This window comes from Methylosinus trichosporium OB3b, assembly GCF_002752655.1.
Lineage (GTDB): Bacteria > Pseudomonadota > Alphaproteobacteria > Rhizobiales > Beijerinckiaceae > Methylosinus > Methylosinus trichosporium.
Genome location: NZ_CP023740.1, coordinates 113,815 through 171,485 on the forward strand (window position 1 = coordinate 113,815; position 57,671 = coordinate 171,485).

General features: G+C 63.5%; 39 protein-coding genes and 9 pseudogenes (2 of these 48 only partly in view). 21 read left to right on the forward strand and 27 right to left on the reverse strand.

Annotated elements, in window-relative coordinates:
- The 5 genes in view from CQW49_RS23875 to CQW49_RS23895 are tightly spaced (at most 49 nt apart) and all read left to right on the forward strand, a layout consistent with a single transcriptional unit that may run on beyond the window.
- Positions 1-148, forward strand: partial view of a type I polyketide synthase gene (locus CQW49_RS23875; protein ID WP_003614821.1) — the 3' portion only. 6,056 nt of this gene lie to the left of the window's left edge; the window shows 148 of its 6,204 coding nt (coding positions 6,057-6,204); the start codon falls outside the window, past its left edge; its stop codon occupies positions 146-148.
- A gap of 49 nt (positions 149-197) precedes the next feature.
- Positions 198-8,993: a type I polyketide synthase gene (locus CQW49_RS23880; RefSeq protein ID WP_198586460.1), complete on the forward strand. Its 8,796-nt coding sequence runs from the start codon at positions 198-200 to the stop codon at positions 8,991-8,993.
- 5 nt (positions 8,994-8,998) lie between these two features.
- Positions 8,999-11,404 (forward strand): beta-ketoacyl synthase N-terminal-like domain-containing protein, encoded by a 2,406-nt coding sequence (locus CQW49_RS23885; protein ID WP_003615487.1) that lies wholly within the window; start codon positions 8,999-9,001, stop codon positions 11,402-11,404.
- Positions 11,401-12,186 carry a thioesterase II family protein gene (locus CQW49_RS23890; RefSeq protein WP_003615488.1) on the forward strand — a complete coding sequence of 262 codons (786 nt, stop codon included), beginning with the start codon at positions 11,401-11,403 and terminating at the stop codon, positions 12,184-12,186. The genes CQW49_RS23885 and CQW49_RS23890 overlap by 4 nt, the downstream gene beginning before the upstream one ends.
- Positions 12,183-12,635, forward strand: coding sequence for an SRPBCC domain-containing protein (locus CQW49_RS23895; protein WP_003615491.1), 453 nt, complete (start codon positions 12,183-12,185; stop codon positions 12,633-12,635). Before CQW49_RS23890 ends, CQW49_RS23895 begins: the two co-directional genes overlap by 4 nt.
- Before the next feature lie 146 nt (positions 12,636-12,781).
- Here the strand turns inward: CQW49_RS23895 and CQW49_RS23900 are convergent, their stop codons facing one another.
- The 6 genes from CQW49_RS23900 to CQW49_RS23925 form a co-directional block, all read right to left on the reverse strand.
- Complete coding sequence (locus CQW49_RS23900) at positions 12,782-13,894, reverse strand: ABC transporter permease (protein WP_003615493.1); 1,113 nt, start codon at positions 13,892-13,894, stop codon at positions 12,782-12,784.
- A gap of 21 nt (positions 13,895-13,915) precedes the next feature.
- On the reverse strand, positions 13,916-15,055 hold the full coding sequence (locus CQW49_RS23905; RefSeq protein WP_003615495.1) for an ABC transporter permease: 1,140 nt from the start codon (positions 15,053-15,055) through the stop codon (positions 13,916-13,918).
- Positions 15,052-16,773, reverse strand: coding sequence for an ATP-binding cassette domain-containing protein (locus CQW49_RS23910; protein ID WP_003615497.1), 1,722 nt, complete (start codon positions 16,771-16,773; stop codon positions 15,052-15,054). The genes CQW49_RS23905 and CQW49_RS23910 overlap by 4 nt, the downstream gene beginning before the upstream one ends.
- On the reverse strand, positions 16,770-17,771 hold the full coding sequence (locus tag CQW49_RS23915; RefSeq protein ID WP_003615499.1) for an HlyD family secretion protein: 1,002 nt from the start codon (positions 17,769-17,771) through the stop codon (positions 16,770-16,772). Before CQW49_RS23915 ends, CQW49_RS23910 begins: the two co-directional genes overlap by 4 nt.
- Positions 17,768-18,400 (reverse strand): TetR/AcrR family transcriptional regulator, encoded by a 633-nt coding sequence (locus CQW49_RS23920; RefSeq protein ID WP_003615502.1) that lies wholly within the window; start codon positions 18,398-18,400, stop codon positions 17,768-17,770. The genes CQW49_RS23915 and CQW49_RS23920 overlap by 4 nt, the downstream gene beginning before the upstream one ends.
- A 282-nt stretch (positions 18,401-18,682) precedes the next feature.
- Positions 18,683-19,354 carry an IS6 family transposase gene (locus CQW49_RS23925; RefSeq protein ID WP_003616345.1) on the reverse strand — a complete coding sequence of 224 codons (672 nt, stop codon included), beginning with the start codon at positions 19,352-19,354 and terminating at the stop codon, positions 18,683-18,685.
- Positions 19,355-19,422: 68 nt separating this feature from the next.
- Between CQW49_RS23925 and CQW49_RS23930 the strand changes: the two are divergent.
- Positions 19,423-19,635, forward strand: a pseudogene (locus CQW49_RS23930) (transposase); the annotation flags it as partial.
- Between the two features lie 25 nt (positions 19,636-19,660).
- On the opposite strand, the gene CQW49_RS23935 reads toward CQW49_RS23930, so the two are convergent.
- Positions 19,661-19,984, reverse strand: a complete 324-nt coding sequence (locus CQW49_RS23935) for a hypothetical protein (protein WP_024750110.1) — start codon at positions 19,982-19,984, stop codon at positions 19,661-19,663.
- Positions 19,981-20,673 (reverse strand): RHS repeat-associated core domain-containing protein, encoded by a 693-nt coding sequence (locus CQW49_RS23940; RefSeq protein ID WP_155931344.1) that lies wholly within the window; start codon positions 20,671-20,673, stop codon positions 19,981-19,983. The genes CQW49_RS23935 and CQW49_RS23940 overlap by 4 nt, the downstream gene beginning before the upstream one ends.
- 17 nt (positions 20,674-20,690) lie before the next feature.
- Between CQW49_RS23940 and CQW49_RS23945 the strand changes: the two are divergent.
- Positions 20,691-21,056: pseudogene (locus tag CQW49_RS23945) on the forward strand (IS66 family transposase); the annotation flags it as partial.
- Between the two features lie 453 nt (positions 21,057-21,509).
- Here CQW49_RS23945 and CQW49_RS23950 read toward each other — a convergent pair.
- On the reverse strand, positions 21,510-21,830 hold the full coding sequence (locus CQW49_RS23950; RefSeq protein WP_024750112.1) for a hypothetical protein: 321 nt from the start codon (positions 21,828-21,830) through the stop codon (positions 21,510-21,512).
- Between the two features lie 50 nt (positions 21,831-21,880).
- A complete protein-coding gene (locus CQW49_RS23955; protein ID WP_024750113.1) occupies positions 21,881-25,924 on the reverse strand; it encodes an RHS repeat-associated core domain-containing protein in 4,044 nt (1,347 codons plus the stop codon).
- Positions 25,925-26,914: 990 nt separating this feature from the next.
- On the opposite strand from CQW49_RS23955, the gene CQW49_RS23965 reads away from it, so the two are divergent.
- From CQW49_RS23965 to CQW49_RS23975, 3 genes are read left to right on the forward strand one after another with little or no spacing between them, the layout of a single operon-like run.
- Positions 26,915-27,337 (forward strand): putative toxin-antitoxin system toxin component, PIN family, encoded by a 423-nt coding sequence (locus tag CQW49_RS23965; RefSeq protein WP_024750114.1) that lies wholly within the window; start codon positions 26,915-26,917, stop codon positions 27,335-27,337.
- Positions 27,338-27,378: 41 nt separating this feature from the next.
- Positions 27,379-27,609 carry a toxin-antitoxin system HicB family antitoxin gene (locus CQW49_RS23970; protein ID WP_099832135.1) on the forward strand — a complete coding sequence of 77 codons (231 nt, stop codon included), beginning with the start codon at positions 27,379-27,381 and terminating at the stop codon, positions 27,607-27,609.
- 36 nt (positions 27,610-27,645) lie between these two features.
- Positions 27,646-28,560, forward strand: coding sequence for a recombinase family protein (locus CQW49_RS23975; protein WP_024750115.1), 915 nt, complete (start codon positions 27,646-27,648; stop codon positions 28,558-28,560).
- A 40-nt stretch (positions 28,561-28,600) separates the two neighbouring features.
- Here the strand turns inward: CQW49_RS23975 and repC are convergent, their stop codons facing one another.
- The 3 genes from repC to repA form a co-directional block, all read right to left on the reverse strand.
- On the reverse strand, positions 28,601-29,935 hold the full coding sequence (repC, locus tag CQW49_RS23980; RefSeq protein ID WP_024750116.1) for a plasmid replication protein RepC: 1,335 nt from the start codon (positions 29,933-29,935) through the stop codon (positions 28,601-28,603).
- A gap of 209 nt (positions 29,936-30,144) precedes the next feature.
- A complete protein-coding gene (repB, locus tag CQW49_RS23985; protein WP_157926145.1) occupies positions 30,145-31,134 on the reverse strand; it encodes a plasmid partitioning protein RepB in 990 nt (329 codons plus the stop codon).
- A complete protein-coding gene (gene repA, locus CQW49_RS23990) occupies positions 31,131-32,324 on the reverse strand; it encodes a plasmid partitioning protein RepA (RefSeq protein ID WP_003615636.1) in 1,194 nt (397 codons plus the stop codon). The genes repB and repA overlap by 4 nt, the downstream gene beginning before the upstream one ends.
- Positions 32,325-32,626: 302 nt before the next feature.
- On the opposite strand from repA, the pseudogene CQW49_RS26455 reads away from it, so the two are divergent.
- Positions 32,627-32,671, forward strand: a pseudogene (locus tag CQW49_RS26455) (hypothetical protein); the annotation flags it as partial.
- 74 nt (positions 32,672-32,745) lie between these two features.
- Positions 32,746-33,408, forward strand: coding sequence for a hypothetical protein (locus tag CQW49_RS24000; protein ID WP_003615638.1), 663 nt, complete (start codon positions 32,746-32,748; stop codon positions 33,406-33,408).
- 42 nt (positions 33,409-33,450) lie between these two features.
- Here the strand turns inward: CQW49_RS24000 and CQW49_RS25960 are convergent.
- Positions 33,451-33,619, reverse strand: a pseudogene (locus CQW49_RS25960) (IS630 family transposase); the annotation flags it as partial.
- Between the two features lie 160 nt (positions 33,620-33,779).
- On the opposite strand from CQW49_RS25960, the pseudogene CQW49_RS25965 reads away from it, so the two are divergent.
- Positions 33,780-34,165 (forward strand): annotated as a pseudogene (locus CQW49_RS25965) (transposase); the annotation flags it as partial.
- Positions 34,166-34,524: 359 nt separating this feature from the next.
- On the opposite strand, the gene CQW49_RS24020 reads toward CQW49_RS25965, so the two are convergent.
- From CQW49_RS24020 to CQW49_RS24030, 3 genes are all read right to left on the reverse strand, one after another.
- The gene (locus tag CQW49_RS24020; protein ID WP_003615645.1) at positions 34,525-35,910 is read right to left on the reverse strand and encodes a nicotinate phosphoribosyltransferase; all 1,386 of its coding nucleotides are present in this window, start codon (positions 35,908-35,910) and stop codon (positions 34,525-34,527) included.
- A 60-nt stretch (positions 35,911-35,970) separates the two neighbouring features.
- Positions 35,971-37,050: a bifunctional nicotinamide-nucleotide adenylyltransferase/Nudix hydroxylase gene (locus tag CQW49_RS24025; protein ID WP_003615646.1), complete on the reverse strand. Its 1,080-nt coding sequence runs from the start codon at positions 37,048-37,050 to the stop codon at positions 35,971-35,973.
- Between the two features lie 194 nt (positions 37,051-37,244).
- The gene (locus CQW49_RS24030; RefSeq protein ID WP_024750118.1) at positions 37,245-38,456 is read right to left on the reverse strand and encodes an ISAs1 family transposase; all 1,212 of its coding nucleotides are present in this window, start codon (positions 38,454-38,456) and stop codon (positions 37,245-37,247) included.
- A gap of 110 nt (positions 38,457-38,566) precedes the next feature.
- Between CQW49_RS24030 and CQW49_RS24035 the strand changes: the two genes are divergently transcribed.
- On the forward strand, positions 38,567-39,238 hold the full coding sequence (locus tag CQW49_RS24035) for a helix-turn-helix domain-containing protein (protein WP_003616229.1): 672 nt from the start codon (positions 38,567-38,569) through the stop codon (positions 39,236-39,238).
- An 89-nt stretch (positions 39,239-39,327) separates the two neighbouring features.
- Positions 39,328-39,864 carry an RES family NAD+ phosphorylase gene (locus tag CQW49_RS24040; protein WP_003616226.1) on the forward strand — a complete coding sequence of 179 codons (537 nt, stop codon included), beginning with the start codon at positions 39,328-39,330 and terminating at the stop codon, positions 39,862-39,864.
- Between the two features lie 245 nt (positions 39,865-40,109).
- Here CQW49_RS24040 and istB read toward each other — a convergent pair whose 3' ends face one another.
- Entirely contained in the window at positions 40,110-40,838 is a 729-nt protein-coding gene (istB, locus tag CQW49_RS24045; RefSeq protein ID WP_024750120.1) for an IS21-like element helper ATPase IstB, read from the reverse strand.
- A pseudogene (gene istA / locus CQW49_RS24050) lies at positions 40,771-42,372 on the reverse strand (IS21 family transposase). Before istA ends, istB begins: the two are co-directional and overlap by 68 nt.
- 118 nt (positions 42,373-42,490) lie before the next feature.
- On the opposite strand from istA, the pseudogene CQW49_RS24055 reads away from it, so the two are divergent.
- A pseudogene (locus tag CQW49_RS24055) lies at positions 42,491-42,688 on the forward strand (IS630 family transposase); the annotation flags it as partial.
- A gap of 328 nt (positions 42,689-43,016) precedes the next feature.
- Positions 43,017-43,181 (forward strand): annotated as a pseudogene (locus CQW49_RS24240) (transposase); the annotation flags it as partial.
- A gap of 78 nt (positions 43,182-43,259) precedes the next feature.
- On the opposite strand, the gene CQW49_RS26235 reads toward CQW49_RS24240, so the two are convergent.
- Positions 43,260-45,764 (reverse strand): beta strand repeat-containing protein, encoded by a 2,505-nt coding sequence (locus CQW49_RS26235; RefSeq protein WP_338065229.1) that lies wholly within the window; start codon positions 45,762-45,764, stop codon positions 43,260-43,262.
- Positions 45,765-45,838: 74 nt separating this feature from the next.
- A complete protein-coding gene (locus CQW49_RS25975) occupies positions 45,839-46,339 on the reverse strand; it encodes a two-partner secretion domain-containing protein (RefSeq protein WP_244593456.1) in 501 nt (166 codons plus the stop codon).
- Between CQW49_RS25975 and CQW49_RS25980 the strand changes: the two genes are divergently transcribed.
- From CQW49_RS25980 to CQW49_RS24075, 3 genes are all read left to right on the forward strand, one after another.
- On the forward strand, positions 46,242-46,460 hold the full coding sequence (locus CQW49_RS25980; RefSeq protein ID WP_244593457.1) for a hypothetical protein: 219 nt from the start codon (positions 46,242-46,244) through the stop codon (positions 46,458-46,460). The genes CQW49_RS25975 and CQW49_RS25980 overlap by 98 nt on opposite strands.
- Positions 46,461-46,980: 520 nt before the next feature.
- The gene (locus tag CQW49_RS24070; RefSeq protein ID WP_003615549.1) at positions 46,981-49,131 is read left to right on the forward strand and encodes a tetratricopeptide repeat protein; all 2,151 of its coding nucleotides are present in this window, start codon (positions 46,981-46,983) and stop codon (positions 49,129-49,131) included.
- Between the two features lie 263 nt (positions 49,132-49,394).
- Positions 49,395-50,324 (forward strand): substrate-binding domain-containing protein, encoded by a 930-nt coding sequence (locus tag CQW49_RS24075; protein ID WP_003615551.1) that lies wholly within the window; start codon positions 49,395-49,397, stop codon positions 50,322-50,324.
- Positions 50,325-50,560: 236 nt separating this feature from the next.
- Here the strand turns inward: CQW49_RS24075 and CQW49_RS24080 are convergent.
- Positions 50,561-51,230, reverse strand: a protein-coding gene (locus CQW49_RS24080; protein WP_420845637.1) for an IS6 family transposase whose coding sequence is annotated in 2 segments (ribosomal slippage) — positions 50,561-50,623 and positions 50,625-51,230 — 669 coding nt in all. Because the reading frame shifts where the segments join, the coding sequence is not laid out codon by codon here.
- Positions 51,231-51,378: 148 nt separating this feature from the next.
- Positions 51,379-51,744: a DUF7674 family protein gene (locus tag CQW49_RS24970; protein WP_155931345.1), complete on the reverse strand. Its 366-nt coding sequence runs from the start codon at positions 51,742-51,744 to the stop codon at positions 51,379-51,381.
- Between the two features lie 213 nt (positions 51,745-51,957).
- Here CQW49_RS24970 and CQW49_RS24090 point away from each other — a divergent pair, with 213 nt between their 5' ends.
- Positions 51,958-52,665, forward strand: coding sequence for an IS6 family transposase (locus CQW49_RS24090; RefSeq protein ID WP_081735805.1), 708 nt, complete (start codon positions 51,958-51,960; stop codon positions 52,663-52,665).
- A gap of 393 nt (positions 52,666-53,058) precedes the next feature.
- On the opposite strand, the pseudogene CQW49_RS25985 reads toward CQW49_RS24090, so the two are convergent.
- The 4 genes and pseudogenes from CQW49_RS25985 to CQW49_RS24110 form a co-directional block, all read right to left on the reverse strand.
- Positions 53,059-53,886: pseudogene (locus CQW49_RS25985) on the reverse strand (ABC transporter substrate-binding protein); the annotation flags it as partial.
- Positions 53,887-54,933, reverse strand: coding sequence for a hypothetical protein (locus CQW49_RS24100; protein WP_099832131.1), 1,047 nt, complete (start codon positions 54,931-54,933; stop codon positions 53,887-53,889).
- Between the two features lie 17 nt (positions 54,934-54,950).
- Positions 54,951-57,185, reverse strand: coding sequence for a TonB-dependent receptor (locus CQW49_RS24105; protein WP_003615109.1), 2,235 nt, complete (start codon positions 57,183-57,185; stop codon positions 54,951-54,953).
- Between the two features lie 170 nt (positions 57,186-57,355).
- Positions 57,356-57,671 carry the 3' portion of a nitrogenase component 1 gene (locus CQW49_RS24110; protein WP_244441401.1) on the reverse strand. Its footprint extends 1,253 nt past the window's final position, so the window shows 316 of its 1,569 coding nt (coding positions 1,254-1,569); its start codon lies off the right edge, out of view — the gene reads right to left on this strand; the stop codon is at positions 57,356-57,358.

Sequence of the window (57,671 nt, forward strand, 5' to 3'; positions counted from 1 at the left end):
CCTCGACTCGCTCATGGGGCTCGAGCTGCGCAACCGGCTCGAAGCCGCCTTCGGATTGAAGCTCTCGCCGACGCTCCTCTGGACCTATGGCAATGCGCGCGCGCTCACAGAGGTTCTGTGCGGGAGCGTGTTCTCGGCGGCGGTCTGAAGCCGCCGCTTCTCATTTTCAGTTATCATTTCGAACAGGATCGACGTCGATGGAACTCGAACCGGCAGCCCCCACTCCGCTCACGCGCGCGCTCGATACGATCCGCCGTCTGAAGGCGCAGCTCGACGCCCAGGGCTCGACCCAGCCGATCGCCGTGGTGGGCGTCGGGCTGCGTCTTCCCTGCGGAATCGACGATCTCGACACCCTCTGGAGCGCGCTCGCGCAAGGGCGCGATCTGGTGCGGATCATGCCCGAGGCGCGGCGCGCTCCCTTCGCCGAGGAGTGGGCGAGCCTGCCGCACAGAGGCGGCTTCCTCGACGACGTCACCTCCTTCGACGCGAGCTTCTTCGGCATCAGCCCGCGCGAGGCGAAAGCGCTCGATCCGCAGCATCGCCTGCTGCTCGAGGTGAGTTGGGAGGCGCTCGAGGACGCCGGGCTGCCGCCCGACCGCCTGCAGGGCGCGCGCGGCGGAATCTTCATCGGCGTCACTGGCCAGGACTATCGCGACTGGCAGAGCGGGGAGCCGGACGCCTATTGGGCGACGGGCAACGGCCATTGCTTCGCGGCCGGACGCGTCGCCTACGCCTTGGGACTCACCGGCCCGGCGGTGGCGACCGACACGGCCTGCTCGTCGTCGCTCGTCGCCCTGCATCTCGCCGCTCAGGCGCTGCGCCGCGGCGATTGCGACCTGGCGCTCGCCGGCGGCGTCAATCTCGTGCTGTCGCCGCGCTCGACGCGCCTCGTGCGCGAGACGCGATCGCTCGCGCCGGACGGGCTGTGCAAGGCCTTCGACGCCCGCGCCAACGGCTTCACGCGCGGCGAGGGCGCAGGCGTGCTCGCGCTGAAGCGCCTCGACCATGCGCTGCGCGACGGCGATCGCGTCCATGCGGTGATCCGCGGCTCGGCGGTCAATCAGGACGGCCGCTCGACCGGCTTCACCGCGCCGAATGTGCTGGCGCAGATCGCGCTGATCGAGGCTGCGCTCGCCGACGCCGGCGTCACGCCGCAGGACATGGGCCTCATCGAAGCGCATGGCACGGGAACGGCGCTCGGCGACCCGATCGAGATGGAGGCGATCGCGCAGGCGCTCGGCCGCAGGAACGGCGGCGCGCCGCTCCACATCGGCGCCGTTAAGACCAATATCGGCCATCTCGAGGCGGCGGCGGGCGTCGCCGGCGTGCTGAAGGCGATCGCCTGCATGAAGAAGCGCGCGATACCGCCGCTCGTGCATTTCCAGACTCTCAATCCGCGCATCGATCTCGACGGAACCGCGATCGCGCTGCCGACCGCGCTCACGCCCTGGACGAGCGGCGGACGTTGTGCGGGCGTGAGCTCCTTCGGGATGAGCGGCACCAATGCGCATATCGTCCTCGGCCCCGCCGAGGCGCCCGGCGAGGCGGCGGCCGCGTCGGTGAAGGAGTTCGAGATTTCGGGGAAATCGCAAGAGGCGCTGCGCGCGCTCGCGGCGCGCTACGCCGAACGGCTCGGGCGCCTGCCTGCCGCCGAATACGGCGCTTTCGCCTATTCGGCGACATTCGGCCGCGCGCGCCATTCCCTGCGGGCGCGCGTCGCCGCCGCCGATCCCGCCGCGGCGATCGAGGCGCTCGCATCCATTGCGCGCGGCGCGCCGTCGCCGGCCGTGACGGTCTCGAGCGGCGAGACCGGCGAGACATCGCTCGCGCCGTCGCCGCGCCATGTGATCGATCTGCCGAGCTATCCCTGGCAGCGCAGCGTCTATGCGCCCGAATTCGCGACCGCCGCGCCGGCGCCGGTCGCGCCGCCTCTGCATGTGATCGCCTGGGAGCCGGCCCCGCTCGGCGGCGTAGTCCCACCGGGCCGGCTCGTGATCGCCGGAGACGACGCCGAAATCGTCGATGCGCTGGCGCGGGCGGCGAAGGAGCATGGAACAGACGCCCTCGTCCTGCAGGGCGAGGCGCCGCTAGCCGACGATGCGTCATGGGACGCCTTCTGGGCCGCGACGCCGCAGGCGGATGGCGCGACACTCGCGCTGGCCCTGCGTGGCGCCGCTCTGCTGGACGCCGCCGGCGCGCGCGACGTCGCGGGCGACGGCGCCGAGCTCTGCGCCGCCGTCATCGCCGCCGCCCGCGCAGCGGCGCGCGCCGGAGCGCAGATGCTCGCCGTGACGCGCGGCGCGCGGCAGACGCGAGAGACCGAAGCCGTCGCTCCGAACCATCACGCGCTGATTCATGGGCTTTCCCCGGCGCTGGGCCTCGAGCTTCCGGCGAGTTGGAGGGGCGTCGTCGATCTGCCGGCGAGTCTCGGTCCGCACGACGGGGACGCGCTTTTCCGCTTCCTCCTCGGCGCCGGCGTTGAGGAAGACTCGGCGGCGGTGCGCGACGGCGCGGCGCTGGTCGCGCGCCTGCGTCCGGCTCCGGTGAGCTTCTCGCCCGAAATTCCAATACGCCCGGACGCGACTTACGTCATAACGGGCGGTCTCGGCGCGATCGGCCGCGCCGTCGCCTCCGATCTCGCCCGCCGCGGCGCGACGCGCTTCCTGCTGCTCGGACGCCGGCCTGAAGCGGCGCTCGAAGCGGCGGCGCGCGATTGTCTCGAGCGGCTGCGCGCCGACGGCGCGACGGCCCTCTACCGGGCCGTCGATTGTGACGACGCGGCGGCGCTCGCCGCGGCGCTCGCGCAGGCGCCGCGACCGATCGGCGGCGTCGTCCACGGCGCCGGAACGCTCGCGCCGAAAGCCGTCGCCGAGCTCGACGCGGCGGGCGTCGCCGCCGCGCTGCGCGGCAAATATTCGGGGGCGCATTGGCTCGATCTGCTCACGCGCGGGGAGGAGCTGGACTTCTTCATCGCACTCTCGTCCGTCTCCGCCGTATGGGGAACCGACGGCTACGCCGCCTATGGCGCCGCCAATGGCGGTCTCGAGGGGGTTGTCGCCGCGCGCCGCGGCGCCGGGCTCCCGGCCGCGAGCCTCGCCTATGGGCCTTGGGCGCTGGATGGAATGGCGGACGAGGCCTCGCGCGCCAATTTCGCCCGCATGGGGGTGAGCGCGCTCTCGCCGGCGGCCGGCTGCGCCGCGCTGACCGCACGCGCTCCGGCGTCCGCGCTCGTCGTCTGCGGCGTCGACTGGCCGCGCTTCTCGGAGGTCATGGCGGGACGGAAGCGGCGCGCATTATTCGCCGCGCTCGCGCCGCAGCCGTCGGCGCGGCAGGGCGCGGCGGTCGCTCTCGCCGAAGCGCCGGAGCGCGCGCGGCTGAGCATGGCGCGCGACCACATCGGCGCCGTGCTGGCGGCGACGCTCGGCTACGCTGAACCGCTCGCGCTGCGCGAGGACGCCGGCTTCTTCGATCTCGGCCTCGACTCCATCATGGCGGTGGATCTGGCGCGCGACTTGTCGGCCGCCTTCGGCTTCGACGTGAAAATGTCGGATATTTTCGACCACGCCACGGTGAACGACCTTTCCGCTTTCGTCGTCGCCCGCGTGTTCGGCGACGGCGCGGCTCCGCAGATCGAAATGCGCCGCGCCGCGCCCGCGGAGCCGCGCGAAAGAGCCGCGGAGCCGTCGGCGCTCGCCACGGCGAAGGACGAGCGTGGCGCGGGGGGCGGAGAGCCCATCGCCATTATCGGCATGGCCGGCCGCTTCCCCGGCGCGGATTCGGTCGACGAGCTCTGGGAGCTGCTGCGCGAGGGACGCGACGCCGTCGGTCCGGTGCCGCCGGAGCGCTTCGACATTGGCGCGCTGCATGATCCCGATCCGCTCCGCGCCGGCGCGATCGCCACCGACCAGGGCGGCTTTCTCAGCGACATCGCGCGTTTCGACGCCGCCTTCTTCCATATTCCGGCGCGCGAGGCCGAGAGTCTCGATCCGCAGCAGCGGCTGATGCTCGGGGAGGCTTGGCATGCTCTGGAGGATGCGGGCCTCGATCCGAGAAGCCTGAAGGGAACGCGAACCGGCGTCTTCGTCGGCGTCTCCAATTCGGACTATGCGCGTCTCCTCGAGCAGGGCGGGCTCGCGCAGCTCGACGCCTATTTCGGCGCCGGCACGGCGCTCAACGCCGCCGCGGGGCGCATCGCCTTCGTGCTGGGACTCAACGGGCCGGCGCTCGCCGTGGACACGGCCTGCTCGTCCTCGCTCGTCGCCATTCATCTCGCCGTGCGCTCGTTGCGCAACGGGGAGAGCGATTGCGCGCTCGCCGGCGGCGTCAATGTCATCGCCGCGCCCTCCTGCTCGGTCGCTGTCAGCCGCGCGCATATGCTCTCGCCGGTCGGGCGCTGCAAGACCTTCTCAGCGGAGGCCGACGGCTTCGTGCGGTCGGAAGGGTGCGGCGCGCTCGTGCTGAAGCGCCTTTCCGACGCGAGGCGGGACGGCGACCGCGTGCTCGCCGTGATCCGCGGAACGGCGATGAATCACGACGGCGCCTCGTCCGGCCTCACCGCGCCGAGCGGCAAGGCGCAGCAGATGGTGATCGCCGCGGCGCTCGCCGACGCCGGGCTGGAGCCCGCGCGCGTCTCCTATCTCGAGGCGCATGGCACCGGCACCTCGCTCGGCGATCCGATCGAGGTCGAAGCCGCCTGGGCCGTGCTCGGCCGCGACCGGCCGGCGGACGCGCCGCTGCGTCTCGGCTCGGTCAAGAGCAATGTCGGACACGGCGAGTCCTCGGCGGGCGTCGTCTCGGTCATCAAGACCGTGCTGGCGCTGCGTCATCGCGAGCTGCCCGCCAGCCTGCATTGCGCGACGCTCAATCCGCATATTCGCTGGAGCGAGCTGAATGCGCGCGTCGTCGACCGGCATACGCCCTGGGTCGCCGAGGAGCCGCGCGTCGCCGGCGTCTCCGGCTTCGGCTTCAGCGGAACAAATGCGCATATCCTCATCGAGGAGAGCGCGGAGCCCGATGCAAGCGCGGCGTCCGGCGGCGAAGGGCCTTATCTGCTGCCGCTGACTGCGCCCGACGCCGAAGGACTGGCGCGCGTCGAGGCGCTCTGGCGCGAGCGTCTCGCCACGGCGGAGGACGCCGCCCTGCCGTCGCTTGTCGCCACGGCGGGCGCCGGACGTGCGCATTTCGCCTTCCGCCGCGCTGTGCTCGGCAAGACGAAGGACGAGATCGTCGCCGCGCTCGGCTCGACGCGCGCGGCGGCTGTCGCGGGACGGGCGCCGCGCATCGCCTTCCTGTTCTCGGGGCAGGGGAGCCAGCATTTCGGCATGGGGCGGGAGCTCTATGAAACCGAGCCCAAGTTCCGCGCCGTCTTCGACGATTGCGACCGCATTCTCGCGCCGCATCTCGGCGCCTCTCTCGCGGAGCTGACGCTGTTCGGCGCCGACAACGAGGCGATCGATCAGACGCGCGTCACCCAGCCGGCGCTCGTCGCCCTCGAGCTGGCGCTCGCCGAGCTTTGGGCGTCCTATGGCGTGACCGCCTCGGTGGTCATGGGCCACAGCGTCGGCGAGGTCGCCGCCGCGATCTACGCCGGCGTGCTCGAGCGCGAAGCGGGGCTGACGCTGATCGCGCATCGGGCGCGGCTCATGCAGTCGACGCGATCCGGCGCGATGCTCGCCATCAGCGCGACGCTCGAGCAGGCGAGCGCCTGGATCGCCGACGCGCCGCTCGACGTCGCGGCCGTCAACGGGCCCGAGTCCGTCGTCGTCGCCGGCCAGCCCGAGGCGGTGGCGGCTTTCGCCGCGCGTATGAAGGACGAGAAGATCATGGCGCGGCCGCTCGCCGTCTCGCACGCTTTCCACTCTCGTCTGATGGAGCCGATCCTCGACGAGCTGGAGGAGAAGATCGCGGGCTTCGCCTTCCATGCGCCGGCCGTGCCGATCGTCTCCAATCTCACCGGTCGGCTTGCGGAGGCGGGCGCTTACGACGCGGCTTATTGGCGCCGCCATGTGCGCCAGCCGGTGCGTTTCCACGACGGCGCGCAAGCCATCCGCGAATTCGGGGCGGATCTCTGCCTCGAGATCGGGCCGGACCGCACGCTCGTCAATCTCGTCAATGCCGCCGGGCTGACGCCGGCCGGCGGCGCGGCGGCCTCGCTGCGGCGCGGCGCGAAGGACCGCGCCAGCCTTCTCGCGGCGGCGAAGACGCTCTACGAGGCCGGCCAGGATTTGAACTGGGGCGCCGCGCACGCCGCGATGCAGGCGCCGCGCGCGCCGGCGCCGGCCTATCCTTTCGCCGCGACGCGCTATTGGACCAAGGTTCAGCCGGCCGTCGCGCAGAGCAGAGCGGCGGAGCGAACGGGCTTGCGCCACTTCGGCGACGAGCTGCGTTCACCGGCGATCGCCGGACGCGTGTTCGCCTTCGAGCGGAGCGCGGCGTTTCCCGCCTATCTCACCGATCACCGGCTCTATGGCGCGGTGGTCACGCCCGTCGCCTCGCATCTCGCGACGATACTCTCCGCGATCGCTCCGGACGGACGCGCCGTCGCGCTCGACGATCTCGTCTGTCCGCGCGCGCTCGTCGTGCTCGAGACAGAACGCTACGAGGCGCAGATCGTCGTCGGCCGCGACCGTCCCGACGAGATCGCCGTGCACAGCCTGATCGACGCCGAACGTGGCGTCTGGCAGGAGCATCTGATGGCGCGGCTCGCCGACGATGGGCATGGCGGCGATGGGCATGGCGGCGCGGCGTCGATCGATCGCGATGCATTCATCGCGACGGCCGAGCGGCATATCACGGGGGAGGCGTTCTACGCCTATTTCCGCGCGCTCGGCTATACGCTCGGGCCGTCGTTCCGCTGGATCGCGGAGGTGTGGATCCGCGGCGAGGAGGCGCTGGTGCGCTTTGCGCAGCCGGCGCTGCCGGACGATCCGCGCGACTATGAATTCTATCCCGGCCTCATCGACGCCTGTTTCCAGAGCATCGCCGGCTTCATGGTCGACGACGAGGCGAGCGAGGCGCCTTCGCTCGCCATCCCCTTCGCGGCGCGGCGGCTCTCCTTCCACGGCCGGCCCGCAGCGGGGCGCCCGCTCTGGGGCCATGCGCGCATTCTGCGCGCCGAGGCGCTGCCGCGCGGCCGGCTGCGCGTCGAGGCCGCCGATCTGCAGCTCTTCGGCGAATTCGGCGAGAGCCTCTTTTACGCCGACGAGTTCCGCGTGCGCCACGCCCCGCGCGAGTTGCTGGAGCGCAGCCTGCGGCGCGGCGCGGAGCACGCCTTTGAATTCGCCTGGGCCGAATTGCCGGCCCGTCGCGAAACGGCGGATAGAGCGAGACGCGTCGCCGTCGTGAACGCCGCCGGCGAATCGGCGGCGCGCGATCTCGCGGCGGCGTTCCGGGCGCAGGGCTGCGAGGTTTCGCCCGGCGCTGAAGGCGCGGAGCGGATCGTCGACGCGCGATTCGCCTCCATCGACGCGGCGAGCGCCGAGGACGCCGAACATGCGGTTGTCGCGCTCGCGGCGGCGCTGCAGTCGGCGCCGCGCGACATCCCTTATGTCGTGCTCGCGGACGGCGGGCCGGAGGCGGCGCCGATTCGCGAAGCGCTGTGGGGATTGCTCGCGGCGCTCGAAGCCGAGGATGCCGGCCGACGCCTTCTGCGGGTCGCGCTCGAAGACGGGTGGAGCGCCGCGCGGCTCGCGCCGCTCGTCATCGGCGAGATCGACGAGACGCGCCTTGCGCTCGGCGCGGCGGGCGCGCGCGTTGCGCGTCTGACGCCGGTCGCGACGGCCGCGCCCGACATGCGGATCGAGGGCAGCGTCATCGTATCGGGCGGCCTCGGCGCGCTCGGAACGAGCGTGGCGAGAATGCTCGCTGGCGCCGGCGCGCGCGGACTGGTTCTCATGGGGCGGTCGGCGCCGGACGCCGCCGCGCAATCAGTCGTCGACGAGCTCGCGGCGCAGGGCGTGCGCGTCCTCGTATCGCGCGGCGACGTCGCCGACCGCGCCGCCTGCGACCGCGCCGTGGCGGCGGCGAAAGAGATCGCCCCGATCGCCATGGCGTTCCATCTCGCCGGCGCGAACGACGACCAGTCTTTCGATCGGGTGACGCCGACGTCCTTCGCCAAGACTTTCGCGGCCAAGGCGCGCGGCGCCGAGACGCTCGCGGCGGCCTTGCGGGACGAGAAGATCGCGAATTTCGTTCTGTTCTCCTCGGTCGCCGCCGCGCTCGGCTCGGCCGGGCAGACGAGCTACGCCGCCGCCAACGGCTATCTCGACGGCCTCGCGCAGGCTCTGCGCGCCGCAGGGACGCCGTCGACGAGCATCGCCTGGGGACCGTGGATTCCCGACACGAAAGGCGGCATGGCGGCCTCTGAGACGGCGGTCAGGGCGGCGGAGCGCCTCGGCGTGCGGCCGCTCGCCGACGCCGAGGCGGCGCGGCTCGTCGCGCTCGCGGCGGCCGGCGCGCAGACGCGCATCGTCGCCGTCTCCGCGGATTTCGCCCGTTACGCCGCCGTCGTCGGCGCTCCGCGCGCGACGCTGGTCTCCGGGCTCGCCGCCGCGCCGCGCGCTGCGACGCCGGCGAGCGCGCCCGAGCAGGCGCGCGGCTGGCTGCGCGCCGCGCTTTCATCGTCCGATCCGGACCTGCACGAGGACGCGCTGCGCGAGGCGCTTCGCGCGCTGGTCGGCGAGGCGATCGGCGACGCCGAGGTCGTCGACGATCACGGCGGCTTCGCCGAGATGGGTCTCGATTCGATCATGGCCATCGATCTGCGCGCGCGGCTGTCGCAGGCGCTCGGACTCGAATTGCCGGCGACCGTCGCCATCGATCATCCAAACGTCGCGGCGATGGCGCGCTTCCTCGCCACGCTCGTCGGCGGCGACGAGCCGGAGGCGTCCGGCCGCGCGTCGCAAGAGCATCTCGAGCCGCTCGACGATCTATCGGCGGTCTCGTTCGAAGAGCTGTTCAAATTCGTCGAAGACGATCTCGCAGAATCGGAGTGACAATCATGAACGCCGAAAATTTGCGCTCCCTCGTGGAAAAGCAATTGACGCAGTCGCGCCGCCTGAAAGCGCGTCTGCGTGAGCTGGAGAATGAAACGCGCGCCCCGCTCGCGGTGATCGGCATGGGGCTGCGTCTCCCGGGCGGCATAGCGACGCCGGAGGATTATTGGCGTTTCCTGTGCGGCGAGGGGGACGCGCTGTCGGAGGTTCCCGAAGACCGCCCCGGCCTGCGGGCCGTCTATGACGCGCGGCCGGATCGGCCCGGACGCTCCTATGTGAAGCGCGCCGGCTTCCTCGACGACGTCGCCGCCTTCGATGCGAAATTCTTCGGCGTCTCGCAGCGCGAGGCCGAGGCGCTCGATCCGCAGCAGCGTCTTCTGCTCGAAACAGCCTGGGAGGCGCTGGAGCGCGCCGGGATTGCGGCGCGGCGCGGCGACCGGCTTCCGGTCGGCGTCTTCGTCGGCGTCATGGCGTCCGAATATGGCGAGCGGCGGCTGGGTCGCGCGGACAAGAGGGACGTCGATCCTTATTTCGGCACGGGCGGCGGCCATTGCTTCGCCGCCGGCCGCATCAGCTATGTGATGGGCTTCTGCGGCCCGGCGCTCGCTGTCGACACGGCCTGCTCGTCCTCGCTGGTCGCGCTGCAGCTGGCCGCGCAGAGCCTGCGCCGGCGCGAATGCCGCTATGCGCTGGTCGGCGGCGCCAACATGCTGTTTTCCCCTGACCTCATGGTCTCGCTCTGCCAGAGCCGGGCGCTCGCCCCGGACGGGCGCTCCAAGACCTTCACCGCCGCGGCCGACGGCTACGGCCGCGGGGAGGGCGTGGGCGTGATCGCGCTGATGCGTCTCGACGAGGCGGAGCGCGAGGGGCGTCCGATCCTCGCCGTGCTGCGCGGCGTCGCCGTCAACCATGACGGCGCCTCCTCGGGGCTGACGGTCCCGAGCGGACCGGCGCAAAGGGAGGTGATCGCCGCGGCGCTCGCCGACGCCGGCGCGCGGGCCGAGGAGATCGGCTATGTCGAGGCGCATGGCACGGGAACGGCGCTCGGCGATCCGATCGAGATCGGGGCGCTCGACGCGACGCTCGGCGGCGGCGCGGCCGAGCGTCGCGCGCCGCTTGTCCTCGGCAGCGTGAAGACGCGGATCGGCCATCTCGAAGCGGCGTCGGGAATCGCCGGCGTGATCAAGCTGATCCTGATGCTGCGCCACGGCGAGATTCCGGCGGCTCTGAGCGAGGCCGACGGACCGCTCAACCCGATGGTTCCGTGGGATCGAATGCCCATCGTCGTGCCGCGCGAGACGCTCGCCTGGCCGCCGGGCTCGGCGCGTCGCCTCGCCGGCGTCAGCGCCTTCGGCCTCAGCGGCACCAATGCGCACGCCGTGTTCGAAGCCGCGCCGGCGGCGCCGACCGCCGCGCCCGCAAAGGCGCGGCGCGAGCTCATCGTCCTCTCCGCGCGCGACGCCGCCGCGCTGCAGATATTGGCGAGGTCCGTCGCGCCTCGCCTCGCCGCCGCCGGCGCCGAGGAGCTCGCCGCGATCGCGCACACGCTGCGCGCCGGACGCGCTCCTCTGCCGTATCGGCTCGCAGTGACCGGCGCGACCGGCGCCGAGGCCGCCGCCGCGCTCACCCGTGCGGCGGAAGCGCCGCTTTCGGCCGGCGCGAGCGCGCCTTCCGTGCGCCTGCGTCTCGGCTCGGCGGGAGCGGCCATCGAGCCTGCGCTTCTGGAGCTGGCGCGCGTCTTTCCGTCGCTGACGCCCGACGAGGACGCGTCGGCCGGGCCAGAGCTGCGCCTCGACCGAATTTTGCGCCGGCTCGGCCTGCGCGCCAAGATCCTCCGCGACGCGGAGCCGGTCGCCGCGCAGCTCGAATGGGGGCATGTCCACATGCCGCTCGCGACCCGCGACGCGGGCGAGACGCCGCAGCTACTGCTCGACGCGCTGGCGGCGCTGTTCGTCGCCGGCGCCGATCTGCGCTTCGACACGTTGTGCGCGCCGGGCGCGCGATTCATCGGCGATCTGCCGACCTATCCGTTCCGCCGCGAGCGCTTCTGGATCGAGGAGATCGACGAGCCGACGCCGAGCCTCCAGGGCGAGGCCGCGGCGCTCGGCTTCGCGGACATCGGCGGCGAGGACGGCGCGCCGCTGCGCGACGAGCTCGACATCTTCCTCGCCGCGGAGCTCAAGGAGCTGCTGCGGGCCGAGGAGGAGCTCGATCGCTCGCAATCCTTCTTCGCCCTCGGCGGGGATTCCTTCATCGCCATGCTGCTGAAGAAGAGCGTCGAGCAGGCCTATGGCGTCGATCTGCCGCTCGAGGCTCTGGCGACAGATCTGCCGCTCGATTCCCTATTCGCGCAGATCGGCGATCACGTGCTCGCGGCGCGGGCGCCGGCGGACGAGGAGCTCGCGCTGTGAGCCCCTTCGTCCGCCCGCGCCCGGTCGCAAATCCCGCGGCGCGCCTCGTCGTCTTCCATCATGCGGCCGGCTCCGCAGGGACCTATTATCCGATGAGCGCGGCGATCCCGAGCGGTTGGGATCTGCTGCTGCACGATCTGCCGGGGCGCGGCAAACGCTTCGGCGAGCGGCCGATCGCCGTCATGGCCGACCTCGTCGCGCGCGTGACCGAGGACGTGCGCCCGTGGGTCGATGCGCCGCTCGCCCTATTCGGGCACAGTCTCGGCGCGATCATCGCCGCCGAGGTGGGGCGCGCCTGCGACGGCATGGGCGCTCCGCCGATCTGGATCGGCGTCTCCGGCCGCATCGCGCCGGCTCTGCCGCCGACGCGCCGCAGCCTGCACGAATACGACGACGCGGCGCTGCTGGAAGAGCTTCTCGCGCTCGGCGGCACGCCGCAGCGGCTCGGCGACTCGCCGGAGTTCCTGCAGCTTTTCCTGCGCAACGCGCGCGCCGATCTCGCCGCCGTCGAATCCTACGAGCCGGAGGCGGCGCGCGCGCGATGCGCTTGCCCGATGACCGCCTTCGCCGGAACGAAAGACCCCTGGGCGCCTCCGAAAGTCATGGAAGCCTGGGAACAGGAGACGACAGGAAGCTTTCGCCTGCGGCAATTCGAAGGCGGACATTTCTACTTCTTCGGCGCCGCCTTCGCCGCGCTCACGCGCGGGATCGTCGCCGATATCGAATATAGCGGCGTCCGCCCGACGCCGACACGTTCACCCCTAGCAGCGAGAGCGCCATGAGCCAGCGGATCATCGAGACCACCATAGAAATCGCCGCGCCGGTCGAAACCGTCTGGCGCGCGCTCGTCGACTTTCCGAGCTATCCGCAATGGAGCCGCTTCATCCTGTCGATCGACGGCGAAGCGCGGCGCGGAGCGCCGCTCGCGGTGCGGCTCGATGACGGCGGAGGCGGCGTCATGCTCATGCGTCCGCGCATCGTCGCTTTCGACGAGGCTGTCGAATTGCGCTGGCGCGGCGTCGTCGGCGCGCGTTTCCTGTTCACGGGCGAGCATTCCTTCCGACTGGAGCCGCTGTCGGAGACCGTCACGCGTTTCGCGCAGAAAGAAGCCTTCGGCGGCATGCTCGTTCCTTTGTTCTGGAAGCGGCTCGACACGCATACGCGGCGCGCCTTTCATTCATTCAATAGCGCTCTGCGCGAACGCGCCGAGGCGCTCGCGCCCGCCGGCTGACCCGGCTTTCGGCTGATTGCTTCGGCGCATTCCCCTTCTCCCCGCTCGCGGTCGCTCGCGGGGAGAAGGAAAGCGGCGAATGTCGCGCGAAGCGATCAGCAGCAAACCATATGCCGACGGCAGTCGAGTCGTCCCTGCGCGGATCGTCATTGCGTCTGGCGGCGGAACAGCCAGCTCGCCATCGCCAGCGTCACGGCGGCGAAAGCCGCGATCGGCCAGATATGCTCCAGAGCGCTCCAGAACGATGCTTCGCGCAGGAAGGCTCCGCGCACGATGATGAGAAAATGCGTGAGCGGATTGACGAGGGCGAGCGGCTGCAGCCAATTCGGCATATTGTGCACGGGGCTGGTGAATCCCGACAGCAGCATGGCCGGCATCAGATAGACCATGGCGCCCATCATCGCCTGCTGCTGGTTTCCGGCGAGCGAGGAGATGAACAGGCCGACGCCGATCATCGCGGCGAGGAACACGAACAAGCCGAGGAACAGCGCCGCAATCGAGCCGGAGAGCGGGACGCCGAAAATCTGCGTGACGATGAGCGTCGTCAGAGCGCCCTGGCCGAGGCCGATGATGAGGCCCGGCGCGGCCTTGCCGACGACGATCTCGTGAGGCTGAAGGGGCGATACCAGCAATTGCTCGAATGTGCCGAGCTCGCGCTCGCGCGCCACCGACATGCCGACGATCATCAGAACGGTCGACATCGTCAGCGTCGCGACCAGACTGGGCACCATCGACATCCGATAATCGCGATTTGGATTGTACCAGCTGCGATCGACGAGCTCGCTGGCCGGAGGGGAAGCCGCCGCGCCGCGACGGTATTCCTCGCCGAAACGCTGCACGATGGTCGCGACATAGTTGCTGACGAGCTGGGCGCTGTTGGATTTGCGGCCGTCCAGCAGCGTCTGCACGGTGGTCTCGTCGCCGCTGGCCAGCTTACGGGAGAAATCCTGCGGGATGTGCGTGACGACCATCACGTCCTGGCGATCGAGCGCGGATTGCGCTTCGGAAAGGCTCGCATAGTGATGGATCGTCGAGAAGGCCGACGCGCGCTCGAAGCGGGCGACGAGCTGTCGCGAGGCGGCGCCCCAATCCTGATCGAGCACGCCGATCGGCTGATTGGTCACTTCCAGCGTGGCCGCGTAAGCGAACAGGAAGAGCTGTATGACCGGCGGAACGACCAAGGCGACGCGCGCGCGTGGATCGCGGAAGGCGGCGAGGAGCTCCTTGACGATCAGCGCGCGAATTCTCGTCCACATCATGAGAACCTCCGCCTTCGAGCCTCAATCTAGTCGTTGCTTGGTGTTTCGCGCCGTCGCTGCGAACAGCGCCGCCGCCATGAACAGCAGGACGAGCGCGCAAGGGACGAGCACGGCCGTGATGTCGCCGGCGAGAAAGATCGTCTGCAGGGCGCGCACATAGTAGCGCGCGGGGACGATAGCGGCGAAGGCGCGCAGCGGCGCCGGCATACTGGCGATCTCGAACAGAAAGCCGGAGAAATAGAGGCCGGGCAGAAAGGCGACCACCATGGCGATCTGGCTCGCCAGGAATTGCGTCCGCGCCGCCGTAGAGATGAGGAGGCCGAGCCCCAGCGCGACGAGCAGGAAGACGGCGGTGAGCGCGGTGAGGCTCAGCATCGAGCCGCGCAGCGGAATATCGAACACGAAGCGCGCCGCGGCAACGCATACGGCCATGGCGCAAAGTCCGAGCGCGAAATTGGGGACCAGCTTGCCGATTATGAATTCGCCGATGCCGACCGGCGTGGCGAGCAGCGCCTCGATAGTGCCGCGCTCCCATTCGCGCGCGACGACCAGCGCGGTGAGCAGCGAGCCGATCATCATCTGGATCATCGCGATGGAGCCCGGCACGAGGAAGCGGCGGCTCTCGAGCTCGGGATTGAACCAGACGCGCGACGACACGCGGATGCGCTGGCCGTCCGCCGCATCCGGCAGGCGTCGCTCCCGCCAGGATTGCCAGGCGCCTTGCACATAGGCGGTCGCGAGAGCGGCCGTATTCGGATCGCCTCCGTCGGTGATGAGCTGAACGCCCGCCGTATCGCCGCGGTGAAGGCGAATCGAGAAGTCGCCCGGCAGGACGACCACGCCGTCCAGCCGGCCGCGGGCAAGATCGTCGGCGAAGGCGCGCCGATCGCCGGCGCGGCGGACCTCGAAGAAAGGCGAGTTGAAGAGCGAGGCTTCGAACAGAGTCGTCTCGGGCGTCGGCTGCTCGACGACGAGGCCGATCCGCACTCTGGTCGCGTCGAACGAGACGCCGAATCCGAACAGCAGGAGCAGGAGGGCGGGCAGCAGGAAGGCGACGACATAGCTCGAGGGGTCGCGCAGAATCTGCAGCGTCTCCTTGACGATGAGCGCGCGTATGCGCCGCGCGACGCGGCGGCGCCGATCCTGCCGGCTCGCTCTCACGCCGCCGCCGCGTCGTGGGCCTTCACCAGTCCGATGAAGGCGTCCTCGAGGGTCGGATTCGGCAGCGCCTCGCTCCTCACCCGCGCCTGAAGGGCCTTCGGCGTGTCGACAGCGATGCTCTTACCGCGATAGATGAGCGCGATCCGGTCGCAATATTCGGCCTCGTCCATGAAATGGGTCGTCACCATGACGGTGACGCCCTGCGCCACCATGGCGTTGATGAAGCCCCAGAACTCCCGGCGCGTCAGCGGATCGACGCCGGCGGTGGGCTCGTCCAGGAACAGCACGGAGGGCTGGTGCATGACGGCGCAGGCGAGCGCGAGGCGCTGCTTGAAGCCGAGCGGCAACAGCCCGGCGCTGGCGTGAAAATGCGGCTCGAGATCGAAGGCCGCGGCCACCCGCTCGATCGCCTCGCGTCGCTTTGCGGCCGTGAGGCCGTAGACGCCGGCGAAGAATTCGAGATTCTGGCGCACGCCGAGATCGCCGTAGAGCGAGAATTTCTGCGCCATGTAACCGAGCCGCGAGCGGGCCGCCGCAGGGGCTTTGTCGAGATCGAGGCCGTCGACGAGAGCCTTTCCCTCGCTCGGCCGCAGGAGCCCGCACATCATTTTGAAGGTCGTGGATTTGCCGGCGCCGTTGGGCCCGAGCAGGCCGAAAATCTCGCCGCGCGCGATCCGAAAGGAAATCCGGTCGGCGGCGACGAAAGCGCCGAAGCGCCGCGTCAGCTCGCGGGCTTCGACCGGCGACGAGCCGTCCGCGGCGGGCCGAGGCGGCGCGTCGATCGTCGTCGTCCGTTTGGGCAGGCCGCCGAGCAGCGCCACATAGGCGTCCTCGAAGCGCGGCGTGACGGGCTCGATCGACAAATCCGCGCGGCCGAAATCGGCGGCGGCGGGCGCTGCCGCGCCTTCGCGGAGAACGAGACGGATCGCGTCTCCCTGCACCACGCCGTCGATCACCTCCGGCCGGGCGATCGCCTGCGCCAGAAAAGTCCGACGCTCGTCGGCGGCTCCGAGGATGTGATAGGCGCGGCCGGCGGCTCCGGCGGTCATCGCCTTGGGATCGCCCTGATAGAGGACGCGGCCGGCGTCGAGCACGACCACCTCGGCGCAATTTTCCGCCTCGTCGAGATAGGCCGTGCTCCAGACCACGGCGACTCCGTCCTCGACTAGCGCGTAGACCATGCGCCAGAGCTCGCGGCGCGAAATGGGATCGACGCCGACGCTCGGCTCGTCCAGCAGCAGCAGGGAGGGCGCGTTCAGCATGGCGCAGGCGAGACCGAGCTTCTGCTTCATGCCGCCGGAGAGCGCGCCGGCGCGGCGATCCACGAAGCGCGCGAGATCGGTGAAGGCGAGCAGCCGATCGAATGTGTCCCGCCGCGCAGGGCCGACGACGCCGCGCAGATCGGCGTAGAGCGTGAGATTCTCGCCGACCGTGAGATCCTCATAGAGGCCGAAGCGCTGCGGCATATAGCCGATCGCGTCGCGGACCGAGGCGGTTTCCGCGTCCACGTCGAAGCCGCAGACCTCGATGCGGCCGTCGCTCGGCGTCAGCAGGCCGGCCATGAGACGCATCAGCGTCGTCTTGCCGGCGCCGTCCGGACCGACGAGACCCGTCACCCGGCCGCCTGCGATCGAAATGCTGAGCGCGTCCAGCGCCGGCGGCCCGGCGGCGGCGAAGCGCTTGCTCAGATTTTCGATCGAGACGAGCGGCTCGGTCATCGCGCCGCCTCGCGCGCGCCGTCCGGCGGCCGTTGCGCCGTGATGGTGACCGGCATGCCCTGGCGCAGGACACCGCCCGGATCATCGACGAGGACGCGCAGCCGATAGACCAGGGCCGTGCGCAATTCGCGCGTCTCCACGGACTTCGGCGTGAATTCCGCCGTGGTCGAAATGAAGCCGAGGCGTCCTTCGAAAGGTCCGGCGCCGCCATCCGCCGTCACCGCGACCGGCATGCCGGGACGCACGCGCGGCAAATCCGGCTCCGACACATAGCTGCGCACCCAGACCGGCGTCGTGAGGCTCGACACGAAAACCGTCTCGCCGGCGTCGACAATGGCCCCGACCTCGCGCACGCGACTGAGAATCACGCCGGCGCTCGGCGCCGCGAGCTCGGCGTCGGCGAGCTGGCGCGCCGAAATCTGCGCGACGGCTTCGCTTTCGGCCAATTGCGCGCGGGCGACGTCGATCTCCTCCTTGCGGAAGCCGATCTGCATGAGGCGCAGCGCGTGGCGCGCTGATCTGAGCCGCGCCTCGGCCTCTCTTTGCGCCGCCGTTGCGTCTTCGGAGGTTTGACGCGAGCCGGCTCCCTTTTTCATGAGCTGGTCGGAGCGTTCGAGCGTCTGCTGCGCGTTGAGCAGCATCGCCTCGCGTTCCGCCACCGTCGCCTCGACCTGGGCGATCTCCTCGGGACGATTGCCGGCTTCGAGCTTGGCGAGATTGGCCGCCGCCTGATCGCGCTGCGCCTGCGCCTGCGAGAGGGCCTCCTCGAAATAGATCTTGTCCAGAACGGCGATCGTCTGGCCTTCGGCGATATGGTCGCCTTCGTCGACGAGCAGCCGCTTGATCCGGCCGCCGACCTTGAATGCGAGATCGATCTGGCGCACCTCGACATTGCCGGCGAGCAGAAGCGGACCGTCGTCGGCTGGAGCGCGCCTCCACAGCCAGAATCCGAGGAGGGCCGCGACGAGCGAGGCGGCGAGAATCGCTTTGCGCTTCACGATTTCGTCCTTTGCAGCGCATGGATGAGGATGTCGCGGTGGGCGGCCAGAAGGCCTTCGACGTCGAGGGGATCGAATTTCGAGAACAGATTGTCCCAGACCACGCTCAGCAACAGCGGCGCGACCACGAGCTGCGGAAAGTCGAGAAGGCTGGAAGGGTCGAAGCGGCCGGAAGCCTGCGCCCGGCGCGCCGATTTGCGCACCGCCTCCATCGCCTTGGCGATCACCTCCCGATGGTAGAATTCGGCGATCTGCGGAAAACGTCCGCCTTCGGCGATGACGAGCAGCAGGATGTTCTTGCGGCTCGTCCCGAGAATGTCCTCGCGGAACGTGTCGAAGAGCTCGGCGAGCATGACGTCGAACGATAAGTCGGTGCGTTCGGCGAGCTCGTCGACGCGCGAGAGGACGGGAGTGACCGCGTTTCTGACGAGCTGCTCGAACAGATCTTGTTTGTCGCGGAAATAGAGATAGATGGTGCCCTTCGCGACGCCCGCCTCAAGTGCGACGTCTTCTAGCTTGGCGCCGACAAATCCTTTCTGCGCGAAGACTCTCGCGGCGGCGGCGAGAACTGCCCTACGACGTCCTTCCGGATCGGTTCTTCGCCTTTTCTCGGGGCTCGCCGTCGACATCTCATCGGCTCTCGAATTTGACGTTGCGGTCGACGATAGTCACGACTGACTAGTCAGTCAATATCAAATCACGGTGTCAGGAGCCATCTTGGCTTGAGAATATCCGATTCCGAATCGAAAAAGCCACGAAACGTTAGAATATCGAGGTTAAATATTCTCACGTTTCGTGGCTTTACCTCGCTGCGCGAGCTTCGAGACGGGCGGTTTCGCACAGGCGCTCGAATGGGTTGTGTCGCAAATTTTGTCTACGGACGCGACACCGGCGTCTGAGAGTGACGCGGCTCACGCCACGAGGGCATAGAACTGCTGCGCTGGACGCAATTCGCCTGTCGTTCGCAGCTGCCCCTTGCGGATCATATGCATGAGCTCGATCCCGGAAAGTGTCGCGGCAGCCGATCGAAATGATTTGAAACCCAACATCGGCCGCGTCACTCGCTTCACCGCTCGATGGTCCTGTTCGACAATATTGTTGAGATATTTGATGCGGCGGATTTCGATGTCCGCTTCATGCTCCGCATTGTAGCGTTCGATCGCGGCCGTGTTGGCGCCGCTCTTGTCGATCGTGATCTTCTCCGGCTCGCCATGCTGGCCGATCGCCTTGCGCAAGAAGCGCAACGCGGCTTTGCAGTCCCTCTTGGCCGTCAGCAGGAAATCCACCGTCCCGCCTGCCTTGTCGACCGCCCGATACAGATATTTCCAGCAGCCTTTGACTTTCACGTAGGTCTCATCGAGACGCCAGCTGGATCCGATCGAGCGCTTGCGAGTGTGGAACTGTTTCTCCAGCAAAGGAGCATACTTGACGACCCAGCGGTTGAGCGTCGAATGGTCGACTTCGACACCTCGCTCTTCCATCATTTCCTCGAGTTGACGATAGCTCATCGGATACGCCACATACCAGCGGACGCCCCACAGAATCACGTCGCGTTCAAAATGGCTGCCCTTGAAATCAATCATCGCACTCGTCCGCCAGCTCCACTACCGGCAATTATAGCCCCAAACCGACCTGCGACAAAAATTCGCGACAGAACCAAGGCGCGAAGGTCCTTTATCTTCCGCCCTATTCGCCGGACTTCAATCCGATCGAGAAATCCTTCTCGAAGATCAAGTCGGTTCTTCAGCGCATCGCGGCGCGGACGGTCGATGCGCTCGACGCCGCAGTCGCCCAAGCCCTGCGATGCGTCACGCCGAGCGAATGCGCGAATTACTTCGCGGCATCCGGCTATGATGCAGCTTGATCGGATAGCGCTCTAGGAGTTGCCTTCATGATTTCTGATAGCACATGGTCTCGACCCTGAACATCAAGCGCCCGCAACGCTGACACTCCTGTGTGCCACCCTCAACAATTAGTTGCTCTTCTCCGCAATCAGGCTGACACACCGCGTAAGCAACGAAGATGCGATCGGGAAACACGGGCGTCACAGAAGGATAGGTCAGTCCATCCGCCTCCCAATTTTGTAGATTGTAAACGTGGTCCAGAAAACTTTTGCCTCGCCGAGGATTAGTTTTCACTTCGTCGAAGCGCCGCCTGATCCCGGTAAACACCGCGTCCCAGTCGAAGCCCTCGCTATTATCCTGCATTTTCATATCCCTCCGTAAATCGGATTCCCGGGGAATGGCAGTAGAAGAATCAGAGGCAAGAGTGGAGCAAAATTCGGCCGAGGTGAGAAATTACGCGTCTGCAGATCGGGACTTCCTGGAAGAAGGTTGCCGTCCTCGTCCCAACGATTGCCACTGTTTTCGTCGTCCCAATGTCCACCTTGCGGCCCATTGCCCCGATCAGCACCGGTGCCGTGAGAGCGATCGTCCCACGAGACTCGACGTCCCTTACCTTCCCAGTAGCCATCGGGATTCCATTTCGGCTTCTTTCCACACACCGACTCCGGCAGCGTCGGCCACCGCCCGTTCGGCGTCTTGCCGGGTTTTCGTTCCAAGCCATTCGCGTCATAGTAGGAAAGCGGATTTGCGTCTGCGTAATTGAATAGGCTACGCCCACCCTGATACCCTATCGGGTCCGGCTGCACATACCTCCCCAGGCTCGCATCATAATGCCGATGCCAATTGTAGGCGAGGCCACTCTCCAGCTGGAACCATTGGCCCGGGAAGCGGAGGTCGATCGTCCCCGGAATGGTCCTTATATAGCTCGTCTCGCCGAAAGGCGAGTAGATCACATCCCACACCCGAGCCTTGTTCTGCGCCGTCATCCGCACCGGACGGCCGAGGTGGTCGGCGTGGACATAATAGATCACCGGCGAGCCGCTCGCGACGTCGCTCACCACGGCGAGCGGAATACCAGGCCGCGCGCCTCTCCGGCCGCAGCGACATGGGCAAGGCCGTCGCCTATCTTCTGAACCATTGGGCCGGGCTGACCCTGTTCCTCGACGATGGTCGCATCGAGATGGACACCAACCTCGTCGAAAATCAGATTCGGCCGCTGACTCTCACGCGCAAGAATGCGTTGTTCGCGGGGCACGATGAAGGTGGACATTCCTGGTCGCGTCTCGCTTCGCTCATTGCGACATGCAAGCTGAACAGCGTCGATCCCTATGCCTGGATGAAGGCGACGCTCGAGGCGATCGCCGACGGCCATCCGCAGTCGCGCATCGACGAGCTGATGCCCTGGGCCTTCAACTCCTCCCCGCCGGCGCCGGCCGCCTGATCGCTTGCCCGCACGCCGACCAATCGCTGGCAAAGCTTTGCGCCAAAGGCTTGCAATGCTTTGTCGCAACGGATTGCAAGCTGTTCTTCCATTCCAGCGGCAATGGGACGACAACGGCGCTTACCTATCACGAGCGAGTTGATCGATAGATATGGCGGAAAGATATGGGTGCAAGATACGCTTGGCGGAGGCGCGACCTTCAAGGTTGCATTTTGCCCCGCTTGAGCGGAATGCGAACAATCTGCATCATAGCCGGACGCCGCAAAGTAATTCGGACTTTGTCGCAATTTTTGTGTTTATAGACGCGATGAACCAAGGTTTGCGATGTTTGGTGCGCTTCTTTGGACGGATCGTAAACACTCGTTCGATCGCCGGCTCCTAGCCCGCATTATGCAGCGCTTTGAATTTTCCGGCGCCCGCGATAAAAAATTCGCGACAGAACCCAACCGACCGTCAGGTCGCACCCACATCGACGATCTGATCATCGCAGATATCGAAGAATATATCGATATCTGCGTTGCGTTTATACACAGCAGGAATTCTGAGCGCAACTTCTAGTCCATCTACGACGACGATAAGCTCATCAGTCAATTTCTGCTTTGAAATTGCGCCGAGCGTAAATTTTGGTCCACTACGCCCCACGACACCGCCATCGCAGTCAAAAAACGTTGTTTCGAGCACCCAGCCTATCATCGGGACTAGACTGCCTTCGCTGTCAATTTGTTCAACATTAGCAATAAAAATGCAAATCTTTTGCTTAACGCGTTCTGTCATTCCATGGAATCTCAACTCTCGGCCATCGACTTGCATAGAACTCCCCCCGCTCATGGAGTAGCAAATTGTGGGCAGTCTTTATAACCATACCACGTCTGCACAAACGATCTTTTGCCAGCGCACATGTAATGACAATTTGTGAGATACTCACCATCTACAAACAGCTCATACCCAGTATTTAATGAGCATTTATTATCATTTGCATAGCATTGTTCAATAGAACTCGATGGTCTCGGTGTATACGGAGCCGCGGCGACAAGTCCTGTAAAATCTGTCGATACGATAGGCATCTGCCTTGCGTAATTGTATATACTTGGCCCGTCGATGTAGTTAATGTGCGTGATAAGCTGTGTATTTGCTTTAAACAATCGCTCCCCAAGCGCGCTTTTTCGAAATCGGAAGCTTTTGCTCAAAGGAACTTCGCTTGTCGTTGCCCAACGCTCATCCACCCGTAGCGGGTCCGGCTGCACATACCTCCCCAGCGTGGCGTCATAATGCCGATGCCAATTGTAGGCGAGCCCGCTCTCCAGCTGGAACCATTGGCCCGGGAAGCGGAGGTCGATCGTCCCCGGAATGGTCCTTATATAGCTCGTCTCGCCGAAAGGCGAGTAGATCACATCCCACACCCGTGCCTTGTTCTGCGCCGTCATCCGCACCGGACGGCCGAGGTGGTCGGCGTGGACATAATAGATCACCGGCGAGCCGCTCGCGACGTCGCTCACCACGGCGAGCGGAATATCGTCCAGCCAGATATATTCCCGCTGGGTCACGCCGCTCGTATCCGTCTCCGCGATGATGTGGTCGTTGATGTCGTGAACATAGAGAGTCGTGAAGGTGGTCGGCGCCGCCGTTTGCGTCACCGTGCGCGAGACGAGGCGGCTCCGGGCGTCATAGCGGTAGGTCCCGCCTATACCGGGAGAATTGGTCTGCCGCGCTTTCGACAGCCGCCCTTCCACATCATATTCGAAGGTCATGCCCAGCGCGCCGGCGCGCGAGTCGGTCAGCACATTGCCGGCCGCGTCATAGGTGAAATTGCGCACCGTGCCGCCGGGCGGCGTCACCGAGGCGAGACGGTTCGAGGTCGTCGGATAGGCATAGGGCGAGGTCACGCCGTTGAGCGTCTGACCCGTCCGGTTTCCATTGGCGTCATAGGACCAGGAGAGCGCGCCATAATAGCCGCTGGCGGTCTTGAGCCTGCGCGTCGGCGTGTAGGTGAAGCTCTGCGTCTGTGCAGAGTAATCGCCGGGCGGCGTTGTTCCCGGGAACAGATTGTCGACGATCGAATCGATGGTCTCGCCGGTCCAGCTGAGGCTGCGGTCGATTGTGCCGCCCGGATTGTCCGAGGGGCCGACTTGAACCCGCGTGATCCGATAATCCGTGTCCAGCGTGTAGCTCGCGGCGAGGCCATTGCCGAAGGCGATGCCGGTGACCGGGCCGAACGGGGCCCATGTGACGGATGAAGCGAGGGTCTGTGCGGCGCTGGCGGCGTTCTGATAGGTGATGACGCTGCTGATGCGCCCGGCGGCGTCGCGGGAGAAGGCGACGCGCCGCCCGGAGGGATAGACCATTCCGATGATGTTTCCCGCCGCGTCATAGATGTAGTCGACCTCGACGGCAGGCGCGGGGGCATTGGTTCGATAATCGGTCGCTATGCGTCCCTTGCGGTCGAAGATGCGCCAATTGGAGCCCGCCTCCTCATATATGCCGACGAGACGACCCTTGCCGAAATTGCCCGTCTGCGTCACATCCCAGGAGAATGTCTGCCAATAGGCCGAATTGCCGAGATAGGATTTGGCCGTGAGGCGGCCGGCGTCATCGTAAGTGTAATCGATCACGACTCCGCGCGGATCGGTCTTGCGCGAGACGAGGCCGCGCGCGTCGCGGACATAGACTGTCGTCCCCTTGTCGGGCGAACTCTCCTGGATCACCTCGCCGAAGCCGTTGCGAACATAGGTCGTCGTGAGACTGCGCGCGTCCTTATAGGCGGTGATGTCATCTTGACCGTTACGCGTGAGATTAACGGTCGCGCCGTCCTCGTCGACTTCCTGAAGCACCCGATTGAGGGCGTCGAAGCCGTAGGAGAAGACGTTTGAGCGAGGATCCTTGACCGTGGTGAGATTATCAGTGCGATCATAGCCGAAGCTATGCGTCTGTGAGCCTGCTCCGATCGATTTGATCAAACGCCCGAGCTCGTCGAACATCTGCGTTCGCCGGTAGTCGATGGTCGAACTCGCCTCGGCGATCGCGATTTTGGTCGCGTTGCCCATTGCGTCGCGCGTGTAGCCGATCTTCTCACCGGCGGAGTTGGTAATGGTTTTGAGTCGCCTGGCGTTGTCATAGTCATAGATTTCATAGACGCCGTTCGGCTGCATGATTTTAGTCACATCGCCGACTGCGCTGTATTCGATCGTCGTCACGACTGGCGTGTTCGCCGTGTCGATGGAGATGCGCTTGATGCGTCCGCGGCCGTCATAGTCCAGCGCCGTCACCACGCCATTGGCGTCGGTGATCGACGTTGGCTGTCCGAGCGCGTTCCAAGCGGTGGCCGTTGTGATATTTCCGACCTCGTCGGTGACGCGCTTGAGCGCGCCGGATGTGGTGTAGTCGTAGCGAATGGTGTCGCCGGTCCCGGCGAGCGGGCCGTGGACCGCGGTGACATTTCCTGTCGCATCATAGTCGAAAACCCAGATGCGCTTCTGCCCGTTCGTGGAATAGGGAACGGTCTGCGTCGTGGTGTCCTTCTTCGCTATCTGCGTAACGAGACCAGTGGTAGGGTCGATCGTCAGCGTTGTCGTCAGGCCGGGCTCGACGATCGTCGTCGGCAAATTATAGTCGTTGCTCCAGGTCACCTGGGTCGTCGACGCCTGCGGCGTGCCGGCTCCTCGGGTGATTGACGTCGGACGAGCACGCGAATCGCGCACGAATGTCGTAACGCGCCCCTCCTCATCTGTCTGGGAATCGGTGAATCCACTCCCGTTGGGGCCATAGGAGTAGCTGCTCGCGCTCGAGGGGCAATTGGTCGAAGCTTGGCCGACGACTGATGTTTCCCGCGAGTCGTTGCTGTTCGCAGGATGGCTCCAATGATATTCGGCCTTTTTCCCGAGAGGATTGGTCACAGTGCGGATCAACTCGTTGGGAAACGTGGAGGCCGGCGTGTTGTAGAGGATCGAATAAGTGTCCTGGTCAGAGGCATGCGAGGTCGAAATAGCGCGCCCCCGCGCGTCATAGGCGAAAGTGGAATATCGCACATTGCGGGCGTCAGTGACGCCGGTGAGAAAATCAGGATAAGTGGCGTTCTCATACTGATAGGTGGTGAGATCGACCCTGGTCCCGCTGGCGCTGAGCAGCTCGGCCGAGACGAGTCGACGGACCTCGAGCACCGACGAGCCGGGCGCTATGACATCCGGATCATAAGTGTAACGCAGGGATTGGTTTCCAGGCAGGCTGATCTGAGCAACGCTTACCGGCTGATTGAACCAAACCCATTGCCCCGGGTCCGTCGCCCTAGGGTAGACCAAGAAATTCCAGGTGAACCCGAACACGCGGCCATAACTGTCCGTAATGGATTGTAGCGCGCCGGTCGTCGCGTCGTAGCTGAAATTCCAGACGTAGCCCCCCGGCGCTGTCATCTTGATCGGTCGAGCGACATTGTAGGCTACAACTTGTTGATTATTAACCGCGACGTTAAATGTCTGCAACAACCAGATGCGGTTGCTCGCGTCTTTCACGCTCCATTGTGTCGAGGCTCCGGTTATGCTCGACCAATTTGCCGGCGCCGTCCCGACGAACGCCAAAGTATAGTCCCCCTGTGGATTGCTTCCAGTCGTCGAAACGAACTGCGTTCCGGACCTCGTGAAATCGTAAGCGACGCCGTTCGGCAAATGCAGGGTCACGGCGTTTCCGCCGGTTCCTTGCAAATGAACCTCCAACTCAAATCCGAAGCGCCAGCCTCCGATCGCGCCCCGGATTGTTCCGTTGGCTGCCTGAACGCCGTAGATTTGCGGGATACTGCGATAATGCCGCTCGATCAGGAAACGGTTATCCGCCGTCGAAAAGTCCGTGACATGCTCGACCTTCGCGCCGTCGAACAGCACAACGGGATTTCCCCTTTGATTATTTGGGAGACCTCCAGAGTTCGCTCCGCATCCACCGTCCCGCGGGGGCGCGTCTTCGTTGTCACGAACGCATTGCGAACGTCCATTCGGATGCGATCCGGACTCGCAGCGGAATTTGGCGGTGCCGGGAGAATAGAAGCCGCAAGAATTCAATCCGCCGTTACACCTACCATCTCCATACGTCGTCCAGTCGCACTGAAAGAGCGACGGATCGCCAGTCGGATAAGCAGCTATATACCGCGTCGCCGGAGTGTGCGTCGGGTCGGCCGAATTTTCCCATTGCGCCCGACAAGCGGCGTCGGGGGTGGGGAGGCACAGATACGGCCCACTTACGCCCCCCGTCACAACACACCATCCTGTAACGCCTTCTCCCAAATTCGCCTGAGCTCGAACGCTCTCGGGGAGGAAAAAGATCGCGAGCGACAGAGCTGTCGCAACGACGCAGCCGATGAAAGACACAAACCGCATTTCTCACCTTCAATGTCACGAGAAGTTAACAATTTACTTCACGCACAGATGCGCTCACTCCTCCAAAATGTCAAGATCAAGACTCCGGGTTCAGCGACGGGTTGCGGTGGAGAAGGGCGCTTGCAAGCGCTCGAATGAGACAGAACCGAGGAGATCAAATCCCATTTTAATTCCGTATTAATTACGGCGTTTCTCAAGTGATATCGAATTTAGCTTGAGTGATAGGATGCACCTTTTTCTCCTTCGCCAATCGGATCGCAATGCGTCGCCGCGGCGGAGTAAGCAAGCCGCGAAACGGCGCCGAAGGCGAGCTTTCGGCCCGCAGATCGACGAAATGGGCGGCTTTTCCGTCCTTTCGGGGCGCGCCAACAACGCCCCAGCGGCGAAGTTTGGCCTTCGGATGCGTTTTCAAACGACCGTTTATTGATATTAATCAAAATTGCATTTTCGATTTTGAGAGCCTGTTGATAACATCATGGGCGATATGATACACTCGCGGCAATGAGATTGGTTCTGGATACGAACGCTCTGATCGCAGCACTCCGAAGCCCAAGCGGAGCCTCCGCGGAGCTTCTCAAGCTTGCGCGTCGAGGACAGATCCAGCTTTTGGCCAGCGCCGCCCTCGCAATCGAATATGAGGCCGTCTGTCTGCGCGACGAACACCGAAAAGCGGCCGGCCTGTCGACAAAGGAGGTCGTTCAGTTTCTCGATGCGATCATCGATCTGATCGAACCGGTCGAAATCTGGTTCCTTTGGCGGCCGCAATTGCGAGATCCGGGCGACGAGCTCGTGCTCGAGGCGGCTGTAAATGGGCGGGCCACGACAATCGTGACGTTCAATTTGCGTGACTTCGGACTTGTCCGAGAGCGCTTTGGGATCGACGTTCTCACGCCGAGAGATACGCTGATGAGGATGGTGCGATGAAAACGAAAACAGCCGCTTATGCCCTGCGGCTCCCCGCTTCGATGAAGGCGGAAGCCGAAAAGATCGCCGCCGAGGATGGCACGAGCCTCAACCAGTTCGTCGCTTCAGCGGTGGCCGAAAAGGTTTCGGCGTTGCGCACGGCTCGCTATTTCGCGGAAAAGAAAGGCCGGACCGATTGGAGCGCCTTCGACCGTATCATGCGCCGCGAGGGTGGCGCGCCACCGGTTGCAGACGACAAGATTCCGGAAGCTTATCGAACGGCGCGCAAATAGTCCGTTGCTGATTTTGTCGGAAGGAGACGAGGGCGAATGCCCCTGATCGGCTATGCCCGCGTCTCGACCGAGGATCAGGTCACGGACGCCCAGACCGATGTGCTGAAGGCGGCCGGCTGCGTCGAGATTTTTCGCGAGCACATGTCGGGCGCCAAGGCCTCGCGGCCGGAACTGGCCAAGGCGCTGGCGCGGGTGCGCCGCGGCGACGTGCTGGTGGTGGCAAGACTCGATCGCCTCGCGCGCTCACTGTCGCATCTCCTGTCGGTGATCGCCGAGCTCGACGCCAAGGGCGCACATTTCAAATCACTCGCCGATCCGATCGACACGACGACCCCGCAAGGCCGTTTCGCCCTGCAGGTTCTGGGCGCCGTGGCCGAGCTGGAGCGCGCTTTGATCCGGGAGCGCACCAAGGACGGCCTGCGCGCCGCCAAAAAGCGCGGCCGCATCGGCGGCAATCCAAAGCTCCGCGCCGGCGACCGCGACGCCATCCAGCGCATCGTCGACGCCAAGGCGGCGAATTATTTCGCGCGCGTCAATCGAACGGCCGAACATTGGCTGCCGGTCGTCCGGCAAATGCGCCCGGATCACCGCTGGCAAGATGTCGTGCGCGTTCTGAACGCCAAGCGCGATGGCGCCAATGGCGCTCCCCTGCCCCAATGGACCGCCGAGCGCCTGAAGCGCGCGGTCAAATGCTTCGTCGCCGAGGGTTTGATCGAGCCCCGCCTCCTCCATCAGGCCGCCAGCCGAAAAGTCAGCAGCGAACGACTCGTCACGCTCGTCGCCGGGATCAAGCGGGCCAATCCCGATCTGACGCTCGCGCAAATCGGCGCGCAGCTCGAGGCGATGTATGAGCGCACGCCGCGCGGCGGAACGCGCTGGGCGCCCTCCTCCGTCAAAAGCCTGCTCGACCGCGCCGAAAAGCTCCGATTGCTCGCCGCCGAAACGCTGTGATCGAGCGGACGGCCGAGGCTCGTGAAAACCCATCCCCACGTCACCCCGTTTTCTTACGCTCGCGCGCCGCTTTCGCAGCCTTGCCGCGCAACAGCGCCATCAACACGGGCCCGAGCGAGAACTCCCCTGCCCTCGCCTTTTCGGTCAGGACACGGAGATAGCCGCCAGCACTCTTGATCTCCTCGCCGCGTTGCAGGATGGCGGCGATGACGATCGAAGCGTCATGCTCGCCCAAGACGTCCACGGCCTGCGCCCAAGCGTCTGGCGAAACGCCGAGAGCCGAGCGCACGATCGCCGCCGCAGCCGCCAAGTCTCGCCAGGAGGCAATTTCGCCGCTCGGAGCATAATCGACGATGTCTGGACAAGCCTCCAGCACCATGCCGAGCGGATAGGCGCGAAGCGCTGGTTTGGGATCGACGATTCGCGAACGATCCGAGGACGTTTCAGCGCCACGTTCGATCGGTCCTCTACGCTTTTCGAGATTTGGCCCGGACGGATCGGCCCTGCCTTCTTGAAGGCTAGGTTCAAGATCAGAAGAGTTTGTGGTTTGATTCTGTATGTGGCGCTCAGTTTGAGACTCATTGCCGCTCATATTTTGAGCTTTTATGTGCGTTTCCAGCGACTTGTGGATTTCGGCCGCTAGCGCGGTCAGCTCTCGGGCCAGAGCCTCCAGATCGGCGCGGGAAAGCCTCCGACCATAGCGCCCCGAGAGCGTCGCGTAGCGTTCATGTGCGCCGGCCCAGTCACCCGAGACGCCCTCCTCCAAAGCGGTTTCGATCATTTTTGCGATGTCGCGGCGGGTGAGCGTGATCTTCTCGCGCAGCAGCGCGATCGCGCGATTCTCGGCCCGCATCTCCTCGGCGAGGTTCTCGATTTCGCTCGAGCGCGCGACGAGCGGCGCGAGATCGAAGCCGAAAGCGTCCTCAATGGCTCCCCCCTGCCCTTTTCTGGCGAAGCGTTTGCCGTTTGGGGAATCGCGGCGGATGATCAGTCCGGCGTCGACCAGACAGGCGAGATGTCGCCGCAGCGTCGCCGGCGCCATGCCATGGGCGCGGATCGAGAGCTCCTTGTTCGAGGGAAACACGACGATGCCGCCGGCGGCTCCGCTCGCCTCCTCACGCCTCGCATTATTCCCCGCCAAAGCGAGGGCGGTCTCCTGATGGAAGCTCAACAGCGCGTGCAATACGGATAGCGCGCGCTCGGTGACGCCGAGCGGCTCTTTGGCTTCGGTGAGCGCCCGAAACAATCGCCATTTGTGCACGACGGTTTCGGATGCGCCCGGTTTCGCCGCGAACTCCTCGGTCGCGGTCTGGCTCGCCACCATGGCGAGCGACAGCGACCGCCGCCCGAAGGGCGTCGTTGGACGTGTCTGCATGATCCTTTGCCTCGTTCGGGCAAAAGAAATTCGCTCACCGAAACGGCGCCGACTCTTGACAGCGATTCGCGGAAGTGTGATTCTCTAAGGTGTCAGACTTTGAGAAGGGCTTCCGGGACGGAGACGTTTCGGGGGCCTTTTTCTTTTGCGATATCTCCGATGTTTCAGTTGAGCTTGAAATCGTCAGTCAGGTTCGGCTGGCTTCGAACTCAATGTTGCGAGATCGCAACATCGGGCGGTTCCGACGCGCTCCCTTCCTGAAACCGCTTGTATAGGTCCGGCAAGTTCTCGGTCAGCCATGTCGAGAACTGACTTTCACTTTTATGAATAGCGAAGGTGTGGCCCTTGGCTGTCCAAGAAACATAAGCGATTTGTTTGCCTGTCGAACTAGTGATCTCCTTACGCTCGACATATGTCGCCGAGGCCCGCCGCCCCTCGTCGAGAGCCTTCAGAACCGCGAGAAATCTCTGATCGGACGCCATGCTGGCGAAAGTGGTGCGTGCTATGACGGTAGAAGCCCTATCGATGGCACCTTCTGTGGAAAAAGCGCTTGCGAGGTCTTGCCATCGCGGCTGTCCGACGCCAGGAGCGCGTCCAATTGCTCTAATGATATCGCGGGGGACGGCTTCGACGACGGATCGCATTTTCGAGAGCCCCGTTCTATCGACGCCGAGCGTCGTCCAAACCGCTTTCGAAGTGAGTCCTTGTGCTTCCATTTCCTTTGCAAAAAGCGCACGTTCGATCCATGTCAGCGCTTCCCGGCCTCCGTTTTCTGCGCCTTGCTCTAGGATCAGCTCGGCGTCAGTCAGCGGTCGAATGAAAGCGCGAACCTTCCGGTCAAGGGACTTGAGGGCCTGAAGGCGGCGATGGCCGTATGCGAGCTGATACCTACCGTCCTTTTCCGGGTGCGGCCGGACCAGAACGGGGATTTTTTGGCCTTCTGCTTCGATCGAAGCGACGAGCAAATTGAACGCCTCTTGATCCTGCTCGAGGCGATCGCCAAAGGGGGAGGGATCGATAAGGCCGGCATCCAGGGTCGTGACGGAATCCGCTGTGAGATCGTCGAGGCTCCGACTCAGCCCGGTGATCGCTGTGGAAACGACGCGTTGACGTGGTTGGGACGCCACGCTGTGTAGCTGCGGCGTGTCGATGGCAGGTTCGGTGGATCCGAGCTTGCTCAGAATGGAAGGTCTCTTCAAGCTCTCCCCCATGATTTGTGGATGAGCGCCAGAATTTCTGCGTTCACGCTATCCATGCTCTCAAGCGCCCTCTTCCAAGATTCTCGCGGCACATCGCCGGGCTCAAGTTCGTAGAGCGATTTCTTCGCGAGACCAGCCGCAGCGACGGCTGTGCTTTCGAGCGCCGTCGAAACGAAGACGTGTTCGTCGAAAAGGTGTCTCAGTAGCCCAACGATATGTGCTTGTGGCCCGTCACTTGGCGTATGGCGCGTAACGAGAAAACGTATCCAATTCTGCTCGAGCCGGGCACCGTTCCGTGCGAGCTCATCGGCCAGATCTCGAAGCATAATCAGATATTGATTCATGCTCGCAACATCCAGCATCGCCGGGTGGACCGTGATGATGAGGATTGTAGCGGCAAAGAGACCAGCGAGAGTGCCAAACCCGAGATTAGGCGGCGTATCGAGAATCGCGATGTCAAAATCTCGAGCGACTTGGTCGATCGATTTTTTCAGTCGCATGAAAAACAAGCCGAGCTCGTCGCGTTCACGCGATGCGAGCGCACGTGCCGTGTCGTGCTCGAATTCCATCAATTCTAGGTTGCCAGGCACGATCGAGACGCCTGGGATGTAGGTGTCCCGAATGACTGAGCGAAAGGGTTTGTGGTCATTGTATCGAATGGCGGCGTAAGCAGTTTCGTCGGGGCCGACGTCGAATTCGGGTTGCAGGCCGAAGAGACTCGTGAGCGAAGCCTGCGGGTCGAGGTCCACGCAGAGCACGCGATAGCCTTGGATTGCAAGATAATGGGCTAAATGGATGCTCGACGTAGTCTTGGAGGATCCGCCTTTAAAGTTCGTGCAGGTGACGATTTGCAGTGGCTCGTTCGGCCGCCTCCAAGGTTTAAGGGCGAGGGCGTCCTCTGGCCTGACCTCAGCGAGATAGGACCGCAGCTCGGAGACCTGTTGAAGTGTGTAGACGCGCCGATTGTTATCAAGGCGCGCAGGTTGAGGTCCCTTACCTTCCAGCGTTAGCGATCGGAGGGTCGATTCGGGAACCTTGAGGAGGCGCACGAGATCGTTTGTCGAGAACGTCCGTCCGAATGCTTTTTGGGACGACGGAGGATATAGCCGAGTTCGCAGCGACAGCAGCTCCTGAGAGAGAGCGGCTGTGAACCGATCAATTTTCGCCGTCGTATCCGACATAGCGTCCATGTGGTCCAAATCCCCGTATGACGGATTCGACGTCGTTCGATGAGGAACACCGTCAGGTGTTGCCGATTCTTTCGAGAACGGCAAGAGAAAAAGAGTTAACGAAAATTGAGAAGCAAGCCTAACTCTCCAAAGCGCTTGTCGAGAGCACATGATATGTTTGGATTTTGTAGCAGGCGATTTATCCGGTTTGAGGCCGGAGAGATCGCATGTTGCCGAAGGTTCGGAGGGCTCGGATTGTCGAGGCCAATGGGCGGCGTCGAGCGAGGACATTGAGCTGCGTCGACGCGGCGGAGCTGTTGGGGATGAGCGAGCGGCATTTTCGCCGGCTGCGGGACGCCTATGAGGAGAAGGGCGCGGAAGGGCTGATCGACCGGCGGCGCGGGCGTCCGGCCGGCGGGCGCCGGTCGACGAGATCGAATGGATGCTGGAGCAGTTCCGCACCCAATATTTCGACTTTACCGCCAAGCACTTCCACGAGGCGATCCACGGCGAGAAGATGCCGGGGGGCGCCAAGTTCGAGCGCTCATACACCTTTACGAAGAGCGTGCTCCAGCTACGCGGTCTGACGACCAAGGCCAAGAAGCGCGGCGCTCATCGGCGGCGGCGCGAGCGACGGCCGCTGCCGGGGATGATGCTGTTTCAGGACGCCTCGACCCATCCTTGGCTGGAAGGGCACGGCCCGCTCGACCTCGTCGCGACCATGGACGACGCGACGAGCCGCCTATTGTCGATCTTCCTCGTCGAACAGGAGGGAACATGGTCGAGCCTGCGCGGGATCAGGGAGACGATCGAGGAGCACGGGCTGTTCTCGAGCTTCTACACCGATCGCAGCAGCCATTATTTCTTCACGCCGGAGGCCGGCGAGAAGGTGGACGCCACGCGGCCGACACAGGTCGGGCGGGCGCTGGCGCAGCTCGGCATCGAGCACATCGCCTCCTATAGCCCGCAGGGGCGCGGGCGGATGGAGCGGCTGTGGGGCACACTCCAGAAGCGGCCGCCGCCGCTGCGCCAGGAGGGCGTCCGCGGCGACATCGAGGCGGCCAAACCGATGGCCGGCGAGCATGTACATGGCGCAGCACAATGAAAGTTTCGGAATGAGGCGGCAGAGGACGGCAACGCTTCACGGCTGATTTCGCTCGTCGAGGAAGAGGTTGCTTGCGGCTCGCAGGTCGGTGACCGACCGTAAGACCCCGCGCTTCTGTCTGCGCTTTGTGAGCTTCTACGGCGTTGAGGCACGAGGCGAATGTTGGCGTGAAATGGAATGTGCGCCGCAGATGGCGGCCGAGCCAATGGCGGCCTACGCTTCAAGGATTTCACCTATCGCGCGACAGCTGGAGCCGCGAGCGTCGCGTCGTCGGCAAGGCGGAATGGATGACGCCGTCGCAGGCCGAAGCCGACGATACGACACAGCGCGAGAAGAAGAAAAAGAAGAAGAAGGCGAAGCGCGCGCAACTCGGCAATCCGCGCTTCATCGTGATCTCCGCGGACAAGACGACGCATGGCGCGCTCTATGAGAATTTCTATTGCGCACGCGGCGAGATGGAGAATCGCATCAAGGAATGCCAGCTCGATCTGTTTGCCGATCGAATCTCCTGCGGACCATGCGCGCCAATCAGCTGCGCCTGCGGCTCGCGTCCTTCGCTTATGTGCTAATGAGCGCGTTGCGCCGTCTTTGTCTCTCCGGCACGAAGCTCGCGAATGCGACCTGCGGAACGATCCGTCTGAAGCGGTTGAAGATCGGCGCGCAGGTGAAGATCAGCGTGCGGCGCGTTCTGTTCTCGATGGCGTCGGCCTTTCCATACGTGCACGAATTCGCCGCAGCCTGCGCGGCGCTGACATGAAGCCGCGCCGAACCCACCCCTCGGCCCACCGGAGCCCCCACCGAAACGCCAAAACGTCCGACCAACACACCAGGAGCTTCAGCCGGAACGAGGACGCGCGCCGACACGTCCTCGATCACCAAATCCGGCAACTTATCCGCGACCCCGCCAAGCGGCACCGTGGGGGTGAGATATGCGGGTTAGGGGACTCAAATGCCTGGTTCGATCCACCAGGTTGCCATGGGCCCGGCTTAGAACGTTGCGAGCTCGCAACATTTGGAGACAGTCTGCTCGTGACCGACCAGCGGGGCCGATCAAAAGCGAGCCCGAGTGGGCTCATGGATGTTGCTAGCTCGCAACATTCATGAGCTGTTCCCAGGTCACCGCCAGGATCGACGCCGAATGTCTTCGAGGCGTTCGTCACGAGTCAAGCGGCCATCAACGAAAACCTCGCCGAGCAAATTTTCCTCTCCCTCATGGCGCTCCTCCGCGCGAATGGTGCGCGGCGCGCCGTCCCTGAGGACCAGCGCGAGGCGACCTTTCTTCGAGGCCTTGCCGGGATCGTCGATCGGCTGCTTGAACACGTCGATCCATTCGCCGTCGACGCGGATAGCGTTCGTCTTCATCGCGAATTTGAGCGTGTCCCGATCAAGCTTCTGCAGCAGCGCCCCGCCCATTCCAAAAGCAATATTGTCCGCCGCGAAGCCTTTGGCGCGCAGATTGTCGAGGATTGCCGCGATCGAGTCTTCGTCGACGCCGTCGCCCTGAATGACGCGGACGCAATCCGGCAGCACGCGAAACCCTTTGGAGTTGGTGCGCACGCCGAATTTCTCGGCGAGGATTCCGACGATCTCCACCGGCGTCGTCCTCGGGTCGCCGGAGTCGGGCCGCACCACCAGCGTTCCGCCCATGGCGCGAACCTGCGAAGCGAGGCTTTCGCCCCAAATCTCCGCTGTCGCGCGATAGACGTCATAGCTGTCGGAGACGACGGCCACGACCTTTCCCGGCCCGCCGAAATTGCGCAGCATATTGGCGTAGGCGTCCGCCTCGCGCTCACGGCCCCAGGAGGTGATCGTCGAATGCTCGGCGGCCGGGATCGAGAATCCCGCCATGGGCTCGTGATAGACGCGCCGCGCCGTTGCCAACGCCGCGAGGGTGTCGGTGCCACGGAAATTGACGAGATGGGCGAGGCCGCCGATCGAAGCGCTCTCGCTGCTCGAAGCGCCGCGCGCGCCGAAATCATGCAATGCGAACACCAAACGTTCCTGTGGCGCATCCGACGTCTCGCTCCAGGCGGCGTCGATGATCTTCTTCAAATGCCAGGAGCGCGTCGCCACCGTCGTCGGATACCAGACGGCGCGCAACAGCGCCGTTTCGAGATAGGAGACGATCCACGGAACGCGCGGGTCGGTGTTGACGATCTGCACGAGCGCATTGCCGGTCGGCAGCACGCTGCCCTCGCGAACCGCCTCGATACGCACGGGCATATGGCCGCCATGCGCGTTCAGCACATGATCCCAGCCGGCGCGATTGAAAGGCTCGCCATGCGCGAGCAGCATCTCTTCCGCCTCGTCTATGTCGGCGCGCGTGATCGGCTGCGTCAGCACATCCTTCAAATAGATCTGCAAGCCGAAGAACAGGCTCTGCGCAAAGGCGCCGCCGCGCGATTCGATATAGCTCGAGACGAATTCCGTCCCGGGCGGATATTGCAGAAAATGGCTGGCCTTGTAGCTGTCGGCGTCGAGAATTCTGCTGATGCGAGTCATGTCTGGAATCTCCTCCAGCTCGAAACCGGCGCCCGGACTCCCCGGACGCCAAAGTAAAAATCAGTCGATCAACGCGCCCGTCATCTCGCGGATGATGGCGGCATGGTCCTCGAAAAACTGGTCGGCGCTCAGACGGCCGAGCTCGTGCCAGGATGCGCTCGCGGCGTCGTCGTCGCCGCGTACCGAGAACATGGGCTTGCGTGCGGGAAGGTCGAAGAGAAAGGCCTGGGTCACGACGCGCCCGCGTTCGGAGCGGTCGGGATGGTCGAATAGCCGCGTCTTGGTCTCGTCGATGAAGGAGGCGAGCATGGCCGGAGGGATCTCGCCCTTCTGGTCGGAGATTTTGGTCTCCTCCTTCAATTCGCGCACAGCCGCATCGCGAAAGCTCTCATTGGGATCGACATGGCCGCCCGGCAGGGCGAGCAGCCCGGCGCCGGGACGCCGCGCGCGCTCCACCAGGAGAATATGGCCCGACTGAACGACCACTGCATCGACGCAATTGATGAACACAGGGTAGGGTGTCTTGCCCCAGGCGGCCTTGTAGTCGCGATAGAATTCCGTCTCGCCGACCAGCCATTTGAAGGCGTCGGTCAGCATGAAACGGGCGAGAAACTCGCTCGTCTCCGCAGGACAGAGCGGCGCGTCGGGAATGCGCGGCGCGCGGCGCAAATAATCCTCGCGCAGATCGGTCGAATTGAGCGTGCCATGCTGCGTCGGCACATCGACCGCGTCCCAATTGGGAAACATGCGCAAATAATAGGAGGACTTGTCCTTGCTGTGGCCGATGAGCCCCACCGAGGCTCGCTCCGAGCCGCCGTCCTCGGCGATCGCCTCGTCGACGCTGCGCTGGACATGGGCAATCCAAGCGCGGTCGTTGTAGAGAAAATCCGGCAGCGGCCGGACGAGAATGCGATCGGGCGCAGCCTCGATCGCGCCGCGCGCGGCGAGGATCGTGTCGCGCCGCTCCTCATAGGTGAAAGGGTTGCGCGGCGATCGCGCGGCATTGGACGAGCCGACCAGCACGATGAGCTTGCGCCCGGCGGCGAGCGCCTTACGCATGACATGGAGGTGGCCGTTGTGAAGGGGCTGAAACCGCCCAATGAACACGAGATAATCGTGTTTTTGCGCCGATGCGCTCATATTCAGGTCTCCCCTGAAAGATGTCGATGTCTCGGACTCCCCGTGACATGCGGAGCTTAGGCGCAGGCCAGGGCGGCCGTCAATGACCTTGTCGCGGACAGTTTCTCAGCTTGATCGTCGCGCGGAGAGCGGCGGCGCAGCTCTGGACAACACTTCGGTTCAGTCGCCGTCAGTGGCAGGGCTCCGAATCCGGGTTAATGGGCTGAGGCTTCCAAGGCGATGGCGAGATAATCCTCGCGCCAGCTGGCGATTTTTCTGCGGAGCTTGATGCTGGTGCGTGTGGGCTTTGTGGCCTTGCGCTGCGGTTTCATGGGCTTGTTCTCGGGCTCGGGGGCGGTGCGGATCATATTGATGGCGAAATGCCTGACGACGGCCATGTTTCTCGCGCCATGGCCCTTGCGCAAGCGGGATTGGTCTTCGGCGAAGACGACGTCGAGCACCCAATGCAGCTGGTTCTCTATGCCCCAATGGCCGCGCACGGCCTCGCCCGCCCGCTTCGCTGGGAGAAGGGCCGAGGAGATGTAATAGCGCGTCTCGAAGCGGCCGCGGTCGGCAAGTTCGGCCTGCGATTTGACGCGAATGATCGTCGCGGCGTTCGGCAGGCGCAGCTCGCCCGGAAAGCGGCGCTCGCCGTTCAGCCAGTCGATCTCGGTGATGACGCTCACGCTGCGCTGCTCGATGCGGCCATGGCCCTTGTCGAAATCGACGCATGTGTCGATCCGCGTCGCGGCGGAAAAAGCGCTCTCGATCTCGGCGCGCAGGGTCGGCTGATTGGCTTTGACCGCCAGCAGATAATCGGCGCCCTTGTCCACGATCGCCTGGGCGATCCTGGCGTTGGTGGCGATGGCGTCGATGGAGACGAGCGCGCCTTTCAGCGAGCCGCCTTCGGAAAGGCGATCGAGCAGGACGGGAATGGCCGATAGTTCATTGCTCTTGCCCTCGACCGCCTCCTGGCCGAGCACGAGGCGGCTCGTGGTGGCGAAGGCGGAAACGAGATGCAGCGGGGCTTTGTCCTCGGCGCGATCATGGCTGCGACGCGAGGTCTTCCCGTCGATGGCGATGAGCTCGGGTCGCTCCGGCCAGGTCTCGCGCACCCAGCCAGTGAAGGCCGCCGAGAACAGCGCCGGATCGACGCGGTTCATGAGCAGGGTGAGCCAGCGTCCGCCCGGCACGCCGTGCTCATAAGGCAAATAGCGGCGCAGGAAGCCGATGTTGGCCTTGCCCCAAGATGCAATAGCGTCGAAGTGATCGCAATCGGCCATGGAGGCGCAGACGACGAGCAGCAGCACCTCGCGAAGCGGATGCGCGACGCGCCAGGGCTCGCGCGGGTCGTCAATGATCGAGAAATGGTCGAGAAGCGCTTTCAGACGCGACTTCTCTTTGAAAACTGCGAAGGCGAGGCTCATCACGGCGGCTCCAGAATCACTCCGCCGATAGGGAATCACGCCTGACCCAATCCGTTAACCGCCGTTAACCCGAATTCGGAGCCCTGCCGTCAGTGGAACCGCGGTTGACGATGTATGCACTGCGCTATATTCTCCTGAAGACAACCGAGACGCAGATGAAAGCCCCCGCTTCGCACGAGACCGCCTTCCGCGATGCCACGAGCGCCGACCCTTTGCGCGAGGCGTTTCTCCGTCGCTCGATAGATACGATCACTCGGATTGCCGCGCATGCCGATCCGAAAATACTCTCTGACGCGCTCGCCGCCTCGACCGGTTTCGGCGCCCTCGCGCGCGTACTGGCGGACACCGCGACCACCGAAGCCTCGCTTGTCGACCTGGACCCGATCGCCCCGCTTGTGGCGCGGAACGCGGGACATCGCGTCCAGATCCTCGACGCCGCTGGAGGCACGCTCTCCTCGAACGAGGTCGCGCAACTGCTTGGAGTCAGCCGGCAGGCGATCGAAAAGCGCCGGCGCGCCAACGCGCTGCTCGCCGTGCGCATGGGCCGTGATTGGCGCTATCCACGTTGCCAGTTCGACGAGGCCGAGGGGACGGTCGTCGCCGGACTGCCGAAGCTTCTCGACGTCTTCGCCAGATCCGGTCCTTGGGTCGCGATGGATTTTCTGTTGACGGCCGACGAAGTTCTCGGAAACGAGACGCCGATGCAAAGGCTGCGGCGTGAGGGACTGACCCCCGAGCTGGAACGTCTCGCCCGGGTCGAACAAGGCGACGGCTTCGCGTGAGCCCGGCCCGAGGCCCTTCGGGCGTCGCGGCTTTCCCCCCAGCTGCTCTCGCCACTGCGGCACTACCGATCGAGATTCTGCCAGCTCGGATGGAGTTCCACCGCGTCCATCGCACGGAGCATCATCCGATATTTTTCGGTCCGGGTCCGGGAGCGCCACCGACTTATCGCTTCGATAGCGCCTCGGGCTCATTTGGCGTGCTTTATGTCGCATTTCGCTTCGCCGGCGCGCTGGTCGAGACCTTGTCGCGCAACCCACGCAGGAAAATGGTCGCTCAAGCCGACATCGAAGCGCGCGCATCGAGCGTCGTGCGCTGTCGGCGTGCGCTCCGTGTTGTACAGCTGCACAGCGCCGGGCTGCAGATTCTCGGTCTCGACAATTCCATCTCGACGGGACCTTACGAACCTTGCGGCGCCTGGGCCGATGCGCTGTGGGCGCATCCTGACGCGCCTGATGGGCTCGCCTTCCGCTCACGGCACGATCCCGACCAGATATGCTTGGCGATTTTCGAGCGGGCAGGCTCCGGCTTCGACGCGGAACCAGCCGTGCGGCTCGTCGACCGGCTTCCGGAAGTCGCCAATATCCTCGGCGCTTACGGAAAATCGATCCTGCCGACGCCTCGCTGACGAAAAAGGGAGAGGCTGGTAGTCTTTGCCACGCTTGAGGCGCGTCTTGCCAAATCGGCTGAAGTTCACTCCGGTGCTGAGAGACGATGCGGAATGTCAATCGGCATCCAAAATTGACCCCCGATCGGCGTTCAAAATTGACCCCCATTTGGCGTAGGGCGGAACGCGAGCGCTCGCCCCGGCGGAGCTGGCGGGATTGCGCAGCCGGGGCGAGTGCGTTTCGGTTCGCGATGTGATCGGGAGGATCAGGCGCGGTTCTTGAAGCGCCAGCTTTCGTTGCCGGTTTCGACGATGTCGCAATGGTGGGTGAGGCGATCGAGCAGCGCGCTGGTCATTTTCGCATCGCCGAACACGCTCGGCCATTCGCCGAAAGCGAGATTGGTGGTGACGATGATCGAGGTTCGTTCGTAGAGCCGACTGATCAGATGGAAGAGCAATTGTCCGCCCGACTGCGCGAACGGCAAGTAGCCGAGCTCATCGAGTATGATGAAGTCCATTCTCGTGAGATAGTCCGCAAAGCGTCCCTGACGACCGCCTCGCGCTTCGCTCTCGAGCCGGTTGACGAGCTCGACGGTGTTGAAGAATCGGCCACGTTTTCCAGCGCGAATACAGCTTCTGGCGATCGCTATCGAAAGATGAGTCTTCCCCGTGCCGGTTCCGCCGACGAGAACGCAATTACGTTGTTGGTCGAGGAAGCCGCCGCCTGCGAGATCGCGCGCCAGAGCTTCATTGATCGGCGCGCCCTCGAACTGGAAGTCCTCGACGTCCTTCGCCAATGGCAGCTTCGCGACCGTCATCTGATATTTGATCGAGCGCGCATGTTTTTCGGCGATTTCCGCCTGGAGAAGATCGCCGACGATGCGCGGCGGCTCATGCTGCCGCTTTATGCCCGTCGACATCACCTCGTCATAGGCGCTCCTCATGCCGAAGAGCTTGAGCTCTCCCATGAGATCGAAGAGCTGCGTGCGTTCCATCAGGCCGTTCTCCTCAATTGATCATAGCGGGCGCAGTCGGCGAGCGGCATGTGCAGCAGCGTCAACGACTGGGGTGTGGGGATCGCCGGAGGTGGCGGCGGCTCGCGCCGGCGGGCGAGAATGTTGAGAATGACGTCGGCGGAATGGACGCCTTGGCCGAGCGCCTCCGCGCAGGCTGCCTCGACAGCGGTCAATCCATCGTCGACGACGGCGGCCAGAATCTTGACCATTTGTCGATCGCCGTCGTCGCCGGTGAGCTTGCGTCGCACGCGTTCGATCGCGCCCGGCAGCACCCAATCCTTGAATGGCGCGCCGTTCCGCAGCGCGCCGGGCTTGCGCGCGAGAACCGGCACGTAATGCCAGGGATCGAAGATCGTCGCGCCGCGCCCGAAAGCGCGCGCATGTTCGGCGACGACGCGCCCTTTTTGACGGAAGACGATGCGGTCGGCGTAGGCGTGGATCTCGACCGGGGCGCCGACGGCGCTCGCATTGACCGAATATTTATTGTTGTCGAAGCGCATAGCAGTTGCGCTTGCGCAAGCTGCGTACACTTGCTTGCGCGGCAGGTCTTCGACACCGACGCCGTCAGCTCGTGGAATCCGTCGAACCGTCCGCGCAGCGGGACGAGCTTCGGCCGCTCTTCCTCGAAAACCTGCCAAATCGTCTTGTCCGGCATCTCGGGATGCGGATGCGCCTTGGCGTAGCCGACGCATTTATCGAGAAGCCACGCGTTCATATCCTCATAGGTCTTGAACCGCAGGCGCGGCGTGAAGAACCGTTCCCGCGCCAGGCCGACCTGATTTTCGACCTGGCCTTTCTCCCAGCCGGACGCCGGCGTGCAGGCGACCGGCTCGACGAGATGATGGCTGCACATTTGTGCGAAGCGTCGATTGAACTTGCGCTCCTTGCCGACGAAGATCGCCTCCACCGCCGTCTTCATATTGTCGTAGATGCCGCGCGTGCAGGCGCCCCTGAAGAAGGTAAAGGCGCGATCATGCGCGTCGAAAACCATCTCCTGCGTCTCGCGCGGATAGGCGCGAACGAACAGCATGCGGCTGTGGCACAGACGCATGTGCGCGACCTTCACGGTCGTCGTCACGCCGTCGAGCACAACGATCTCGTGGCTCCAGTCGAACTGATAGGCTTCGCCCGGCGCAAAGCTCAGCGGCACATAGGCGGCGGCCGTCGCCGCGCCTTGCTCGCTGCGCCATTTGCGCGCGTAGCGACGCACGGCGTCATAGCCGCCCGAATAGCCCAGCCCGCGTAAGTCCTCGAAAACGCGGATCAGGGTCAGCCGCTCGCGCGCCGCCTTCTTCTCATTCTCCGCCAGCAGCTCGTCGAGCTTCTCCGACCAAGGTCCGAGCTTGGGCAGTGGCTGATTGTCGCGCTCATAGGCGAAGGAGGTCGCCTCCGAGCGCAATGCCTTGCGGACCGTGTTCCGTGAAATGCCCAGATCGCGGACGATCTCCTTGATCGTCTTGCCCTTGATGAAATGCTCGCGACGGATTCGCCCGATCGTCTCCACAATCAACATCCCCCTCCACCCGCCCTTGCAACCAAAGCGGGAGGACTGTCCGGCCTTCACCAGAGGGGGTCAATTTTCGACGCCGATTCCCCTCGTATGGGGGTCAATTTTGCACGCCGAATAACACTCGCGCTCCCCGGAGCTGAACCCTGTCGAAAATATTTGGCAGTTCCTACGCGCCAACTGGCTCTCGAACCGCGTCTTCGAGACCTACGACGCGATCATCGACGCCGCATGCGATGCTTGGAATCGACTCATCGCACAGCCCCAGTCCATCACATCGATCGGAATGCGAGATTGGGCGCATATCGGTCAATCGTCATAGCCTTTGGTATGATCGCGAGAAGCGGCTCACGCTCTGTCGTCGTCTCGCCACCGCCGCGGCCGTCGATCATCCGGTCGAGCCGAAGGTCCGCGCATGCGACGATTCCTCCACCGCCGCAGCGCATGTCTTCCCGTGCCCCGACTGCGGCGGGCTCATCCGCCGCATCGGCGCCGTTCCACCCGCGAGGGCTCGCCCGTTCCGCTGCGACACGTCATGAGCCCGGCCATCGCCTCCGCCCGGAGGGAGCGCCGGACACCTCCCCGTTTTGCTCGCCGCACCATGTGTCGGCGGAACGCCGGGCATGCGGGAGAGCGCGCAGAGCTGAAAGGAGGCGCTCGTCGAGCTGAAGAAGCGCGGCCTGGTGGTCGCGCGGGAGATCGCCGTCGGCGACGGCGCCCTCGGCGTCTGGAAGGCTCTCGAGGAGGCGTTCCCGAAGACGCGCGATCAGCGCTGCTGGGTGTACAAGACGCTGAACGTCCTCGACGAGCTGCCGCCATTGCTAAAAGCGGCATGAAAACCCCATTTAAATTTATCGGCCCCACCAAAATTCGTGACAGAACCCGAGCAAGTGCTATCTGGCGTTGGTTCCTGGAGCATTATTCTTGCCGTCGTTATAGTCGAATCGCTGGCCGTCGACTTCAATGCTACGAATGCGCGAGCCATATCCGCCGCCGTGACGGACTGCCGGCTTCTGCGCGGCGACCGCCAGCACATGTCGCGGACGCGCGCGGGCCGCGGGAGGCGGAGTTTCGGCGGGCTCCACGTTCTGCATATTTTCGCTGACGGAGGGAGTGACCGCCGCCATGATGGCTGATTTGCCCGACGCCGTCGATAGGGTCGGGTTCGGGGGCTTGGATGATACGTTCGCGGCGGCGCTCGTGAGCACATTGGCAGCCGAGAGAGCCGTCTGCTGGATTTGGGTTGCCTGCGCCTGCGTCGCGGCGCGCGCTTCCGCCTTCGCGTCGCGATAGGTGCTGTTGGTGACGGTCCCACTCCCGGAATCGTTGACGCCCACTAACCCGCTCGAGCCATTGGTCACGCTGCCAGTCGCGGAGGAATTCTCGATCGCGCCGTAATTATAGCCGACGAGGCCGCCGGCGCGGCCGTCATCGGGGCTCCCCTGCGATACGTCTCCGCTCGCGGTCGAATTGCTGATGGCGCCGAACGCATTGGTCCCGACCAGGCCGCCCGCGCCGAACAATATCGCCATGACATTGCCGCTCGCCGAGGAATCGGAAATCGCGCTGCGGACACTGAAGCCGACCAATCCCCCGACAGTCATATAACCGGTCACATTTCCGCTCGCCCAGCTGTTGGATATCGTACCGTAGGTCTCCTTGTTATTGAGCGTCGAGCCGCTCACCCCGCCGACGAGGCCGCCGACGGAGGATGCGTTGGGAGCGTAGACATTGCCGGTCGCATAGCTATCGGAGATATTGCCGCTACTTACACCGGTATAATTGGTGTATTCGCTGACGCTGGACAATCCGACCAAGCCGCCGATATTTGTCGCGCCGCCTGCAGTGGCGGCGGTGCTGGTTACATTTCCGGAGGCGTAGGAGCCGCTGATATTACCTTCGTTTATTCCGACGAGGCCGCCGATATTGCTGCCGGGCGACGTCACATTTCCGGTCGCATAGGAATTAACGATCGTGCCGACATAGCTGGCGCCGGACCCAGCGAAATAAAAATAGCCGTTAGAGCCGACGAGACCGCCGACATTCGATAGATCGGTGCTGTTCGAATTCGCAGCGCCGACGTCAACCGCTCCTGTCGCGTAGGAATTGCTGATGAGGCCGCCGGAATTCCACCCTACGAGACCGCCGAAGTTCGAGCGGATAGAGGTGGCCGAATAGGCCGTCACATTTCCCGTAGCGTAAGAGTCGGTGATGACGGCTTGCAGCCCGCGGAGGGCCAACGGCAAATTCCACCCCACGAGGCCGCCGACATTGGTGACGCCGGCAACATCCACATCAGCGTGAGAATTAGAAATCGTGCCGCCGAAATTCGTCCCGACCAGGCCGCCGACATTGCTGCCATCGCCGACGACGGTTCCGGTCGCATAGGCGTTATAGATCGTTCCACCGTAATTTGCGCCGACCAGCCCAGCAGATCGGTCGCCGCCCGTCATCGACACATTCACCAATCCGATGTCTCGGATGCCCACGGGATCGGAGACAAAGAACCCGCCCATTGTGGCGATGAAATTCGCGCCGTTCGATCCAGAGGAAATCGTCAGATTGCTGATCGTATGGCCGAGACCCGCGAATGTGCCGATGAATGTGTCGATCAGCGCGTTGTCATAGGTCGTTCCCGTGGCGTCGAGATCCCGCGCCAGAGCATAATTGCCGGTGACCGTCTGGCCGGTGAAGGCGGCGATCTCGTTCATGCTGTGGAGCAGCGTATAGGCGGCGCCATTGATCACGAGGCTCGCGCTCGAGCCGCTGAGCGTCACCTTCCCGCCCGTGTCCGTGTCGATATAATAATCGGTCCCGGAGGTCGCACTGCTCGCCGAGGCGTAATTGCCGTAATTCAACGCCAGGCCGGCGCTCTTTCCGGTCGCGGTGATCGCCGCATTCACATAGATGTTGCTCGTCGCATTCAGCGTTAGGATCGTGCTGCCGGACCAGCGCACCGCGTCATTGACATAGATGTTGCCGTCCGTTCCGCCGCCGCTCGTGGACCACAAGGTGATGTTGTTGTTCGCGAGCAGGCTGCCGAGCAGCGCTCCGGTGATGTCGCCGCCGCTCGACGCGATGGTGAAGCCGTCTGGATCGATGATCCAGCTCCCGGTTTCGCCCGTCGACGACGCCGTTGTCACCTCTGCGCCTTCCGCGATCGTCACCTTGTTTCCGCTGGTCTCGATCGTTCCGCCCTTGCCGCCATTGGGCGCGGAGGCGTCGAGCTTGCCCGTGACCTTGGTCGTTCCGCCAGAGGCGAGCAGCTTGATCTGGCCGATCTTCACCGTGCCTCTCGACGACGGGCCGCCGGTGAGATCGGCGAGCGTGCGCGCCTGAATGATCCCGCTGTTGTTGACCTGCGCCGAGAGAACCGCATCGGCCGCCTTCGCGGCCATCACGACGCGGCCGCCGTCGGCCTTGATCAGCCCCTTGTTCTCGACCAGCGCATCATAGGTTCCTTTGTCGATTGTCACGTCGAGCAGCGAGTCGCCGCCGAAATTGAGCGTGATCTTATCTCCCGACGCGAGCGCGATGGATCCGAGCTTGGCGGTGATCGCTCCCTCATTGGAAACCGAACGGCCGAGCAGCACGACATAGCCGCCATCGGCCGCGGTGATCGTTCCCCGATTGACGACCGCGGCGGCGGAGGAGCCGGAGAACACATAGTTTCCGGCCATGAAATCATTGTTGGAGATGTCGCGCGTGGAGGCCACAAGTCCGCCGACATTGACCTCCGCATTTTTGTGAACAGCACGCCCGCGGAATTGACGATGAACACATTGCCATTGGCGTTGAGCGCGCCGGCGATGACGCTGCTCTCATTGCCGACGACGCGGTTGAGCGTGACGGAGAGCGCGCTCGGCTGAAGGAAATTGACGGTCTCACCCGAGGCGATAGAGAAGCTCTGCCAATCGATGACGGCGCGATTGGTCGACTGCGCGACATTGGTGACGCTGCCGGCAGAGGAGATATTCGCCGAGCCGTCGACCACGACCCCGCCCGTCGGATTGGCGGCGGCGAAACGCGGAAGGGCGAGAACCGCCGCGATCGCCGTCATCGTGGCGAAAGACGCCTGCAATCGCCGAGCATGATCGGAGAGAGGGGAAGGCCGGCGAGGAAGGAGCAGGGTGGCATGAGAGCGATTTTTTTCGGGGAGCGTCATCGGGCTGTCTCTTAGCGACATCGCAATATATTGAACTTTAATAATAATGAGAAACCGGTCCCCGTCAATACGGCGGCCATCTAGACGCACCCGTCGCGCGGACGCCCACCGCAGTCGATCAACTATTTGATATATAGCTCTAATATTGAGCTACTGAGAGTCGTATTGATCAACGATTGGCCGATTTGGTTGTAAAATCAGCACAGACTCGGTCCAGGCGCGAGTTTTTTGAGCAGAATTTGATCGGATGCCGCGCTAATTTTTTTCCGTTGAAGTAAAGTCTGTCGATCGAACCATTCCATTCGCTCGGAAAGCGCGGCGCGTATTTTATGTAATCAGGTTACTTGACCAAAGCCAGGCGATCGACGTATGCTCCTGAAGCTCCAGCGCAGTTTTTCGGGCTGTGAAAAATGGTCATAAATTTGAAGAACCTTCTACCGGAAGAGACGATGATCGAGTCTCGGCTGTCCGCGACGGCTCCCCCGTCGTCTCCGCTGCAGATCCGACGCGGGCAGAAGCACCACGACAAAGGCGTCGAATATTCTCGCGCCGACCGCTGGACGAAAGCGTTGCACGAATTCGAGGAGGCTGTCCGCTGCGCGCCCGATCAACCGCGCTTTCATTATGGTCACGGTATCGCGCTCTCTCGTTTCGATCGCTTCGAAGAGGCGATTGCGGCGTTTCAGCGTGAGCTGGCGATGAAGCCCGATCATCCGCCCACTCTCGCCGAGATCGGCGCCTGTCATGCGCGCCTCGGCCGTCGAAAAGAGGGCATCCCGTATCTGCGAAAGGCGCTGAATCTATTTGGCGGAATGCCGAATCATCAGTTCAATCTCGGTCTCGCTCTTCTTTCCGAGGGCAAGCCGCTGGAGGCGATCGCCGCCTTCGATCGCGCGCTGGCCCTCGATCCCACCTATATCAACGCTTATCGGCTGCGCGGCCTCGCCCATGCGATCAACGGAAACCAGCAGCAATCCGTGCAAGATCTTCATGCGGCGGTGGCGCTCGATACGAGGAATTACCAGACCATGCTGGTGCTCGGAACGCAGCTCGGCAAGAGCGAGCGCGAGCGCGAGGCGGGCATGTTGTTCGAAATGGCGGCGAAGGTCGCGCCGGACATTGCTCTGCCGCAATATTTCTTCGCTCATTTCCTCATCAGCCATCACCTTTACGAGATGGGCCTGAAACATGTGGATCGCGCCATCGCGCTGGAGCCGCGATCGGGCGAATATCAGGCTTTGCGCGCTTTCGGCCTGCTCGGGCAGGGCCGCATCGACGAATCGGTCGCGAGCTATCGCCGCGCCGGCGAGCTCGATCCGAGCAGCGCCGATATCGCCGGTGGATTATTGTTCACCTTGCAGCATAAAACGGGCGTGACCAAGCAGGACTTGCTCGACGCGCATAAGCGATGGGCCGCGCTCTATCGCCCGCGGGAGCCCAAAGATCGATTCGCCTTCGGCAATGATCCCGATTCCGGCCGCCGGCCGCGGCTGGGCCTTGTCTCGGCCGACATGCATCGCCATGCGGTGACCTATCTCGTGCTGCGCGCCTTCGAGCAATTGGGAGCGCTCGGCTATGAGATCTTCTGCTACAAGACGGATCGCAAGCGCCAGGACGACGAATTCAGCGATCGATATAAAGCCGTCGCCGCGAGCTGGCGAGACGTCTCCGATCTCGACGACGACCAATTGGCCGCTCTGATCGCCGAGCAGGGCGTAGATGTGCTGTTCGACCTCTCGGGCCATACGCATGGATGTCGCCTAACGTTGTTCGCCCAACGGGCCGCGCCGGTGCAATTGAGCTGGGCCGGCTATGTCGGAACGATCGGCCTCGACACATATGATGGGCTCATTGCCGACCCCGTCGAAGCGCCGCCCTGCGACGACGAATATTATGTGGAGCCGATCATTCGCCTTCCCGATTGCTACGTCTGCTATCAGCCGCCCTTGCGCGCGCCCGATGTGGGTCCGCTTCCTTTTCTCGAGAGTGGGGTATTCACCTTCGGATGTTTCAATCGTCCGGCGAAGCTCAACGCCGAGGTGGCCCGCGCTTGGGCGCGAATTCTCGAGCGCGTCCCGAACGGGCGAATCCTTCTCGTCTATGGCGGCTTGCAGGAGCCGACGACGCAGGAGGCGGTCTATATGATACTCGAGAATGGCGGGCTTTCGCGCGAGCGCGTGGATCTCATCGGCGAATCCGATCAGCAGAAGCTCCTCCAGGCCTATGTCGAAAGGATCGATCTCGCGCTCGACCCGTTTCCTTATTCGGGCGGCGTCACGACGCTCGAGGCGATGTGGATGGGCGTTCCGGTGGTGACGATGGTGGGCGAGACATTTGCCGGACGTCACTCCGCGACGCATCTCACCGCGGCCGGACTCTCGCATTTCTGCACGTATAGCGTCGAGGACTATGTCGAGCTGGCCGTCGGTTGGGCCGAGCGTCCGCAGGAGCTGGCCTCGCTGCGCCTTCGTTTACGCGAGCAAGTCGCCTCCTCGCCGCTCAATGATCCTGTTCGGTTCGGAAACAATCTTTCGACGGCATTGATGGGGCTTTGGAAAGACTGGTGCGATCAGCGCGCCGTCATCCACGGCGAGGGATGACACATCGTCTCGGGGGGGGGGGAGTTGTGTGGACACGCGATTTGGAGTCGGAGCGCTCACGGGGGCGGGGTCCGAAAGCGCGGGCGCGCGACTATTTTAATATAGTGGCGCATATCTCGAATAAAGCTGCCGATAATAATGAATATACTGAACGTTGGTCCTTGACGCAAACAGAGGGTTGTGCAAAGCTTATATATGTAAACGCTATATATAATTACTCGACGAGAGCCAAGACTTGAGTCGACTTACCAAAGAGGTATGTAATGTTGCCAAGTAGCAAGATAAAAGAACTCGTTCTCGCCGGAGCGGCTGCCGCCGCTCTGATGGCCGCCGCGCCCCCGGCTCAGGCGACCACCACTATCTATGTCGCAGTCGCAGCCAACTTCGCAAATCCGCTGAATGATATCATCGGAAAATTCAAGACTTATGCACTGTCGACCTATGGTTACGACTACGACGTGACCTATACATCCGGAGCCTCTGGCAATCTACTGAGCCAGATCACCGGCAGCTGCGCTACAACGCCGACCTGCGCCACCACCAATCCCAACGCCTGGGGACACTATGACCTGTTTCTCTCAGCGGATGTCTCGCGCCCGCTGACTTTGTACAGCACCTATCCTTCTCTGGTGTCGACTTGGACGACCGGCGCGAGCCCTGCGAGCGCGAATTATCTCTTCGAATATGCGCAAGGATATCTCGAGCTCTACACCAACACCGGCGCCTGGAACGTGAGTTCGGGATTGCCCTCGGGCTGGACAACGAAAGGCGTCGGCATCGCCGCCCCCGGATCGGCGCCTTATGGCCTCGCGGCGACGCAAGAGCTCTGGAATGCCTATACCGTTACCTCAACGAGCGCTTTGGTCCATTCCACCTACGCCGATATCGCGTCCATCTACAATGCGGTGGTCGCAGGAACCGAGACGTTCGGTTATGTCGCGAAGTCACAAATCTGCTCGGCGGGCGCTGTGAACGTGCCGTCAACGCGACACCAGTCGATATCACCGAGTTCGACCACTTATAATGCGATCATTCAAGACGGTGTCATTATCGCCAACACCACGGCTCGGACGCGTACAGCCGGCGAAGAAACCGAATTGCGGCTGTTCGTCGCATATCTGAACAATCATACGACATCGCCTCCATCTGACACCGTAACGACGCTTCTGAACTATTGCTACGGTGTGCCATGATTACGCCTGACGGAGAGGTGCAGCCGCGTTCCGTGAGCTTGTGACTTCTAGACTTCGCTGACCCAGCCATGGTTGGTCGGCTCTAAAAACTCGGTCGATCCGCGGCGATTTTGCCGATCGCGGATCGACGGTTCTGGTGCGAACGGCGTGAGCGGATAATAATCCGATTGTGTCGCAAATTTGGCTTTGTCGCAATTTCTGTTTATAGACGCGCGAGCGTATGAGAATGACGCGGCTCACGCGGGGAGGGCGTAGAACTGCTGGGCTGGACGCAATTTGCCCGCGTTGCATCTACCCTTTTCGGATCATGTGCATCAGCTCGATGCCGGAAAGCGTCGCAGCAGCGGATCGAAATGATTTGAAACCCAACATCGGTCGCGTCACTCGCTTTACCGCTCGATGGTCCTGCTCGACGATATTATTGAGATATTTGATGCGGCGGATTTCGATGTCCGCTTCATGCTCCGCATTGTAGCGTTCGATCGCCGCCGTGTTGGCGCCGCTCTTGTCGATCGTGATCTTCTCTGGCTCGCCATGCTGGCCGATCGCCTTGCGCAAAAAGCGCAACGCGGCTTTGCAGTCCCTCTTGGCCGTCAGCAGGAAATCCACCGTCCCGCCTGCCTTGTCGACCGCCCGATACAGATATTTCCAGCAGCCTTTGACTTTCACGTAGGTCTCATCGAGACGCCAGCTGGATCCGATCGAGCGCTTGCGAGCGTGGAACTGTTTCTCCAGCAAAGGAGCATACTTGACGACCCAGCGGTTGAGCGTCGAATGGTCGACTTCGACACCTCGCTCTTCCATCATTTCCTCGAGTTGACGATAGCTCATCGGATACGCCACATACCAGCGGACGCCCCACAGAATCACGTCGCGTTCAAAATGGCTGCCCTTGAAATCAATCATCGCACTCGTCCGCAGATCCACTGCCGGCAATTATAGCCCAAACCGACCTGCGACAAAAATTCGCGACAGAACCGGCGAATGCGCCAACTAGCTTGCAAACGCCGGATACGCTTTCGTCAAAATGTGAAACGCTCTAGACCGGACAGCATCACGGGGATAACCAGGCCTCTGCATGACGTAGTGATCGTGGGCCTAGAAGCGGCGTCATCTGCTGCCACAAGCTTGCACTTTGGACAGCCCGAGTCGCTAGAGCTTCAATAAGGCCAGTTGCGACGGCTGTCACCAATCCTTGATCGCTACTCTCCATAGCCTGCTCAATCAATGAGAACAGGCGGCGGTTAGTGTCGACGTCTGCGCTACCAAAGTTCTCGGCGATCCGATCGCCAAGGGCGGCGAACAGCGTCGTTACAGGTGGCTCTTCTGGCCGCCACTCGTCGAGTGTTTCCTGGTACGCAGCTTTTACGCCACCAGAGGCTGCAACCAACAAACCCAGAAACTCTTCCCGGCCCATCATCACCGTCCCCCCAGCGCATTGCTCATATCTCTGATTACGTTTTCCGCAGCCGCTCGGTCACCGGGCAGAGCGGTCGGGTTCTTCGAAAGCCAGCGCTCAAGTGCCCGAATGCTGTCCGCCGCCTTTTGAGAATGGAAAGGGTTCTGTCGCGAATTTTTGTCGCAGGTCGGTTTGGGCTATAATTGCCGGCAGGGGAGTTGGCGGACGAGCGCGATGATCGATTTCAAGGGCAGCCATTTTGAACGCGAAGTGGTCCTGTGGGGCGTCCGCTGGTATGTGGCGTATCCGATGAGCTATCGCCAACTCGAAGAAATGATGGAAGAGCGCGGCGTCGATGTCGACCATTCCACGCTCAACCGTTGGGTCGTCAAGTATGCCCCTTTGCTGGAGAAGCGGTTTCGTGCTGGCAAGCGCACGGTCGGTTCGAGCTGGCGGCTCGATGAGACCTACGTGAAAATCAAAGGGTGCTGGAAATATCTGTATAGGGCGGTCGACAAGGCCGGCGCGACGGTGGATTTCCTGCTGACGGCCAAGAGGGACTACAAAGCTGCGTTGCGCTTTTTGCGCAAGGCGATCGGCCAGCATGGCGAGCCGGAGAAGATCACGATCGACAAGAGCGGCGCCAACACGGCAGCGATCGAACGGTACAATGCGGAGCATGAAGCGGATATCGAAATCCGCCGCATCAAATATCTCAATAATATCGTTGAGCAGGACCATCGAGCGGTGAAGCGAGTGACGCGGCCGATGTTGGGTTTCAAATCATTTCGATCCGCTGCTGCGACACTCTCGGGGATCGAGCTCATGCATATGATCCGAAAGGACCAGTTGCGGACCAGGGGCAAATTGCGTCCAGCGCAGCAGTTCTATGCACTCCGGCGTGAGCTGCGTCACGCTCACACGCTCAACGCGTCTATATAAACAAAAATTGCGACAAAGCCAAAATTCGCGACAGAACCGTTCCGCCCGCCGCGCTGCCGACGATCGTAGCCCATTCCGGCCGGCGATAAAAATTTGCGACAAAGCCCTTCGTTCACGGTGACGTTCGAAGCGCTGGTAGCCTGCGGATCTCGCATTGGCGGCTAAGGCGAGTAATTCGTCCAAGTCGTCGTCGTTCGGCGAATATCCATAGATCTCAGCATAGGTCCGGCGAATGCCAGCACGTAGATCGTCGTCCTCGATCTCGGGATGCAGCACTCGAGCGAGCCACCGCTCGAGCAATGGATCGAATACGGGAACGACGAAAATGGGAAATTCCGGAACGCGGTAGACCTTGGCCGCCCGAACGGCGCGCAGCAGCCTCCATCGATGGTCGTTCATGAAATATTCGGGCTCCATCTGCCCGGCCGAGCCTTGCAGCAAGATCACGTCCGGATCCAGCACCGCCACCTGCTCGAGCGATAAATGCGCTGCGACGGCGCCGTGACGGGCGACATTGGTCGCACCAACGAGTTCCAGCCGCTCATTGATATATTGCTTCGGGCCGCCTATCCAACTGGAGTTCTCGTTGGAGACGACGATCAGCGCCGTCACCTTGCTCGCGTCGCGGACGGTCCGGGCAATCGCTTCCGTCTCCTCGGCATAGCGCCGCAGAAGGGTCTCTGCTCGCTCGGAGGCCCCGCTGATTTCCGCCATTCTGCGCCATAGGGCGAGATGACTCCGCGTCAGCGGATAGGCCGTTTGAAATGCGACGAATTCGAATGACGCTCCTTTTTCGATCGAGTTTATTTGCGACGACCAGCCGAGCACGGCGTCGGGCGATGACCGCAAAACCTCCTCGAAATTCGGGCGCTCGGTTCCGCCGATCAGACGCGCGCGACTGGCGCCAGGAAAAATCCGATCGAGGAAAGCGCGGTCCATGCCCGACCGGCCGAGGTCGCTCGCGCCGACGATCCGGTCCGCGCTCCCGGCGAGCGTCAGAAAGGTCGGCATGACATTCGCGGAAAAGAAGATGCGTTTGGGCGGCTCGGCGAAGCCATGCGTCCTGCCCAGCATGTCGACGATTTGGAATGGAGCCGTGGAATGGTCTTTGGGCTTCGTCCTCGGCGGATGAAGAGCGAGCGCAAAAATCAGAGCGCAGCAAGTGACGAAGCCTGCGACGACCGACCAGGAGCTCGACGAGTTCGACCGCAGCCGCGCCATTCAATTTCCCATTTGGAGATGCGTGAGCGGTCGCTCGAAGTCAGTCGGATGCTCGGCCAGATGAAGGTCGAGCCACTTCATCTCGATGCAGCGCTGAAGCGGGTAGATTTTCGTTCCGTCCCGGTCGCCGTAGCGTTCGCACAACTCGTTCAGCGCGGGAATCACAGCGTAGGCGGCCCGCGTGCGCGCGTCATATTCGGCGACGATCTCGTCGCAGCTCATGTTCTCGAGCTGCTCGATATTGCCGTCGTTGACATTCAAGATGAGTTGCGGCTCGCGCGCCGCGAAACGACCGCCTCGAACGAGGTCGATCCATTCGCGTTCTGAGCGCCAGACGCCCTCCCGCGTCGACTCGCGAATCAATGGCTCCATCCAGGCCGGCAAGGCGTCGCGTATCTTTTCGTCGATCCGCTCCTCCTCATGGCGAACGCCCCAGCCGAAATAGAAGAACGGCAGCGCGTAACGCCAATCGCCATCATGCTTCGGGAGCTGGTTCAGCATGTCGTCGAGCGCCCGCAGATGAGGCAGCGTGCTGCGCGCCACGAAGAGACGCGCGCCGAGCGCCATGCCGATATCGCCCGCGATCTCCAATGTCGACATGATGAGATCGAAATTGCCCGCACGTCCGTTCCAGGCGTCGTGGACCCCGCCGATTCCTGCGAGCGACGCATGCGCCGTCCGGCAGCCGAACGCCTGCCGCTCGAGCAGCCATTCGCGCAGCTCTGCGCGTGCTCGCCATCGGAGACCGCCGAGCGTGATGCCGGAAAGCGTGGGATAGCTTCTCGGAAATTTCAGCTCGAGGTCGCGGACGAGACCGAGTGTTTTCCGATCATAGTCGGAAGTGTAGTTCAGCACATAGGAGATATAGATCTCGCCTGCCTGCTCCAGCTCCCATTCGAGGAGTCGTTCGACGAGGCGTAGAAAACGCTCGGAGGTCATGCGGGTCAATTTCTTGTCTCCCATCAGGCAATATTTGCAGCTGTGGGCGCAAGGAAACAGCTTCGCATGGACCAGCATGCGGCGCGCCGGTCGAGCGATCGACGTCATGATGCGGGCTCCGTCCGTCAGAATTTCAATTGAGCGGACACGGCGAATGTCCGCGGCTGGCCGACATAATTGCTCGTGACCCAGTATCGCGCATCGGCGACATTGGTCACGTCGAAACGCAATATGAGCTCTCGGCCGAGCGGTAGCTTTCGACCGAACAGCTCGGACGCGCGATATCGAAAGCCGATATCCTCGGTTCCGAACGACGGAAGATATTCGGTGTTCAATCGATCGACCGCCTGCTGACCGGTAAAATAATATCCGCCGGTGAGCGTCAGCCCCGGAGCGAAGGGCAGATCATATTCGCCGCTGATCTTGAACATGGTCCGCGCGATCCCTACCGGGACCTTGCCATCGATCGAGGGAGCCGTCGTCGAAGTGCCGCTCTGCGTCACGCGCGGATCGAGCAGCGTCAGACCGCCGAACACGCGCAACCCGTCCGTTACAACGCCGGTCGCCGTGAACTCGAGGCCGCGATTGCGCTGTCGGCCGTCCTGAACATAAGTGTAGGAGCCGTCGCCATTGTAGCGCGCGTATTGCAGCGCCTGCTCGATCTGGAAAAGCGACGCCGTCAGCAGGACGCTGCCGAGGTCGGCCTTGGCGCCGATCTCGTATTGACGGCCGACATAGGGCGGCAAGGTCGCGCCCGCATTGGTGTATCGGATGGTCCCCGAGCTCGACACGGCCTGACCGTTCTGAAGAGATTCGCTATAGGTCGCGTAAGTGGATAGCCATTCCTGCGGCTTGAAGATCAATGACGCGCTCGGCGACAATCGGCTCTGCTCATAGCCCGAGGAGAGCATGCCCGTCGCGACGGTGAAATTGCTGGCGTGCAGCCATGTGTAATTGCCGCCGACCAGCAGCGACCATTGCTTGTCGAAGCTGATCTCGTCGCCCAGAACGACGTTTCTCTCATTGTTGTAGGTGGATGTCCCGACCGCCCCATAATTGGAAGCGGTCCATGACGGCATCGTATAATAGATGGGCGTGACGAAGTTCAGCCCTGCGAGGGTCTTGGCGGCATAGCTCGTCGGCGCGTTGCGTTGGCGATAATCGTCGCCGTAAAATCCGGTCGTCAGCTTGTGGTGAACGAAGCCGGTGTCGAAGCTCGCGTCGAGAAAAGCATAACCAGAATTCGCATGATAATGATAATTGGTGTTGTGTCCGGCGGTCTGGCTGTAGAGCCCATCGGCGGTCGACACGTTATTGTTGACATAAAAATTGTCGCGGATGGTCATCATCGCATAAGAGTAGGCCGCGCGCAGGGTGAAGATGTCGTTCGCCTTCCATTTCAAATCGACGCCGATCCGATCGGTCTGGGACGAATAGGCGCCGAACGGCTGCCCGAAATTCCTGGTCGCGTCGGGGGCCGCCGGATGACGGACCTTGCTCGATCCATCCGCATTGGTTGCGAAGCTCCATGAGACGTCGGCTCCGCGGACGATCTGATCGTGATGAGACCCGATCAATGTCATCGTGAGATCCTGGACCGGGCGCCAGGCGAGCGCAGCGGTGAGCGCGTCGCGGCGGATCGACTGCGTGTCGACCGCGGTCTCGCCGTCCTGCCCGACGATGTTCAAGCGATAGGAGAACTGTCCACCCGCATCGATCGGGCCGCCGAAATCGCCATGAATATATTTCGACAGCCCGCCGTAATTTCCGAGCGTCACATCGGCCAGCGGCTTGTCGGTCGGTCTCTTGTAGACGTAGTTCAGCAAGCCGCCGACATTATTCGGGCCATATAGAAAGCTCGTGAGGCCGGTGTAGACTTCGACTCGCTCCTTGTCCTCGAGCGGAACGGAAAACAGATTTTGCATCCGCATTCCATCCTCGGCTGTTCCCGAGCCGTTGGCGAAAGCGAATCCGCGCAGCATGAAGTTCGGCGACAAGCCGCGTGTCGAGGTCGAGCGCGTCTGAATGACGGGATCTATTCGATAGAGATCCTCGGTGCGGGAGAGCTGCAAATTCTCGATCAACGCCGACGAGACGACATTGACCGAATAGGGCGTGTCGAGGATCGACTTCTGTCCGAGCGGTCCGAGATTGCTCACCGTCTTGGGCTTGTAGCCGGCCGCCTCGCTTCCCTCGGGCGCCGCGTCTCCACGGCGATCGGTGACCGACACGTCGGGAATCGGCGTCGCCTCCTCGGCGAGAGCAGTGGCTTGGCCGACGATCAGCGCCAGCGTGGAAGCCGTCGCCATCGCAGTCCGGCGGAGGACCTTCGCCGTGACCAGAGGATTATCGTTCGTCATGACCTGTCCTTTTTCGTTTGCGCCTCGAGGAGACGCGCGTTCTCTTTCGCCGGCTCCTGAGAGAGCCCGGCGTCCTGTCCTTCGTGTCGCGCGTCGAATTGCGCTCGAGGTTGCTATGAAAAATCGAATGACGCCCGTTCCGGCCCCATGCGTCCGCTCTCGTGGCGGGCTCAGCGCGCGCCGCTCGACGGCGTTTTCGAAATCGGGATGCTCTTGCTCCAGGGAGGCTCGACGAGGCCCCGCCATGGCGCATTGAGACAGCGATCGAGCTCGGCCGCGAGACAGGCGAAGCCGTCGTAGCCCCAGAATGCATTGCCCTTGCGATCGAACAGCGACGAGAAGGGCAAGGCGGCGCGTCCCCGCTTGCGCCAATCGAATTCGTCACGGTCGAGACCCAAGACCAGATCCGGCGCGGCTTCGACGATATAGGCCTCGATCGCTTCCAGGCTGGGACGCTCGCCGTCGCAGACGCGGCGAGGCGTGCGC

Bases quoted from the DNA above. Each gene is read 5' to 3' on its own strand.
- CQW49_RS23965 (WP_024750114.1), top strand. From the start codon at position 26,915: ATGAGATTGGTTCTGGATACGAACGCTCTGATCGCAGCACTCCGAAGC.
- CQW49_RS23900 (WP_003615493.1), bottom strand. From the start codon at position 13,894: ATGATGTGGACGAGAATTCGCGCGCTGATCGTCAAGGAGCTCCTCGCC.
- CQW49_RS23885 (WP_003615487.1), top strand. From the start codon at position 8,999: ATGAACGCCGAAAATTTGCGCTCCCTCGTGGAAAAGCAATTGACGCAG.
- CQW49_RS24025 (WP_003615646.1), bottom strand. From the start codon at position 37,050: ATGAGCGCATCGGCGCAAAAACACGATTATCTCGTGTTCATTGGGCGG.
- CQW49_RS26235 (WP_338065229.1), bottom strand. From the start codon at position 45,764: ATGGCCGCGAAGGCGGCCGATGCGGTTCTCTCGGCGCAGGTCAACAAC.
- CQW49_RS23935 (WP_024750110.1), bottom strand. From the start codon at position 19,984: ATGAAAATGCAGGATAATAGCGAGGGCTTCGACTGGGACGCGGTGTTT.
- CQW49_RS24090 (WP_081735805.1), top strand. From the start codon at position 51,958: ATGATCGATTTCAAGGGCAGCCATTTTGAACGCGAAGTGGTCCTGTGG.
- CQW49_RS24020 (WP_003615645.1), bottom strand. From the start codon at position 35,910: ATGACTCGCATCAGCAGAATTCTCGACGCCGACAGCTACAAGGCCAGC.
- CQW49_RS23910 (WP_003615497.1), bottom strand. From the start codon at position 16,773: ATGACCGAGCCGCTCGTCTCGATCGAAAATCTGAGCAAGCGCTTCGCC.
- CQW49_RS23895 (WP_003615491.1), top strand. From the start codon at position 12,183: ATGAGCCAGCGGATCATCGAGACCACCATAGAAATCGCCGCGCCGGTC.
- CQW49_RS23925 (WP_003616345.1), bottom strand. From the start codon at position 19,354: ATGATTGATTTCAAGGGCAGCCATTTTGAACGCGACGTGATTCTGTGG.
- CQW49_RS24030 (WP_024750118.1), bottom strand. From the start codon at position 38,456: ATGAGCCTCGCCTTCGCAGTTTTCAAAGAGAAGTCGCGTCTGAAAGCG.
- CQW49_RS24070 (WP_003615549.1), top strand. From the start codon at position 46,981: ATGATCGAGTCTCGGCTGTCCGCGACGGCTCCCCCGTCGTCTCCGCTG.
- CQW49_RS24075 (WP_003615551.1), top strand. From the start codon at position 49,395: ATGTTGCCAAGTAGCAAGATAAAAGAACTCGTTCTCGCCGGAGCGGCT.
- CQW49_RS23975 (WP_024750115.1), top strand. From the start codon at position 27,646: ATGCCCCTGATCGGCTATGCCCGCGTCTCGACCGAGGATCAGGTCACG.
- CQW49_RS23970 (WP_099832135.1), top strand. From the start codon at position 27,379: ATGAAGGCGGAAGCCGAAAAGATCGCCGCCGAGGATGGCACGAGCCTC.
- CQW49_RS23950 (WP_024750112.1), bottom strand. From the start codon at position 21,830: ATGACAGAACGCGTTAAGCAAAAGATTTGCATTTTTATTGCTAATGTT.
- CQW49_RS24100 (WP_099832131.1), bottom strand. From the start codon at position 54,933: ATGACGTCGATCGCTCGACCGGCGCGCCGCATGCTGGTCCATGCGAAG.
- CQW49_RS24035 (WP_003616229.1), top strand. From the start codon at position 38,567: ATGTATGCACTGCGCTATATTCTCCTGAAGACAACCGAGACGCAGATG.
- CQW49_RS24000 (WP_003615638.1), top strand. From the start codon at position 32,746: ATGCTGGAGCAGTTCCGCACCCAATATTTCGACTTTACCGCCAAGCAC.
- repC (WP_024750116.1), bottom strand. From the start codon at position 29,935: ATGCAGACACGTCCAACGACGCCCTTCGGGCGGCGGTCGCTGTCGCTC.
- CQW49_RS23920 (WP_003615502.1), bottom strand. From the start codon at position 18,400: ATGTCGACGGCGAGCCCCGAGAAAAGGCGAAGAACCGATCCGGAAGGA.
- CQW49_RS24105 (WP_003615109.1), bottom strand. From the start codon at position 57,185: ATGACGAACGATAATCCTCTGGTCACGGCGAAGGTCCTCCGCCGGACT.
- CQW49_RS23880 (WP_198586460.1), top strand. From the start codon at position 198: ATGGAACTCGAACCGGCAGCCCCCACTCCGCTCACGCGCGCGCTCGAT.
- CQW49_RS24970 (WP_155931345.1), bottom strand. From the start codon at position 51,744: ATGATGGGCCGGGAAGAGTTTCTGGGTTTGTTGGTTGCAGCCTCTGGT.
- repA (WP_003615636.1), bottom strand. From the start codon at position 32,324: ATGGACGCTATGTCGGATACGACGGCGAAAATTGATCGGTTCACAGCC.
- istB (WP_024750120.1), bottom strand. From the start codon at position 40,838: ATGGAACGCACGCAGCTCTTCGATCTCATGGGAGAGCTCAAGCTCTTC.
- CQW49_RS24040 (WP_003616226.1), top strand. From the start codon at position 39,328: ATGGAGTTCCACCGCGTCCATCGCACGGAGCATCATCCGATATTTTTC.